This is a genomic window from Mycobacterium sp. NTMscope_MAC_12, from assembly GCF_976985675.1.
In genome coordinates this window covers 1,607,932-1,665,602 of the sequence record NZ_CDRJYY010000001.1, presented here as the reverse complement: position 1 = coordinate 1,665,602, position 57,671 = coordinate 1,607,932, and the positions used below count along the sequence as shown (strand labels likewise).

Sequence of the window (57,671 nt, the reverse complement as noted above, 5' to 3'; positions counted from 1 at the left end):
AGACCAGCAGGGTGTCGAACATCTCCCCGACCCCACCGAGGGAGCGCAATTGGGCGTGCCCGAGATAGCTGTGCTCGCGCAGCAGGGCGGCATCGCGCTGTACGGCGCGGCATTGCTCACCGGCACTGGCCGCGGGGTCGAGCCGCACCCGCAGCGGCACGGTGTTGATGAACAGACCCACCATGGTCTCGACGCCGGTCAGCTCGGGCGGCCTGCCCGACACCGTGACCCCGAAAACCACGTCGTCGGTGTCGGTGAGCCGGGACAGCACCAGCGCCCACGCCATCTGCATCAAGGTGTTGACGGTGATGCCGCGCGAACGGGTCTCGTCGACCAGCCGCGCGGTGGCCTCCGCCGGCAGCCGCAGTTCGGTGGTGCGCGGCAGCGCCGTCTGCCGCCCCTGGGTCGTGTCCATCGAGCCCAGGGCGGCGGCCAGCAGGGTGGGGCCCGGCAGCCCGGCGAGGTGCCGGCGCCAGACCTGCTGGCTGGTCTCCGGGTCACGCCCGGCCAGCCAGCCGATGTAATCGCGGTACGGCCGCGGAGCGACGGGCAACGCCGACAGGTCGCCTCCGGCCTGGTACAGGATCATCATCTCGTTGATGAACACGGGCATCGACCAGCCGTCGATCACGATGTGATGGGCGGTGAGCACCAAACGCCATTGCGCGCCGGGCAATTCGATCAGCAGGAAGCGGATGGCCGGTCCGTGTTCCAGGTCGAAGGGCCGGCGGCGTTCGCCGGTTTCCAGCGCCGGCACGTCCTCGGGTGCCGCGCTGACGGATCGCCACGGCAACTCGACGCGGGACGGCACGATCTGCACCGGCCGCGGGATGCCCCGGCTGAAGAAGCTGGCCCGCAGGTTCGGGTGACGCACCAACATCTTCTCCGCGCACTCGCGCAGCAGCGCGACATCGAGTGCGCCGGAGATGTCGGCCGCCATGCCGATCACGTACGGATCGTCCGCCGCTTCGCCGTCGGCGAATTCGGCGAGCGTGGTCAGCGAGTACAAGCCCTCCTGCAGGGGGCTCAGCGCCATCACGTCCTCGATGTCGGGCGCGACGTCGGTGTCGGCGGCCGTCATGACGTGCCTTCGCGTGACGCCGACCAAAGTTGGGTCACCGCAGCCAGATCCGTCGACGAGAGACCGGAGGTGCTCATCGGCTCGAAACGCACGTCGGTCGCCTGGTCGTCCCGCCCGGTGTCAGCCTCCCCGTCGCCCAGGGCGTCCAGGGCGGCGGCCAGCTGCTGCACCGTCGGATTCTCGAAGATCATCCGCGGACTCACGGCCAGCCCGACCGCCCGTGCGCGCGAGCCCAGCTGCACCGACAGGATGCTGTCGCCGCCGAGGGCGAAGAAGTCGTCGAAGCGCCCCACTTCGGGGGTCGACAGCAGTTCGGCGAACACCTTGGCCAGCGCCCGTTCGGTGTCCGTGCGCGCCGGTTCGGTCAGACCGCCGGTGCTGACCGCCGGCCGCGGCAACCCGGGCCGGTTCAACTTGCCGGATTCGGTCTTGGGCAGGACATCGAGGACGGTCAGCGACGACGGCATCATGTAGCCCGGCAGGGTCGTGGCGATCGCGGCGCGCACCTCCCCCGCGAAGGCCGCCTTTTCGACGTCGTCGACGATCGGCCGTTGCGGCACAACATATCCGGCCAGCGACGTGCCGCCGTGCACCTCCCAGGTGCGGGCGGCTGCGGCGGCGACGCCGTCGGCGGCCGCCAGGGCCGCCTCGACCTCGGCCAACTCGACCCGGAAACCGCGGACCTGCACCTGGTGGTCGGAGCGTCCGACGAATTCCAGTTGGCCGTCCTCGGTCCACCGGGCCAGGTCGCCGCTGCGGTACAGGCGCGAACCGGGCTCCCCGCCATACGGATTGGCGACGAACCGTGTCGCGGTCAGGCCGGGGCGCTTCCAGTACCCGCGCGCCAGCTGGTCGCCGGCGTAGTACAGCTCGCCCACCACACCGACCGGCACGGGTCGCAGCCCATCGTCGAGGAGGTAGGCCTGCGCGCCCGGGACCGGCTTTCCGACAAGCGGATTCGGCAAGCCCAACCGCCCGCGGGACACCGCGCCGGAGGTCTCGGTGGAACCGATGTTGTTCAACAACTCGGTCCCGCCGTCGTCGGCGCACACCGACGCCAGCCGTTGCAGCAACGACGCGCTGACCGGCTCGCCACCGCACACCAGCCGCGACAGCGCGCGCACGGCGTCGGGCCGGCTGTCCACCAACGCCGAGACCAGGCTGGGCACGGCGGTCACCTGGGCGATCGAATACCGGTTCATCAGCTCCCCGAGGGCCTCGGGGTCGCGGTGCTCGGCGTCGTCGGCCAGGATCATGGTCGCACCGGCGGCCAGGCCGGCCAGCATCTCCATCCCGCCTTCGAGGAACGTGATCGACGCCTGCGCCAACCGCACGTCCTCGGTCCTGGGCGGGTAGTGCCGCAGTTGCCAGTCCAGCCGGGCCGCCATCGAACGGTGGGTGCCCACCGCGCCTTTCGGCTTGCCGGTGGATCCGGAGGTGAACACCAGATACATGGGGTCATCGGGGTGCGGCCGCCGCACATTCCGCGACTGGGGGTCCACGCCATCGCTGTCCACCACCGCGCGCACGTGGGGGTCGTCCAGCGAAAGCACTTCGACCCCCGGCACGCGCGGCATGGTCTCCACCGCTTCGGTCGTGGCGACCACCACCGGCGGCGTGACGTCGTCGAGCATAAATTGCTTTCGCGCCAAGGGATAGCCGGGGTCGATGGGGAAGTAACCGGCGCCGGCCTTCATGATGGCCACCAGCGCCACCACCAGGTCGATGCTGCGGCGGGTTGACAGCCCGACCAACGCGCCCGGTCCTGCGCCGTTCTTCACGAGCAGCGCGGCCAAGTTGTCCGAACGGCGATGCAGCGCAGGGTAATCGATCTGCTCGTCCCCGCAGCGCACCGCGATCCGATCCGCTCCCCAGGCCCGACTGGGTTCCAGCAGCTCGGGTATGGTGCGCGGCCGGTCCTGCGGTGGCGGCGCGCCGCGGCTCCAGTCCTGCAGGATGCGGCGCTGTTCTCCCGCGTCGATCAGCGCAACGTCGCGCAGACTCTGATCGAGGTCCTCGGCGAACGCGGTGACCGCCCTGGTCAGCCATTGCGCCAACCGCTCGATGGTGCTTCTGGTATAGAGCTCGGTGCGGAAAATGACATTGCAGTTGTACCCGATGTCGTCGGCGCCGTCGGTGCCGAAGAAGTTGACGCTGAGGTCGGCGTGGGCCATGTCGAAGATGGGATCCAGCGACGTGCACACGGTGTCCCGCCCGTCGCCGCCCGCGGGCGCGGTCTCGATGACCCGCGTGGCGGACAGGTGATCCCGGACGTGCACGACGACCTGGAACAGCGGGTTGCGGGACAGCGATCGCGCCGGGCTGACGCTGTCGACCACCCGGTCGAACGGCAGGTCTTGGTGGGCGTAGGCGGCCAGCGCGGTCTCCCGCGCCCGTTTCAGCAGTTCGCGCAACGTCGGGTTGCCGTCCATGTCGTTGCGCAGCACCAGGATGTTGACGAAAAAGCCGATCAGTTGGTCCAATTCGGCTTCGGTGCGGCCGGCGACCGGGGTGCCCAACGGAATGTCCACGCCGCCACCGGCCTTGTGCAGCACCACGGCCACAGCCGTTTGCAGCAGCATGAATTCGGTGATGCCCAACTCGCGGCACAGCTCGCCGAGCTTGGCGCGGGTCGCCGAGTCGATGTGGAAGTCGACGGATTCGCCCTCCCCGCTGGGCACCGGCTGGCGGGGGAAGTCCGGGCGCAACCCGGTGTCCTCCGGCAGCCCGGCCAGCTTGCGGGTCCAGTACTCCCGCTGCTCGCCGGCGATGGCGGACTCCTGGCCGCTGGCGTCACCCAAAAACGTGCGCTGCCACGCCGCGTAGTCGGCGTACTGCACGCGCAGCGGCGCCCAGGACGGCGCTTCGCCACCGCGCCGCGCCCGGTAGGCGGTCATCACGTCGGAGAACAGCACGCCCGCCGACCAGTGGTCAGAGGCGATGTGGTGCACGACCACCGACAGCACGTGCTCGTCCGCGTTCTCGGTGCGCAGCACCGCGACCCGGATCGGCAATTCCGAGTCCAGTTCGAAGCAGTGGCGCCGCTCGGCGTCGAGCTGCTCCTGCAGCCACGCCTCGCCGACTCCCTCCGCGCGGCGCACCGGAACCTCGACGCCCGCCGGGCCCACGACCTGATAGGGCACGCCGTCCAGCTCGACGTAGCTGGTGCGCAGGATTTCGTGCCGGGCGAGGACATCGCCGACGGCGGCGATCAGCGCATCGATGTCCCACGGTCCGGTCAGCTTGGCCGCGAAGGGAATGTTGTTGACGGGGCTGGGCCCGTCCAGGCGATAGGCGAACCAGCTGCGCAGCTGCGACGCCGACAGCGGCATCGGCTCGTCGTGTGCGGTCGCGATCAGCCTGGGGCGCGACTGCGTCAGTTGGCCCGAGCTCAGCTGGTCGACCCGCTCCGCCAGCAGGCCCACCGTGGCGAGCTCGAACACGTCGCGGATGCCGAGTTCCACGCCGCACTCCGCGCGGATCGCGGTGACCAGTTTGGTGGCGACCAGCGAGTGCCCGCCCAGATCGAAGAACGAGTCGTCGACACCCACCCGCTCGTGGCCGAGCAGCCCCGAAAATAGTTGGGCCACCCGGATTTCCGTGGGTGTCGTGGGGTCGCGGTACTCGGTGCCGGCCGCGAGCTGCGGCTGCGGCAGCGCGGCGCGGTCGATCTTTTGATGGGCGGTGATCGGGATCTCGTCGAGCACCACATAGGCGGCCGGCGTCATGTAGTCCGGCAGCGCGGCGGCCACCCGAGCGCGGATGCGTTCGACGTCAACCGTTTCCGTGCCAGCGCCCTCGGCCGGAGTCACGTATCCCACCAGGCTCTTGCCCAACTGAGGCAGGTCCATGGCCAGCACGACGGCTTGTCCGACGCTGGGGTCGACCGAGATGGCGGCGGCGATCTCGCCCAACTCGATGCGGAAACCGCGGATCTTCACCTGCTCGTCGGCGCGGCCGACGAACTCGATGTCCCCGTTGGCGTTGCGCCGGGCCAGGTCGCCGGAGCGGTACATCCGCCCGCCGGGGGTGAAGGGGTCGGCGACGAAGCGCTCGGCCGTCAGCTGCGGCCTGCGGTGGTATCCGTGCGCGACATGTGTTCCGGCGATGTAGATTTCACCGATCACCCCGATGGGAACGGGCTGCAGGGCGTTGTCGAGCAGGTACACCTGCGTGTTGATCTTGGGCCGGCCGATCGGCACCACCCGCGTGCCCTGGGTGCCCTCCACCGGGTAGCTGGTGCAGTTCACGACCGTCTCGGTCGGGCCGTAGAAGTTGTGCAGCGACGCGTCGAAGGTGGCGTGGAACTTGTCGGCGATCTCGCCGGGCAGGGCCTCCCCGCCGATGGGCACGCGCCGCAACGTGCGCCACTGGCTGACGCCGGGCAACGACAGGAACAGACCCAGCAGCGACGGCACGAAGTGCATCGACGTGATGCCTTCGCGGGCCAGAAGGTCGGTGAGGTAGCCGATGTCGCGCAGCCCGTCGGGGCGCGGAATCACCAGTCGGGCACCCATGATCAAGGTGCCGAAGATTTCGCCCATCGACACGTCGAAGCTGGGCGACGCCACCTGTAACAGCCGGTCGGTTTCGTCGATCCGGTACTCCTCGCCGAACCAGACGAAGTACTCGGCGATGGGCGCGTGGGGCACCGGAACGCCCTTGGGCAGCCCGGTCGAACCCGAGGTGTAGATCAGGTACGCGGTGTTCTGCGGGCTCAGCGGCCGCAGCAGCGCGGTGGGCGCGGTGGTCGGGTAGTCCCCCGCTTCGCAAACCGGTTCGCGCAGCACCAGTTTGGCGTCCGCGTCCCCGAGGATGAAGCTCAGCCTGTCCTCCGGGTAGGTGGGATCCACCGGAAGGTAGACCCCACCCGCTTTGAGCACGCCGAGCGCGGTGATGACCAGTTCGGGTGACTTGTCCAGCAGGACCGCGACGCGATCCTCGGTGCCGATTCCACGCTCGATGAGCCAGTGCGCCACTCGGTTCGACTCTTCATCGATTTCGCGGTAGGTGTAGGCGCGCCCCTCGTAGACGACCGCGATGGCGTCGGGCGTGAGCGCCGCTCGCCGGCTGACCAGCGCGGACAAGGTGCTCGCCGGGGTGACGAATTCTTCACCGGTCGACACGGACCGCAGCCGCTCGGCGTCTTCGTCGTTCATCAGCGCGCACGCCGACAGCGTCGCGTCGGGGTCGGACAGCACGCTGTCCAGCAGGGCGGCGTAGTGGCGCAGGAGTTGCTGCACCAACTGCTGATCCAGCACCTCGACGAGGTACTCGGCCTCGATCACGCCGCCGCCCAAGCCATCCGGCGTCCGGTTCAGTTCGACCATCAGACTCAGCGGCAGCTGGTTGAAATGACCGCGCAACTCGGCGCGCGCGCAACGCACGCCCGGTGGGCAAAAGCCGGCGCCGTCGGGCTCCCGCTGTCCGAAGCTGACGCGGGTCATCCGGTCAGCGCCGTGCCGGCGGTCGGGGTTTGACTCACGCACCAGCCAATCCAGGTCGGCCCGCGAATGAGCGAAGGCGCCCACCGCGCCGTCACGGGTCTGCGCCAGCAGTTCGCGGAACGTCTGGTGCGGCCGCGGGCGCAGCCGGACCACCACGGTGTTGCCGTAGTACCCGATGGCACCCTCGGTTCCCACGCCGCGGTTCAGCACCGGGGCCGCGAACAGGAAGTCGGTCGACTGGGTGTAGCGGTGCACCAGGGCGCCGAACGCGGCCATCAACACCATGTAGGGCGTGGCGCCGGTCTCGCGGGCCAGCGCGGCCGCCCGGTCGACGACGTCCGCCGACAGCGGCGCGGTCGCGCGTTGCGCGCGCCAGGTACTGGGCACCACCGAACCGTTAGGCCCCGGAAGTTCCAGTGGCTCCGGGAGATCGGCCATCAGCGGCCGCCAATAGTCCAGATCCGCCTGACGGATCGCGGTCGGGTCGTGGGAAGGGGCCGGCAGCACCGGAGCGGCGGCGAAGCCGTCGGGGTCGGTGTACGCACGAGTCAGGTCGGCGAAAAACGGCGCCCACGAGCCGTCGTCCCAGGCGATATGGTGCGCGGTGATCAGCAGTATCAGGTCATCGGCGGCCACGTGCGCCACGGTGACTCGCAGGGGTGAATCCTTGCTCAGGTCGAACGGGCGGCGAAAGTCCCGCTGCGCCAGCACATCCAGGCGCAAGCGGCGAGCTTGATCGGTCAACCCGGACAGGTCGTGTTCGGCCCATTCGGGCCGCAGGTCGTCGCGGACGACGGGCCGCGGGTCGCCCTCGCTGTCGGTGTCATACGTCGTGTGGAGGACGGGGTGTCGCGCGGCGACGGCGTCGGCGGCGCGGTGTAGCCGCGTGGCGTCGACGGCGCCGGTGAGGCGATAGGAGACGCAGATGTTGAGCAACGCGCTGTCGGGATCGACCGACTGCACGAACCACATCCGGTGCTGGCCGGCGGACATGCGTGGCTCGTCGTAGGTGGCGACGGAAGCCGCGCCGGTCGACCTGGCCAGGCCGCGCTCGGCGAGCTTGCGGCGCAGGAGTTCCAAGCGCTCATCGTCGAGACGGGTGCCGGCGCCGGTGGTGTCTGTCACGCTAGGAGTCCAACCTTTCGAGCGTCGCGAGCGTTGAGTGGTGCGCACCGTTGGCGGCGCCGGTGCGCTCGATGGGCGACGGCGGCGTGGGGCCGCCGGGTGAGTCGGCGCGCAGCGCGTCGATCAGCTCGTTGACGGTGATGCCGCCGAGCATGCGCGCCACCGGAACCGAGTTCCCCACCGTCCGGCGCAGCCGCTTACGTAGATCGAGGGCAAGCAGCGAGTCCACCCCGAGGTCGATCAGCGACGTGCCCGGGTCGATCGACAGCGAATCACCCAGATGCAGGGTCGCGGCCAATTCCGTTCGCACCACGTCGGCGAGGGGCTTCGCCACCACGGCGTCTTCCGCCATCCCGACGTCGCCGCTCTGCGGAGCGCTGAACGGCATTGGCATTCCCTGGCTTTCGAAGAACACCTGCAGCCGGTCGAAGTCGGCGTCGAAAATCAGCGGGTCGCCGTCGTAGCGGTACAGGCTGGCCTCGATCGCCACCTCCGGCTCCATCGCCACCAGCCCCGAGCGTTCCGTGCGGGTGATCTCGTTGCCGACCACCACCCCAGCGCCCTGCCACAGCCCCCACCGGATCGCCATGCAGTCGCGGCCTTCGGCACGCAACCTGGCGGCCAACGCATCGAGCATCCGGTTGGACGCCGCGTAGGCCGCGTGGTTGTAGCCGCCCCAAACTCCGAACACCGAGGAGCAGGCGAGGATTCGGCAGTCCGGTTGCAGCGGCCAAACCTCGGCCATCAACGCCAATCCGCGGACCTTAGCGGCGCACACCGCCGCCACATCGGCACCGGTGAGGTCGGCGCGCGAGCGGGCCTGCGCGATGCCCGCGGTGTGGATGAGCAGCGACGCCCCCGAACCCGCGTGCGTGGCGGCCACGGAGGCCAGCGCGGCGCGGTCGGTGATATCGCATTGCGGGGCGCGCACTTCGGCGCCGTGCCTGTCGGCGAGCTCGCGCAGCGCGGCCGGGTCCACGCCGTTGCGGCTCAACAGGGTGATGCTCCGGGCACCGCGTTCGAGGCAGAACCGCGCGTATTGCAGGCCGATGGCCCCGCTGCCGCCGGTGATCACCACGTCGTCCAGGGCGGCGGCGTCGAGGGGCCGGTGGGTCGCCGATTCGCGGCACGCGCGGAATGTTCGGACGTGGCGTCGGACCTGGCTCAGCGGTGACTCGCCGCCCCGCAACGCGACCTCGGCCGCCTCGCCCGACAGCACGTCGACGACGGCGCGCGCGGTCGCGGCGTCCACATCTGCGCGCTCGAGGTCGAGATGCCCGAAGGCCTGGTCCGGGAATTCGAACCCGACGCTGCGATGCATCGCCGCCAGGGCCGCCTGCGCCGGCGAGGCGGTGGTGTCATCCCGATCGATGTGTTCGGCGCCGACGGTCAATAGCCAGACGGCCCGGCATCGTGGGCCGATGAGCGCGGGGTAATCGGGTAGGCCGGCATCGGGCCGGGCGGCGATCTGCTCGATCGCGGCCGTGGCGTCGAGCTCGTCGATACCCGGCGCCACGATGGCGAGGATCTCCGCCTCGTTCGGCGGCACCACGCGGCAATTGCCGTGCGCCGCAGCGGCATCGGCCAGCTGCCGGGTCAGCGCGTCCGTTCCGGCGAAGCCGATGCCGGGGCGTGTCGCGCTCGGACCGATGGGCGAGGTGGTGTGCTGCCAGTCCTCGACGGCCACGGTGAGCGCGGGCACCGAGGCCGGTTCGGTGGCTCGTTCCGGCGCTGCCCAGAGGTGCACCGCGCGCATCGGCGCGTTCGGGAACCCTCGCAGTGGAGCCCGCTCACCCGCCGGGACGGCGTCGGCCCACCGGCAGCCGGGGTCGGCGGTCGCGACGGCGGCGATGCTCGCCGAGAGGGATTCGGTGACGGGGCGGTCGCGGTGCCCCGAGCCGACGACGACCGCCTCGTCGTCGACGATGTCGCCGAGCGGATAGAGCAGTGCAGGGTGCGCCGAGAGCTCCACGAACGTATCGGCTCCGCAGCTGCGGGCGTATTGCACGGCGAGATCGAATCTCACTGTGCCGCAGAGGTTTTCGTACCAGTATTCGATGAAGTCGGTCGCTTCGCCCAACTCGGCGCCCAGGGTGGAGCCGACGAACCGCACCGGCCCGTCCCGGAACCGCGACTGCGGCGTCAGCTCGGCCAGGCCGGCACGCAACGGGCGTAGTGCACTGGTGTGGCCGGGGTAGTCGACGGACAGTTGATGGGTGAAGATGTCACGCCGTTGCGCCAGCCGCACCGCGGCGGCGACCGCGTCGTGGTCGCCGGCGACCACGGTCGACGACGGCCCGTTGACCGCCGAGACTTCCACCCAGCCGGGAGCCTCGGCCAGCAGCGATTCGGCGATGTCGAGGCCGGTGCCCAGCACCGCCATCGCGTAGCGGCCCGTCAGCCGGCCGACGACGGTGGCGCGGGCGACCACGAGGGCGACGGCGTCGGGCAGCGAGATCGCTTCGGCCACATAGGCCGCCGCCACCTCGCCGAGGCTGTGGCCGATGGTGATTTCGGGCAGCAGCCCAAAGTGTCGCCATGCCTCGGCCAGGCTGACCGCGTGGGTGAACTGTGCTCCCTGAATTTCGGCACGTGACCAGCCGCGCTCTTCCTCCCCCACCAGATACGGGAGCGGGGAGTCGAATCCGGCGACGACGAACTCTCCCGCACACCGGTCGGCCGTCTCGCGGTAGACGGGCAGCTGACGGTAGGCGTCGGCGCCCATCGCCTGCCATTGATTGCCCTGGCCGGGGAACACGAACGCGATGCGCGGCGGCGTCGTCTTCGCGGATCGCGTGACCAGCTCGTGTTCTTCGCCCCGCGCGATCGCGGACAGCCCGGCGACCAGCTCGGCGCCGTCGGCTGCTCGCAGCACGGCGCGGTGACGTCGCGCCCGCCGCAGCCGCAGCAGGGTGGATGCGACGGCGGCGGCCGCGTTCGGTGGGTCGACGCGGCCCAGGTAATCGAGGATCGCCGCGGCGTCCCTGCGGATCAGCTCGGGGTCGTGGGAGCTCAGCAGCACCGGGATACGCCCGTCGGGCAGACGATGGGTGAGCATCACGCGACCTCGGGGACGGAGACGATCAGATGCGCGTTGGTGCCGGCGATCCCGAACGCGGAGGCCGCGGCGATGCGCTGCCCGTCGACGGCCGGCCAGGGCGTCAGAGTCTGCGCCAACCGCAAACCCTGTTTGTCCCACTCGATTTCGGGACTGGCGTTGTCGGCGTGCAGGGTGGGCGGGACCGCCCCGTGTTCTGCCGAGACCAGCACCTTGGCCAGTCCCAGCGCGCCGGCGGCGGCCAGCGAGTGCCCGACGTTGGACTTCACCGAACCGAGCAGCGCCCCGGCGCCGGCTTCGGTGTCGCCGTAGGTCTGTGCCAGCGAGCGCAATTCGGTGCGGTCGCCGAGTCGGGTGCCGGTGCCGTGCCCCTCGATCATGCCCACCTCGGCGGGCTTGATCCCGGCCTGGGTGATGGCCCGCTGGAACAGGCGAACCTGGGCGTCGCCGCTGGGCGCGCTGAGCCCGGCGCTGCGCCCGTCCTGGTTGATGGCGGTGGCGCGCACCTCGGCCAGGATCTGCCGGCCGGCCCGCAGCGCGGCCGATTTGCGTTGCAGCACAAACATCGCCGCTCCCTCGGCCCACACGGTTCCGCTGGCTTGCGCGCTGTAGGGGCGGCAGTACCCGTCATCGGAGAGGGCGTGTTGTTTGGAAAACTCGACGAAGAAGCCGGGTGAGCCGAGCACGTTGACCCCGCCCGCGATAGCCATGTCGCAGTCGTCGTTCTGCAGCGAGCGCACCGCGACGTGGAATGCCACCAGCGCGGACGCGCACGAAGAATCCAGTGTGAGTGCCGGGCCGGCCAATCCCAGCGTGTAGGCGATGCGGCCCGAGATCACGCTGAGGGCGGTCCCGGCGAGCAGATGGCCGCTGTGTTCGGAGAACCTGGCCATCTCGGGTCCGTAGCCGGTGGCGGAGGCGCCCACGAAGCAGCCCACGTCGTGCCCGGCCAGGTCGTCGGGGTTGATGCCGCTGTTTTCCAAAGCGCGCCAGGCCACCCGGAGCGACACCCGCTGCTGCGGGTCCATCACCACGGCCTCGCGTGGTGAGATGCCGAAGAACTCCGGGTCGAACGTTGTTGCCCCGCTGAGGAATCCGCCGCGATCGTGAATCTCTTTGAATCCGCTGCGGCGGGAGCCGGCGAGCAGCTCGGGCACGGCCCAACCGCGGTCGGTGGGAAACGGTCCCAGTGCTTCACGGCCGTGCGCCAGCAGATCCCAGTAACCCTCGGAGTTTTCGATGCCGCCGGGCGCCTCGACACCCATCCCCACGATCACGACAGGGTCGACGCCCTCGGCGCCGTACGCATCGTCCGACATTGGTATCACCCGGCGTTCACCTGTGCGGCGACCGCGTCGACGTGGTCGTAGACGTAGAAGTGCCCGCCGTCATACAGCGACATGACAAAGGATCCGGCGGTGTGCTTGTCCCACTGGCGCAGCACGCCCGTCCCGATGCGGTGGTCGTCATGGCCGCCCAACACGTGGATGTCGGCGCCGATGCGGACGTCGGGGCTGGGGTCGTAGCGGTTGAAGGCCTGGTAATCGGCGCGCACCGCGGTGGTCAACAGTTCCGAGAACTCTTCGTCGGCAAGCAGTTCGGGGTCGGTGCCGCCCAAATCGGCGATGTCCGCCAGCAGCCCGTCGTCGCTGGTCGGCAGTTCGGGCATGTCGGCGACGACGCAGGGCGGTGGGCCCGCCGAAACCCAGAGCTTGCGCACGGCCGCGCCGTGCATCTCGGCGACGCGGGCGAATTCGAAGGCGACGACGGCGCCCATGCTGTGGCCGAACAATGTCAGTGGCGCGACGCTGGGCCATGGTGCGGCCCGGAAGAGGCTGGCGGCGAGGTCGCGCACGCTTTCGTGTGCGGGTTCGCTGAGGCGGTCGGCCCGCTGAGGGTACTGCACGACGTAGGTGTCTCCGCCGGCGGCCAGCGCCGCGGCGAGCACCCGGTAGCTCGCGGCGGCCGCACCGGCGTGCGGGAATACCACGGTGGCACCCGCGGAGCGGTCCGCGGTCCCGTCGTTGCGGCCCCGGGTCAGTTTGATCCAGGACGGGAACGTGGAGGACACGGTGATCAGATTATTCAATGTCATTGCGCCGTTTACGATTTCGCGGGTTGCTGAGAGGCCGCCAGAACCGATTCGGCGTCCATGCCGATAACCTCGAGGTATAGCTCGGCGACCTGGTCGAGCCGGCCGGGTTCGTGCTCGCCGGCGCTGAGGACCGCGGCCAGTGCCGACACGGTTCGGTTGGCGAAGATGTCGGCGACCATGATGTCCGGCGCGTCCAGCCATGCCCGAATTCGCGCCACCGCCTGCGTGGCCAGCACCGAATCACCGCCGAGCGCGAAGAAGTCGTCGTCGACACCGATGTTCTGCCGGCCGAGCAGGTCGCCCACGATCATCGCCAGCGCGGATTCCAACGGCGTCGACGGCGCGCGGTGCCCCGGCTGCTGCGATTGCGCCACGGCGTTTTCCAATTCGCGCGCCACGGCGCGGCGGTCGAGCTTTCCGGCATCGGTGAAGCCGATCCGCTCCACCACCGCGATGTGGCGCGGGATCATGTGTGCGGGAACGAGGTCGGCGACCGCCCGCCGGATGCCCTCGGCGGTCAGGGCGGCGTCGTCCGCGCACACCTGCGCGGCCAGCACGTCGGATTCCCCGGATACGGAGATCAGGGCGGCCACCGCCGTGCGCACCCCGGGCACCCGCCGCAATGCGGTCTCGATCTCGCCCAGCTCGACGCGGTACCCGCTGATCTTGACGCGATGGTCGGCGCGGCCGACGAATTCGAGGGTGCCGTCGGGCCAGTAGCGGACCAGGTCCCCGGTGCGATACCAGATTCGGCCGTCGTGCTCGACGAAGCGTTCCGCGGTGAGATCGGGACGTCCGCGGTAGCCGCGCGCGATGCCGCGACCGGACACCCAGTACTCGCCGGGGACCCAGTCGGGACAGTCGGCGCCGCTGTCGTCGACGACACGGCAGGCGTTGTTGGGCAGCGGGACGCCGAAGGGCAGCGACGTCCAGTGTTCCGGTATCGGCTCGGTCACCTCGAAAATACTGTTGTGCACGGGGGTTTCGGTGGCGCCCCCGAGGCCCGCGAACCGGAGGTCGGGCGCCTCGTCCCGCAGCCGGCGCACCACTTCGGGCCGCACCCAGTCGCCTCCGGTGGGCACCACCCGCACCGAGGACAGCCGCCCGCGGCCGACCTCGACCAGCATCTCCAGCCAGCCGGGCATGAAATGCAGCACCGTGACCTGGTGCGCGTCGATGAGCCGGGCCCACGCGTCGGGATCACGCCGCTGCGCTTCGTCGACCACCACGATGGCCCCTCCGGTGCGCAGGGTGACGAAGATGTCCATCACCGAGATGTCGCCCTCCAGGGTCGACAGCGCCAGGCACCGGTCGGCCGGGCCGATCTCGAAGTGGCGGGCGATGAATTCCACGGTGTTCATCGCCGCGTCGTGGGTGACCTCGACGCCTTTGGGCTCGCCGGTGGAGCCGGAGGTGAACAACACGTAGGCGAGCCCGGCGGGATCGATTCTCGCGGATTGGATCTCGGCGCCCGCGGGGGCATCGCGAAGGATGTCGGCGAGCACCACTTCGGGTACCGGCGTGGACAGCCGTTGTCCGCCGCACACCACGGCCAGGCTCACGCGGGCGGATTCGAGGATGCGCTCGGCGCGGTCGCGTGGCTGGTCGATGCCGATCGGCAGGTAGGCAGCACCGACGGACAGGATGCCCAGCAGCGCCGGGATCTGTTCGGCGGTTTTGGGGCCCATCACCGCGATGGTGTCGCCGGCGGTGATGCCTGCCGCACGCAGCGCGGCCGCCACGGCCAGCGCCTGGTCGCGTAGCCGCGCGTAGCTGAGGTCACCGGAACTGGCGCAGACCGCCGGGGCATCGGGCTGCCGCTCGGCTTGCCGGAAGAACCCGTCGTGCAAGGCTTCTCCGCTCGGTTCGGCGGTGCGACCGTTGATCGCCTCGCGCACGGCCCGCTGAGCCTCGGGCAGTGCCGGGGGGGCCAGCGCGTCCCAGGCATCGTCGGCGCCGGCCAGCCGGAGCAGCTCGTCGATGTGGTGGGCGAACATCGCGTCGATGACCCCGGCGGGGAAGATGCCTTCGCGCACATCCCAATTCACCAGGACGCCGCCGTCGAATTCGGTGACCTGCGCGTCGAGCAGCACCTGCGGCCCCTGGGAGATGATCCACCCCGGTGTGCCGAATTGGCCGGTCACTTCGGAGCTGAACAGTTCGCCGAGCCCGAGCGCACTGGTGAAGACGACGGGCGCGAGCACCTGGGTGCCGCGATGGCGGCTGAGGTCACGCAGCACCGACAGCCCGGGATAGGCCGAATGGGCAGCCGCGGTGCGCATCGCGTCCTGCACCACCTGCGTCCGGGCCGACGCGGTGTCCGCGCCGGCGAGGTCGACGTCGAGCAGCAGCGAGGAGGTGAAGTCCCCGACCAACGAGTCGACGTCGGGGTGCAACGCCTGGCGCCCGAACAGCGGGACGTTCAGCAGGAAGCGCGACGTCGTCGACCAGCGCGCCAGGGTGTTGGCGAACCCCGCGGCCAGCGCCATCGCCGGAGTGAATCCGCGCGCTTGGGCGCGGGTGAAGAGCCGGTCGCGGGTCTGCGGGTCCAGCCAGTGCCAGCGCCGGGTGCTCTCGTTGCAGGCGCGGCCCCGGACCGTCGGCAAGGCGGGCGGGTCCGGCAGCTCCGGGAGGCGCGGCGCCCACCAGGCGCGGTCCGCGTCGCGGGCCGGTTGCGGCCGTGCGTCTTCGGCCTCGATGGCCTGGCGGTACTGGCGGTAGGTGTAGCGCAGTTCGGGCAGGTCGCGGCCGAGGTAGAGCGCCGCGAGGTCGGCCATCAGCGTGCGATAGCTCATCGCGTCGGCGGCCTGCATGTCGAGGTCGACGTGGAGCCGGGACCGTTGGTCCGGGAGCAGCGTCACCGCCAGTTCGAACACGGCGCCGTCGAGCTGCTGGTGTGATTTGGCGGCGCGGATGGCGGCGAGTCGCTGATCGACCGCGTCGGTGTGCCGCTCGCGCAGGTCCTCGACGTGGACCGGGAACGCGCCGCACTCGCCGGCCGGGGTGATGCGCTGGGTGCCGTCGGGCAGGAACCGCACCCGCAGCATCGGGTGACGCCGTGCCAGCGCGGTGGCCGCGGTGCGCAGGCGTTCCGGATCGATCGGTCCGCCGTCGAATTCGACGTAGAGGTGCCCCGCGACGCCGCCGAGCTGCTGGTTTTCCTGGCGGCCGACCCACATCGCGTGCTGCATCGGGGCCAGCGAAAAGGGCTCGTCCTCCCCGGATCCTTGAGCGTCCGCGGGCGCATCGGCGGGCTCGGCGGGCCGATCAGCGCTCGGCCCGCCGGCGCCGACCAATCGCGCCCAGGCCTCGACGGTCGGCATTTCGGCGAGCGTGGCGAAATCGACGGCGAGGCCCTGGCGGCGCCAGCGTCCGGCCAGGGTCATGATCCGGATCGAGTCCAGGCCCTGACCGATGAGGTTGCTACCCGGCTGAACTGCCTCGACGTCGACGCCGAGCAGTTCGGCCACCTCCGCCCGGATGTCCTCCGAGCGTGCCGGGGCGCGCACCACAGACCCTCCCAGAATTAGCACAGGCTGCCCTAAATTTTTTGGTTACCCTATCCTTACTCCCTGCATCCCCGCTACTAAGCCCCCGCCAGAGGAGCCATGACCCCGAACACACCGCCGCCGGCCGGAGTCCTCGACGGGTTCGTGCCGTTCCCCGCTGAACGCGCCGCCGCCTACCAGGCGGCCGGCTACTGGACGGGACGGCCCCTGGACACGATCCTGACCGACGCGGCGCGGCAGTGGCCCGACCGAATCGCCGTGCTCGACGCCGTGGGCGGTACCGGCTTCAGTTATGCGGACCTCGACGACCAGGCTAATCGCGCCGCCGGGGGGCTGAGGGCACTGGGTATCGCCCCGGGCGACCGGGTGCTGCTGCAGCTGCCGAACAGCTGCCAGTTCGCGGTGGCGCTGTTCGGACTGCTGCGGGCGGGGGCGATCCCGGTGATGTGCCTGCCGGGACATCGGGCCGCCGAACTCGGGCATTTCGCCGCGGTCAGCGGGGCCACCGGGCTACTGATCGCCGACACGGCAGCGGGTTTCGACTACCGAACCATGGCGCTCGGCCTCGTCGAGGAACACCGCGCGCTGCGGCACGTCATCGTCGACGGCGACCCGGGACCGTTCACCTCATGGGCGAAGTTGTGCGAGCAGGCCCCAGTCGGCCCGCCACCCGCGCCGGGCGACCCGGGATCGCCTGCGCTGCTTCTGGTTTCGGGTGGCACGACGGGCACACCCAAGCTCATCCCCCGCACCCATGACGATTACGTGTTCAACGCGACGGCCAGCGCCGAACTCTGCCGGCTCACCTGCGACGACGTCTATCTTGCGGTGCTGTCGGCCGGGCACAATTTTCCGCTCGCCTGTCCTGGCCTGCTCGGCGCGATGACGGTGGGCGCCGCCACCGTGTTCGGCACCGATCCCAGCCCCGAGGCGGCCTTCGCCGCCATCGACCGCCACGGCGTCACGGTCACCGCCCTGGTGCCGGCCCTGGCCAAACTGTGGGCGCAGGCCTGCGAGTGGGAACCGGTGACTCCAAAATCCTTGCGGCTCTTGCAAGTCGGCGGCGCCAAGCTGGAGCCCGAGGACGCCCGCTTGGTGCGCGCCGCCTTGACGCCGGGCCTGCAGCAGGTATTCGGGATGGCCGAGGGACTGCTGAACTACACGCGCCTCGATGATCCACCCGACCTCACCGAGCACACGCAGGGGCGGCCGTTGTCTGCCGCCGATGAATTGCGCGTCGTCGACGGGGCCGGTGGGCCGGTGCCGGCGGGCGAGGAAGGCGAATTGCTGGTCCGCGGGCCCTACACGTTCAACGGCTACTTTCGCGCCGAGCGCGACAATGAGCGCTACTTTGACGCGCAGGGCTTCTTCCGCAGCGGTGACCTGGTCCGGATCACCGACGACGGCTACGTGGTGGTCACCGGCCGCGTCAAGGACGTCATCTGCCGCTGCGGCGAAACCGTTTCCGCGGTAGACCTCGAGGAGCAGATGCACAGCCATCCGGCGATCTTCTCGGCGGCCGCGGTGGCGTTGCCCGACCCTTACCTGGGCGAGAAGATCTGTGCAGCGGTCGTTTTCAAAGGACAAGAGCTTTCACTTGCGGAGCTGAACGGCTACCTCGACGAGCGTGGCGTGGCCGCACACGCCCGGCCCGACGTCTTGGTTCCGATGACCGCGCTGCCCACCACGCCGATCGGCAAGATTGACAAAAAGGCCATCGCCGGCCAGGTTTCGGCGCGCTGAGCACCGCACCGCACGCTGCACCCCGCGTTCAGCCCAAGGCCTCGTAGAGCTCCGCCAGCAAGCGCGCCGTGGTGCCGAAGTCCATGCAGGCGTCGGTGACGGATTGGCCGTATGTCAGTTCGCCACTGAGCGATTGGGCGCCGGCCACCAGGAAGCTCTCCAGCATCAGGCCGGCGATACCTCGCTCGCCCGCCGCGACGCGCGCGGCCACCTCGGCGGCGACCTCGGCCTGTCGCACATGATCTTTGGCGGAGTTGGCGTGTGAGCAGTCGATCATGACCAGCTCGGAAAGGCCGGTGCTGCGCAACCGTTCGATGGCCGTGTCCACCGAGGCCGCATCGTAATTCGGGCCGGCGGTGCCGCCCCGCAGGATGACGTGGCAGTCGGGATTGCCCATCGTTTCGACGACGGCCGCGCGGCCCACGTCGTCGGTTCCGAAGAAATGGTGGGGCGCCGCCGCGGCTTTGACGCCGTCGATGGCGACTTGGATGTTGCCGTCGGTGCCGTTCTTGAATCCGACCGGCATCGACAACCCGGATGCCAATTGGCGGTGCACCTGCGATTCGGTGGTCCGTGCGCCGATCGCGCCCCAGGCGACCGCGTCGGCGATGTATTGCGGGCTGGTGGGCTCCAAGAATTCGCACCCTACCGGGAGGCCGACGTCGATGATGTCGAGCAGCAGCCCGCGGGCGGTGCGGATGCCGCGTTCCACGTCGAAGCTGCCATCCATCGCGGGGTCGTTGATAAGTCCCTTCCAGCCGACGGTGGTGCGCGGCTTTTCGAAGTAGACCCGCATCACGATCTTCAGCCGTTCGGCGTACTGGGCGGCAAGCGGGGCGAGCCGGCGTGCGTAGTCCAGCGCGGCAACGGGATCGTGCACCGAGCAGGGGCCGACCACGAGTAGCAGCCGTTCGTCGTGGCCGGCCAGGATCGCCGATACCTCGTCACGGTCGCGCTGGACGACCTGGGCGCGCGCAGGGGTCAGCGGAAGTTCGGTGCGAATCGCGGCGGGAGCCGAGAGTTCACGGAAGGAGACGATCCGGTGGTCGGACGTGTCGACAGCTGTGGGTAAGTCGGTGAGGGACATGGTGGGTGTGTCTTTCTGTGTTGGCCGCCAGGGCACGCCCGCTGGTTCCCGATGCCCTGAAAAGCGAAAAGCAGCGACCTTGTGGTCACTGCTGGGCTCCGGGTCTCAGTCGTGCGGGTGCGTCAACCAGACGCCGCATCGCCGGCTCCACCCGGAGCCACGATAAAGCGCCAATACGCGCGCACGCCGATGTTCACGTCGGCGAACATACCACGCGGGGCCCGACGGTTCGAAAGCTGTCGGGCACGAGGGGGCCCGGACGGGCGCGACGACGGCGCGGTTTCAGTGCCGCTCAATGAGAGCCGGCGGGTGCGGTAAGCAAAGGCGCTGCCGCGCAGCGTGATCGGCGTACCGGCAGCCCGAATCCGACCATCGCGTCGAGGATGGCTTGGCTTCGGCGGGTGATCACGTGGTCGTCCACGGACGCCGCGCGTGGAATCTGTGCGGCGACCCCGATGGTCGCCGATCCCACGATGTGCCACATCGCCGTGATCGAGACGGCGCCGTTGCTGATTGCGTGCACCGAGTCGAACAGCCGCGTCAGGCTTCGGTGGCAGCGATGCGCTACCCAAATCGCCAGCGCCCCTTCGTTCGGCAGCGTTATCAGCCCCTCCTGGCGCGCACGCCACCCGCGGGCATCGCCGCCGGGCGCGACCACGCAGGGATCGTCGGGCAGCACGCGCAGCGTGGGGTCCACCACGGCGGCCCAATCGATCGCACCGTCCCGATCGCGGTGCAGCCAGAGATTCTCCAGGCCCACGTCCCAGGCCCTTCCTTCCAGCAGCACCAGCGGCAGCATCCGCCCGATGATCTCGTGGATCAGGCTGGCCGCCAGCTGCCGTGCGGCGGCGTGGGGACCGATGTTGTCCACGGCATCGTCGAACATCGCCCGCAGCAGGGTGTCGGTCCGCGTGGAATCGAGGGGCCACCAGCGATGTCGCGCGACATCGTCGAGCACGGCGATGCCATACACCAACGGGCACGCGGGAAAGAGTCCGCGCAGGCGACGGCTGGATTCATGGACCGGCAGCTCTCGGCGGATGTCCATCCCCGATATCAGCGGATGGTGAATCGCGGTGCGCACGTCGGCAACCTCCAGTATCGCGATTAGGTTAGGCTACCCTAAAGTAACGCGGTGGGCCAGCGCTCGCCCCGGGTCAGGGATGAACCCGCGCAGCGCCCACCGAACTCGTTGTGGGCGCCATTCCTGGGCTCACTGGCTGGCTGCGGTTGGATATCGGGGGCGCCACCGCACCTCGGCGATGCGTTCGCCGAGTTCCGCGTCGCTGCGGGCCGGGGCGACGCCGTCAGCCACCGCCTGCACGGCGACGGCGCGCGCGATGCTGACGGCGACATCGGGCACATCCGACCACGCGGGCAGCAACGGCTGGTCGGGATCCGCGAGAGCCGGCGACGCCTCCCCCAAGGTCTGGGCGGCGACGCGCATCATCTCGTCGGTGACTCGAGTCGCCTGGGCCGCGGTCACGGCCAGACCCATCGCGGGAAAGATGTAGACGTTATTGCATTGGGCGACAGGGCGCTCCACCCCGCCGCGGCGCAGCGGCGCGAACGGCGATCCGGTAGCGATCAGGGCGCGCCCGTCGGTCCACTGATCCAACTCCGCCGGGTACGCCTCGGCCCGGCTCGTCGGGTTGGACAGCGGGAAGATGATCGGCCGGTCGGTCTTGCCGGCGACTTCACGCACGATGGCTTCGGTGAACGCGCCCGCGGCGGTGGACAGGCCGAGCAGCACACCGACGTCGACATGGTGGACGACGTCGGCGAGCCCGACGCGTCCGGACACGCCCCAGCCCGCCACCCGGCCCGCCGGCTGGGCGAATCCCCGTTGCGCGTCGGAGAGGTCGGCGCGGTCATCCGTGAGGAGCCCCTCCACGTCGACAACCCAGATGCGCTCCGAGGCAGCCTTTTCGGACAATCCCTCGTTCACCATTTGGCGGCGAATCATGTCGAGCACCCCGATGCCGGCCGCACCGGCGCCGAGCATGACGACCTGTTGCTGCGACAGGGGGCGGCCCGCGACCTTGGCGGCACCGTGCAGCGCTCCCACGGTGACGGCGGCCGTCCCCTGGATGTCATCGTTGAAGGTAAGGAGTTTGTCGCGGTAGCGGGCGAGGATCGGTAGCGCATGTGTGGTCGCGAAGTCCTCCCACTGCACCAGCACATTGGGTAGCTGCTTGTGCACCGCGGCGACGAACTTGTCGATGAACGCGTAGTAATCGTCGTCGTCGATACGGCGGTGCCGCCAGCCCAGATACCGAGGGTCATCGAGCAGTTCGCTGTTGTCGGTTCCCACATCGAGCACGATCGGGAGAGTGCGAGCGGGGTCGATGCCACCAATGAGGGTGTAGAGGGACAGCTTTCCGATCGGGATGCCCATGCCGCCGATACCCTGATCGCCCAGCCCGAGGATCCGCTGCCCGTCGGTCACCACGATCACGTCCACCTCGCGCTGGGGCCGATTGTTCAGCACCTCCTCAAGGCAGTCCCCCTCGGCGTAGGACACGAACAGTCCCCGCGGCCTCCGGTAGATCTCACTGAAACGCTGGCACGCCTCTCCCACGGTGGGCGTGTAGACAATCGGCAGGGCCTCGGGGATGTGGTCGAGCAAAACGCGGTAGAACAACGTCTCGTTGCGGTCCTGCAACGCCCGCAGATAAATGTGCTTGTCCAGATCGTCGCGGCGAGTGGAGAATTCGTGCCAGCAGTGCTCGGCTTGTTGTTCGAGGGTCTTCACCGTCGTGGGCAGCAGGCCCATCAGGCCGAATCGCCGGCGCTCATCCTCGGTGAAGGCGGTGCCCTTGGTGGTCAGGGCATCGAAGAGCTTGGCCGACCCCCGGAGCTCATCGGGCATCGTTAACGTCCCTTCTGTAGGAATCTCGCGGGAGGGGAACGGCGGGTGTCGGACGACCATCGTCGATGATTCCCCAACTGTTTGTCTGCGCGTAACCCTGAGTCAACATTGTCAAATGTCAGTGCGCTGCCAAAACCTCGCGGTCGCCTTCGAATCCACGTGCGAAGCGTTCGGTCTGCGGGTTCGCCGAGGCGGGGTTCATTGAACTGTTGAACGCCCCAGGGAAACCGACGCGTTAATCGCCCCTGAGCTCCGCCTAATATTTGGACGAAACTGACGCGCAGTTTGCTGACAGCGCTGGGGATCCGGCCCAATCACGTGCCGACTTCGTATCGGCGGGAGCGTGCGACCCAGTGCCACCGCACTTTTGAGCATGGCTATGTTGTTTGCCCGGACCATCCGTGCCAGAAAGGTTCGGCTGACACTATTCCAATACGGCCATACATCACGATATGGTAACCGAGGCGCCGTTTCGGCAGGCCCAGCATCGTCTCGGGTGGCTTCGCCAAGACAGCGCTCTGTGGGTGGGAATCGACAGGTTGGTCATCGCGTCGAGATAAATGCTTGTTCGGGCAGCAGTTCTGTGTTAACGCACGCGCTTTAATGACCCCCCATCGTCGATGACCTCACACGGGCACGCGACGAGTTGTCAGAAGTTCCTGGGGAATTGCTCGGGCCCGAAAGGGGAATTCATGATTGCGCCGCAGGCGCGCCGGCGAGTCATCACTTTGCGCCGCTTGGCAACATGCGGGTCGCCAACTCACATCACGCTGAACTTAATCTCTCGCGCGCATTCGTCGACGCATCCGGCGGTGCGCCAATCGCCAGGCCCGCGTAGCGGGGCTCTTTGGGCCCTCAGCTCGTTCAGCAACTCATGCGCGGTGCCGTTAAGGTCATCCGAACTGGCGTCACCAGCTGACGGACGAAAGGTAACGCATGTTCTTGGGCACGGTTGAGGACTGGACGGCCGAGGGCACCGTCGTATCCTGGTACCCCACCGCGACCACCTATCGGCGCGCGGCCGAAGCGCAATACCATCCGGCGCCGGTCAGTTATCAGCAATCGCAACATCTTCGGTACTACCGACGCCAGGTCAGCCGGGGCCGTGATATCCCACGGTTGTGCATCGGGGCCTGGGAAATCAGCGGTGTCTGCGATATCGATGCGATGACGTACGCCGTGAATGCGCACCTGCGGCGCCACGACACCTACCACGACCGGTTTGCCTTCGGCGACGGCGACGAGGTCCTTCGCTACGTCATTGCCGACCCGGAGGTCATCACTTTGGCGCCAACGGATCTCGGGAGGATGGGCCCGCCGCAGATCCGCAAACTGCTTCTCGACACTCCCGATCCCCTGCAATGGGACTGCTTCACCTTCGGCGTCATCCAGGGCGACGACCGGTTCACGGTCTTTATCGCCGTAGACCACCTGCGCGCCGACGGTATGTCGGCCGGGGTGATCTTCCTCGACATCCAGACAATGTACTTCAGCGCGCTGCAGCAGGCGCAGAGTCCGTTGGCGCCCGCCGCCAGCCATCGCGAATACAGCGCGAATCAGCACGCGTACACCAGGAGCCTGAACGAAGAGTCGCCCGAGATCCGGTCGTGGCGGGCCTTTCTCGCGGCGAACAACGGGGCGCTGCCGAAATTTCCGCTGGAGCTGGGCGAGGCGGCCGCGGATACGCCGGGGGCCATCGACGTGTTCGACCTGATCGATGACGACCAGGGCCGACGGTTCGAAGCGGCATGCCGCGCCGCGGGTGCGCGTTTCAGCGGTGGCGTGTTCGCCTGCGCCGCCCTGGCCGAGCACCGGTTGACCGGCGCCGCAACATATTTCGGCCTCACGCCGTTCGACAACCGCCGGGATCCCGCCCACGCCACCGCGGTCGGATGGTTGGCCAGTTTCGTCCCGTTGGCAATTCCGACCGCCGGCGCCTCGTTCGACGAGGTCGTCGCCGCCGCCCAGGCATCGTTTGACGCGAACACGGCCCTGGGCGCTGTGCCCTACTACCACCTGCTCGAGGCGCCGGACCGATCGTCAGGCCCCATCGAGGTACCGGACCGACCGGTTCCGATGCTGTCCTACATCGACATTCGCAAGTTGCCGTTCGGCGACTACTTCGACGGCCTGCGCGCCGGTGTGTGGGGTGACAACCGGCTCTCGGAGACGGTGTGCATGTGGGTCAATCGCATGCACGACAAAACGCAGCTGGTGGTCGCCTACCCCGGCACCGACGTCGCCCGCGGGTCCATCTCGCGCTACGTCGAGACGATGCGCGCCGAGTTCACCCGGGTGGCCGACGCCGGGCTGAACAGCGATGCATGATGCGGTTTCCGTCCCGCCGCAGGAGGTCTCGGCATGAGTGCCCTGGTTGCACTCACCGCGCGGACCCTGTCAGGCTCCCGGCGCGATGCCGACCTACTGTTCGCGGCGCTGGCGCCTGTGGGCTGCTTCCTGGGGTTCACCTTGGTGTTGGGCAGTCTCATCCACACCGGTTCGATGACCTACCCGCAATATGTCCTTCCGGTGGTCATCGTGCAGGCGATGCTGTTCGGGGCGATGACCACCGCCGACCGCGCCGCACGAGACCGACTGTCCGGCTTCGGGTCTCGGCTTCGGACTCTGCCGCTGCCCGCGGCGGTGCCCCTGGCCGCACGGATGCTCTATTGCTTGATACGTTCGGTCATCGCGCTCGTCGCCGCTATCGCGGTCGGGTGGTTGTTTGGCTTCCGGATGGTCGGCGGACTGGGCGACACCGTCCTGTTCGTGATCATCGTCGTGGCGTTCGCGTTGGCGGTGTGCCTGGGCGCTGACGCCCTCGGCTCGCGGGTCGGCACCGTCGAATCGTCGAGCCAGTTGCTGCTGCTGCCCCAACTGGTCCTGGTCCTGTTATCCACGGGTATCGCTCCCGCGGAATCGTTTCCGACATGGCTGGGCCCGTTCGTCCAGCACCAGCCGGTCTCCCGGGTCACCGACACGTTGCGCGGACTCGCCGCCGGTCACGCAACGCGTGGGGATTTGGCGGTGGCATCGGCGTGGTGCCTTGGAATGCTGACGCTTTTCGGCGTTCTGGCGGTGCGGATGCAGCAACGCGCGGCCGGAGGAAGTGTCCGCGCGGCCCGGGCCGTCCGGATTCCAGCGCGGGATGCCCGGCAGGCGCGGGACGTGTCCGCCGAACAACCTCGCAGGGCGGTGAATGCCACTGCACCACAGGGGATTTCGTTCGCACCGTCACTGACCTCCTTCGTCAGTCACAGCGCCTCGGAGGCGGGGCGGCTCCTGCGTCGCTGGCGGCGCGACCCGATCGTCGCGGTGCAGGCGCTGCTGTTCCCGACCTTCCTGCTCATCGTCTACAAATTGCTGATCGGCAAGGCCGTTCTGGCCGTCACGGGACACGACAGCCTCTATGGTCTGGTCCCCATGTGTGCGGTGGTCGGCGCCGTGTTCGGAACCCTCGGCGCCGGTTTGGCTTTGCCGGCGGAGCGGGAGTCGGGCGTGCTGACGAGGCTGTGGGTGCAGCCGGTCCATCGGGCCAGCACCGTGGCCGGCCGGCTGGTCGCCGAGGCCGCCCGCACCACCGCGTCCGCCATTGTGCTCACCGTCTTCGGGATGGCTCTGGGTCTGCGATTCAGCTACGGCTGGATCGCGGCACTGGCCTTTGTGTTGGTGCCCGTGGCGATTTCGGCAGGGATGGCGACGCTGGTCATCGCGATCGCCGCCCGCGCGGACGGTAAAGCCATGGTGACCTGGCTGGGCGCGGGATGCGTGCTGCTGCTGTTCCTCAACACCGGTGTCGCGCCCGCCGGGGTGTTTCCGGGCTGGCTGCAACCGGTGGTGCGCTTTTCACCCATATCACCGACGATCGAGGCGATGCGCGCGCTCGCCGAGGGCGGGCCGCTGCTGTCGCCGATGTGGCAGGCGGGCCTGTGGGCCGGTGTACTGGTCGCGGTGTTCGCGCCGGCCGCGGTGCGCGGGTATCGCGCCGCCGCCGAGGCGGGCTGCTAGTGACGAGGCTGGGGCTTTTGGACCAGGCCGCGTTCCTGCGGTTGCGCGCCACCGGCCAAGGCAGCACGGTGCAATGCACGTGGGTCTACGACCGCGACGTGGACATCGACGAATTGCGGTCCTTCCGAGACAATCTCGGCGCCGGCCTGCTCGGGCGCCGGATCGAGCGTTCACCACTGCCATTCGGGCGTCATCGCTGGGTCGTCGACGACCGCTCGCCGGACATCGCGTGCGAGCCGCCGCAACCGCGGCGTGAGATCGGCGCGTGGATCGAACGACGAGCGCGGGTGCGCGTCGACCCCGAACACGGCCCGTCGTTTCACCTCGGGCTGTTGCCGTTCGACGACGGTGGGGCGGCCGTCACCCTGGTCGCGTCGCACTGCGTTGTCGACGGGCTCGCGATGGCGGCGGCCATCACCGAAGCGGTCAAGGGAGAACGACGCGATCGCGGCTACCCGCAGCGGAATTCGCGTGGCCGGTGGCGCGCGATTCGGGAAGATCTGGTTGACGCCGTTCTCGCCCTGCCGGCCGCGATCCGGGCGCTGATCGCGACTCTGGCGATACTGGTCAAGGCCTCGTCGGATCGGCAGGTTCACCCGCAGGCGCGGGCGCCTCGGGCGCACGATCCAATGGGTCAGGGCCAGAACGCATTCGGGTCGGTGACGATACAAACCGACGCCGCGGCATGGGACGCACGTGCCCGCGGCCTCGGCGGCAGCAGCAACACGCTGTTCGTCGCATTCGCCGCTCGCGTGGCGCACCGGATGGGCAGGGTGCTCCCCGACGGATGCTCCGTGACGGTGGTGCTTCCGGTCAGCGATCGCACCGCCGATGACGACCGCGCCAACGCGCTGACCTCGATCACACTCACCGTCGACGGCCACGCGGTGGTCCACGACCTGAGCGGCGTGCGTGCAGAAGTCAAGAACCTGCTGACGTCCCTGGATCGACAACCCAACGAGATGCTCGCCGGATTGCCACTCATTCCGTTCACGCCGCGATGGGTGGTGCGTCGCGCCGAGGGCATCGCCATGTCGTCCGGCCAACTACCGGTGGGTTGCTCCAACGTCGGCAACCTCGATCCCGCCGTCCGCCGCATCGACGGTGCGGACGCGACCGAGTTCTCGATGCGGCTGGCCGAGCAGGGCATCACGCAGTCGCGCATCGCGCAAACACGCGGCCAATTGTTCTGCGCCACAGGAACGGTCAACGGCAGCCGATTTCTCACGATCGTCGCCTACCAGAGCGGCGCCGGCGACACCACAGCGGCCACGCGTGAGCTCGCGCGTGGCGCGCTGGCCGACCTGCGGTTGTGCGCCGCCACGGTCTACGAGGGCGGGATGTGATGGTGGACCTCGGCCTCGAGGCCGATCAACGCACACGCCGCCGTTACGTAGCTATCGCCGTCGCGATCGCGGCCTGGGCGGCGGCCGTGCTGTGGTTCGCGATCAAGGTCGTTCCGCTCGACGTGTACTGGATGTCGTACTACACCGCCGACTACACGCACGGCTTCGTGCGCCGCGGGCTCGCCGGTGAGCTGGTTCGGTTGGCCCCACGCCACTACTTCACGGCCACGCTCGGCTTGCGGTGGTTGTCCACCGCGCTCTATTTGTGCGGCCTGGCAACGGTTGCCGGTGTGGTGCTCTTCAGTCGCCATCCGTCTGAACGCAGGCTGCTGGTCGCGGGGGTGATGCCGTTGTTGCCGTTCGGTGTCCCGTTTGCGGCCTTCTCGGCCCGGCCGGACCTGTTCGGCGCGGCGGCTCTGGCGGTGTTCAGCTCGGCGTTGGCGCTCACGCGTTCCCGGCCCGTCGCGACGGGCTGGTGCGCCGGCTACGGCGCCCTCATCGCCGCGCTGACGCTGGTGCACGAGGCGATAGGGCTGCAGTTCGCGTTGGGGGCGCTGCTGGCCATCGCCGTCCTCGGCGGCGCGTTGGAAACGGCCCAGCGCCGTGGCATGGTGCTGGCCGTGTTGCCGGGCGTCCTCACCACGGCCGCCGTGGCGGCGTTCGGTCGCCACGACATCGCCCGTCAACTGTGCGCGGCGGTGCCGCACCACCCGGTGCCCAACCCCTTTGCCACGGTCACATCGCCGGCGACGCTGGTGCGCTATGTGTTTGCGGGGCAACCGAGTCAAACCGATTATCACGACTGGGTGTGCCGCAACGTGATGCCGAACTACGACAACGGAATCGCGGACGCCATCCGGGCCGTCGGGAACATCGGCGCGCTCGGTCTCACAGTCTCGGTGATCTTCGGTGCCGGTGCCGCCGCGGTGACGGTGTGGGGTCTCAGCGTCCTGTCGGGCGTACCGCTGCGCGCGTTCGTCGAGGTGCTGCGGGGGCAGACTACCTGGGTGACCACTGGCCTGCTGTTGATCGTCCCGGTCTTTCTGACCGGCTTCGACTGGACCCGCTGGCTGACGATCGTGGCGTTCGACGTTGCGGTCGTTTTCGTCCTTTTCGCAGCGCGCAGGCCGGAGATCGATCAGCCGCCCACGCCAAAAACGTTGCGGTTGTTCATCCTTCTCGTCATCGCGCTCGCCGTGATCCCGGTAGGCGCGGTTCCGGGTTTCGGCGGACCGCGGATGGTCTGACGACGCCGCCCTTTTCGAGCTGGCGCACGATCGATGCCGCACCAACGTATGTCGATCATCGTTTTGCTGGACGTGACGGCTTGGCTGGTGATGTATCGCGGCTGGTAGAGTGCATGGCACTGTGAATTTCGGAGTGGGAATGTTTTCACGGTGGCCGCGAGGACAAGCTGCGCTGGCCATCGTTGCTGCGCTGACCCTCGTCGCAGCTGTACTCGGTTGCGGGGCTTTGCGAGCCGAAATGGCCGCCAACGCTTCACCGCCGGAGGTGGCGGCTTCGTCGGTCAGCCCGCTTTCCAACCCGATATACCCGGACCACGAGTCGGTTCCGGTGCGTCGCCTCGGCGTCGGCTCCACTGTGAACGACGACAAGGCGTTCAAGAGTGCCGCGTTAAAGCGCGATCGCGGAAGCACTTTCGCCCTTTCCACTCCGCGGCAGTCCGGCTCGTCGGCCCCGCCCGCTGTCGGGGTAATCTGGTCACAGCAGCGCGTCGATACGCCGGCGCGCGCGCCGGCGACCAGCCCCGTCGGGCACAATATTTTTCAATACTGCGTCGCCCGTTGCTGATCGGGCACACCGGCTCGTCGGCGTGCAACACCCTCGCACGGCGAGCTGGACGCTAGCCGCTCTCAGCTCCGGCGCCCCCGGCATCCGCTGATCGGCTTGTCTGGGCTGTTTCAGCGATGCGTTGTGGCCACCACACCCGGCACCGCCGCGAAATCCGGCGTGCCAGTTAACGGAATTCCGAGGTCACGGGCGTCCCAGGTCGCTGCGTGATGCGTTGGGCGCTTGGACTTTTCACCACCACTTCGACTGCTGACCAGATGTCGCGTGCGAGCACCGCGGCATCAGCAAGGTCCGCCCAAAGAGTCACCAAGGACAGGGATAGGCATGGATTTTGGCGCGTTACCACCGGAGATCAACTCCGGTCGAATGTATTTGGGACCCGGTCCCGAAAGTTTGCTGGCCGCCGCGGCGGGATGGGAGACGCTGGCCGCCGAGCTGACTGATGCCGCCGGCAGCTACCAAGCCGTGATCGCCCGTCTCACCGACGAGTCCTGGTCGGGGCCGGCGTCGATGTCGATGGTGGCCGCGGTCATGCCCTACATCACGTGGATGACGGCGACCGCCGAGCAATGTCAGCAGGCCGGCGCGCAGGCGACGGCCGCCGCGGCAGCCTTCGAAACCGCTTACGCAATGACGGTCCCGCCTCCGCTGGTCGCCGCCAACCGCGTTCGGCTTCTGGCATTGATCCAGACCAACATCTTCGGGCAGAACACGCCTGCGATCATGGCCACCGAGGCCGAGTACAGCGAAATGTGGGCCCAAGACGCGACCGCGATGTACGGCTATGCCGCCAGTTCGGCGTCGGCCTCGGCACTTTCGCCGGTGGCGCCGCCACCCCCGCAAACGACCACTTCGACCGCCGTCGCCGGCCACATCGGCGCCGTCACCCACGCGGCGCTCCAGTCCGGCAGCACCGCCCACGCGACGGCGACGCAGTGGGCCTCCTCGGTGCCGCAAACCCTGCAAGGCCTGTCGACACCCGGCTCGTCCTCGAGCACCGGGCTGTCGCAGGCGGCGATGGGCACGGGCGCTTCGCTGGGATCGTCGGGGGCCACCGCCCCGCTCAGCGCGCTGTCGGGTCTGACCAACGCCTCCGGCAAGGGGGCGACAAAGAGCGCGAGCACGGGCGCGGGCGCCGCGACGGGACTTGCCTCGACGCTCGCGGCCGCACCTGCACTCGACGGTGGCACGGGCGCCCTGGCCGGAGAAGCGGCCGGGTTCGGGGCCGATGGCGCCGGCCTGATCGCCGACACCGGCGGAATCGGAATAGACCTCTACGGCCTCGATTTGGATTACCAGGGGCTCGGTTTGGACTACCAGGGATTGGCGCTGGACTACGCGGGCGCCGGTTCCATCCTGGGGGCCGAGGGCGCCGGCGGAGTGGAGGGCATAAGCGGTATGGGCGTCGCGGCGGGCTTGGGAAATCTCCCGCTGGCAGGAGTGGGCCACGGCGCCGCGGCGGGTGTGGGCCAAGCCAGCTCCCTGAGCACGTTGTCCGTGCCACCGAGTTGGGCCGCCACCGTGTCGTCGGTCACGCCGCTGCAGGCTCTCCACTCCAGCACCATGCCGGGCGGATGGGCCGCGGCGCCGACCCCCGGCCCTACCGTGTCCAAGTTGCCGCTGGGCGGCATGGTCGGACGCGAATCCGAGGGCGCGGTTCAGCGCGTCGGCCTGCGTGTCTCGCTCATTCCGCATTCGCCGGTGGCCGGGTGATGCGCCGACGCCGACCGCGGGCCGTCACGGAGGGCGCGAGCTCTCCGAATCCGAAGGAACGCGCGACCGGGCCGGCGGCCCGAAAACCGCTGGCGTTCATCGCAAACGCTTCGATGTGCGCTGCCGTCATCGTGGCGTTCGGGGCATCGACACCGGCGCAGGCCGGCGCCGATCCGGATCCGGGTGGCCCCAGCCCCAATCCCTTCGGCGGCCTCAGCTGCAGCTGCCCACAGCCCGGGCCCGCCGGCAGCCCTGGTCAGAGACAGCAGCTCATCGGGGGAATGCAGCAGGGGCTTGCTGTCGGGCAACGGGAACCGAACGTCGGTTCGTCGCCGGCAAGGCCCCCGGCTTGACCGATTGCCCGCTACGAGACCGACCTCCCCGATCCGCAGACCGACGTAGAGGAGCACGTGATGCCCGACCGGGTGTTATCCGCCGAACTCATGCGGCAACACCGCGAAATCGCCGCTGCGATCGAATGTTTCATCGAGAAGCTCGGTGGCGGCGACCGGCACCCCGAGCTGCTGAGGGCGACGATGGACGCGCTGCGTCGGCACATCTACCTGGAGGAGACTTTCCTGTTCCCGCCAATTCGGAAGGCGGGGATCATGATGCCCATCTTCGTGATGATGCGCGAACACGGCCAGCTGTGGCGGACGATGGAAGCCTTGACGCGCCTGCTCGCTGACCGGACGGGAGGTCCGCGACTCGACGCTACCTGCGACCAGCTGCTGGACCAGCTGCACGAGCACAACTTCAAAGAGGAGCCGGTGGTTTACCTGCACGCCGACTACGAGTTGCCGGCGCCAACGAGCGCGCAGCTGACCCGGTTCGTCGTCACGGGCCGCATACCCGATGGATGGGTGTGCCAGCAGGCGGGTACGAAACGCGCTCGGTAGTCGGCTAACTGGATCATGCGCCCACCGCGGCGGGCGTGATGCAGCTCATAGTGAATTTCTACAATCGCCATTGTGTAATTACCCGGACAGATTTCCCTCCTTCATCCAGCCCGAGGAGCGCACCGGCACATGGCAATCCGATCAGCACCGTCACGACCTACCACGCCAGCACCCTCCACCTCGTTGATCGGCAAGGGTTGGGCTCAGGGCGTGGCCCTGGTGATGATCTTTGGGTTCTTGGTGATGGGCATTTTGGTGTACCGGACCTACACCGCCTCAATGCCGTTGCCGGCCAACGTCGTTAGTGAATCGGGCGAGGTGCTGTTCACCGGCGCCCAGATCACCCGCGGCCAGGAGCTTTATCAGGCGCGCGGCCTGATGCAGTACGGCTCCGTGCTGGGGCATGGCGCTTACCTGGGGCCCGATTACACCGCGGAATATCTGCGTATGTCGACCAACGATGTGGCCGCGCAATGGCGGGCGCAGGGGGCGGCCGATGCCAAGGAGCGGGTGGTGGCCGAGTTTCGCGCCAACCGCTACAACGCCGACACCAAGACTCTGGTGTTCACCGATAAGCAGGCGGCCGCCTTCGATCACATCCAACAGCATTACGCGGATTATTTCGGGGAGAAGTCCACCAAGTACGGACTATTGCCGCGCATGATCACCGGCAAGGCCGACATCCATGACCTCACTGCGTTTTTCGCGTGGACGGCGTGGGCGTCCGCCGCCGAGCGGCCGGGTCACAGCTACAGCTACACCAACAACTGGCCGGCCGAGCCGCGGGTCGACAATGGGCCCACCGCATCGATCGTGGTGTGGTCGGTGTTGTCGCTGGTCACCCTGCTGGGTGGGACCGGGATCATGTTCGCGGTGTACGGGCGGTGGAGCCAAAAGATCGGGTGGCACAGCGCCGAGGCATCCACGTTGTCGTTCCGCCAGCCCGGCGAGGTGGGACTAACCGCCTCGCAGCGCGCCGCGATCTGGATCTTCGCGATCGTGTCGGTGCTGTTCTTGGCGCAAACCCTGATGGGTGGCGCCGTCGAGCACTATCGCGCCGACCTGTCGGCATTCTACGGGCTGGACCTGGCCAAGCTGTTGCCGTTCAACCTCGCCCGCACCTGGCATGTGCAGCTGTCGCTGTTTTGGACGGCGGCCGCGTTTCTGGCGGGCGGGATCTTCCTGGTGCCCTTCATCAGTCGCCGCGAACCGCGACGGCAGAGTTGGCTGGTCTACGGCCTCCTCGGCGCGCTGGTCTTGGTCGTCGGCGGCTCACTGATCTGCGAAGCCCTCTCGATCTACGGGGTGATTCCCGCGGGCGGCTTGTTCTCCCAGCAGTGGGAATTCCTCGACCTGCCGCGGTTGTGGCAGATCCTGCTGACCGTCGGACTGTTCTTATGGATCGCCATCATCTGGCGTGGCATCCGCGGAAAGCTCAAGGGCGCGTCGAAGATGAACCTGCCGTGGATGTTTTTCTTCACCGGCCTGGCGATCCCCGCCTTCTATGCCGTGGGCCTGTTGGCCGGCCACGACACCCACTACTCGGTCGCCGACTTCTGGCGGTTCTGGGTGGTGCACCTGTGGGTGGAGGACTTCCTCGAGCTGTTCACCACCGTAATGGTGGCCTACATTTTCGTCCTGCTGGGGGTGGTACGCGAACGCATCGCGCTCGGAGTGATCTTCCTCGATATCATCCTGTATTCCGCCGGCGGTGTGATCGGCACGATGCACCACCTGTATTTCTCGGGAACCCCCGTGGAACACATGGCACTGGGCGCGTTCTTCTCGGCGGCCGAAGTGATCCCGCTGACCTTCCTGACCGTCGAGGCCTGGGCCTTCCTTCAGCTAGGGTCTCGTCAACAAAGCCACGAAACACCGTTCCCGCACCGCTGGGCGGTCATGTTCCTTGTCGCGGTGGGCTTCTGGAACTTCTTGGGAGCAGGCATCTTCGGGTTCCTGATCAACCTGCCCATCGTGTCCTACTACCAGATCGGCACCGCACTGACCGCCAACCACGCCCATGGAGCGATGATGGGTGTGTACGGCATGCTGGCCGTCGGTCTGGCGATGTTCGCCTTCCGTTACGCGATCCCCGCCGCCAAGTGGCCGGAAAAGTGGGCGCGGCTGTCCTTCTGGTGCATGAACATCGGCCTGGCCTGGATGGTGTTCGCCACCCTGCTGCCGCTGGGGGTTTTGCAGCTGTACCACTCCGTGAGCACAGGGTATTTCGAGGCGCGTTCGCTGGGCTACCTCACCCGCCCCGGCAACTCGCTGATCGAATGGCTGCGGCTGCCCGGCGACTTCGTCTTCATCCTGGGTGGTGTCCTGCCGTTCGTCTGGATCGCGTGGACGGCGATACGCAACGTCCGCCGCGCGCCGGCCAGCGACGAACTGAACGAACACCCGCTCTACACCGAACTCGACCCGGTCCCCTCGGCATCGCAGAAAGGTTGACGATGGCGTCCCCTACCGTCGCGGCCTGGCTGGTTGCCGGCTATGCACTGGCACTGGTGGCCACCGCCTGGGGTGTCGACATGATGGCGCGGCGGGTGTCGCAGCGCGCCGCGCAGTGGCGCAGCGGCCGATTCCGTTATCACGCCGATCATGACGCGTGGGTGTGTCCCGAAGACCACTGGCTGTGGCCGAGTTCCTTCGATCCGAAGCATCGGGTGATGCGTTATCGGGCGAAGCCCAGCGTGTGCAACAGCTGCCCGGTCAAATCGACCTGCACGACCTCGGAGCACGGGCGCGAAATCAGCCGCGAGATCGACCCCTGGCCGCATTCCGAGGCAGGACGCTTTCACCGCGGAATCGCCTGCTGCGTAGCCACTTTGGCGGTCGTGATGCCCCTCGTCATGCTCGCCAGGCTGCACTCCCCCGCCGACCTGCTGGTTCTGATCGGCGCCATAGCCATCGCGATGGCGGCGGGGTTGCCGCTGGCCGGCCATTTGTGGCGTACCCCGTCAGACGCTCCCGAGCACGTGGCGCACCGCTCGGGGATGGAAGACCAGGTGGCCGTCGCGGTCGACCGCTATTCGACCCGCTGGGGCGCAGGCCGATCGGAGAAGGGCGCCGCACCGTGAGCGCGCGGCTGATTGTCGCTGGTCTGACGATCGCGGGGCTGCTGATCGTGCTTGCGCTCGTTTCGCTGGCGGTGGTGCGCGAGTACGAGCGCGGGGTGGTGTTCCGGATGGGGCATGCCCGCCCGCTTTACGGGCCGGGGCTGCGATGTTTGATTCCGCTGGTGGACAAGATGATCCGGGTCGACCAGCGGGTGGTCACGTTGACCATCCCACCGCAGGAAGTGATCACCCGTGACAACGTGCCCGCCCGGGTCAATGCGGTGGTGATGTTCCAGGTGGTCGACCCCCTCAAAGCGATTCTCGCCGTGGAAAACTACGCAGTGGCCACCTCACAGATCGCGCAAACCACCCTGCGCTCGCTGCTGGGCCGCGCAGACCTGGACACCTTGCTGGCCCAACGCGAGGATCTCAACAACGATCTGCGGACCATCATCGAGGCGCAGACCCGACCCTGGGGTATCGAGGTCCGGGTCGTGGAGATCAAGGATGTCGAGATCCCCGAATCCATGCAGCGCGCGATGGCCCGCGAGGCCGAAGCCGAACGCGAACGCCGCGCCAAGGTCATCAACGCCCGCGGCGAACTACAGGCGTCCGACGAGCTGCGCCAGGCCGCTGAGACCCTGTCGAAGAATCCGGCCTCGCTTCAACTGCGGTACCTGCAAACGCTTTTGGAGCTGGGCGCCGACCAGAACTCGACCGTGGTGTTCCCACTGCCCGTCGACATACTCACGCCCTTCCTGCGTCGCTCACTAACACCCCCGTCGTAATCGTCGGCCGGCGAGCCGTTGTCACATCTCGACGCGGATCGCCCGTTCCGGGCAGCTCGCCGCGCCCTCGATGGCCTTCTCGAGCAGGCTGGCATCGACATGGGGCTTGACGACGACGCAGTAGCCCTCGGCATCGGGTTGGTAGATCTCCGGCGCGTGCGAGTAGCAGACACCCCATCCCATGCACCGATTCCGGTTGACGACCACCCTGACCAACTCGCTTTCGTCCACCTCGGCCGGGGCGAAGCGGGCACGCGCGTCATCCTGCGTGGCCGGGGTGAGTCCCCGTTTGGTGATGAGGTTGACCGCGCGTTCCACCATCTGGGCGTTGGTGGCGGTCCGCGATATCGATGGGCAATCCCCGATGCCGACCCGGATGCCGAGCCCGCGGTTGAGCGCATGCTCCCAAAGCTCTTGGCGCCGTTCGGCGGAGCTCATCGCATACGGAACGACGACGATCTCGTGGTCGATCCACGTCGGGACGCGCGAGACCAGGTAGTCGAGGACGTCGGGGTCGGGATCGCTATGGGAAACCCAGCGATCGGAGAAGAACAACTTGATGTTCAGCGGTTGCCGCACGATCCCAATGCGGGCCGCCAGTATCACCCAGCGCAGGTCAACGTCGTTGAAAACACCGATGCTGGGCACCAGGCCCAACTTGGTGAACCGGTCGAGTTCGGGCGGGTAAGACGGATGCGAACCGTTCGGACCGCTCGAATCGACTGTCTTGAACTGGTTTTCGTCCTCCTGCCACAGCACACGCTGGACGTGTTGAGCGGGGTCGAACGGCGCGAACAGCAGTCCGGTGCCGGCCGGTGGATGCTCGGCCAGCGCCCAGATGTGGTCGAGGCTGCCGGCGTAGCCGGGATAGGCCAACGGGTCGACGTCACGGGCCGCGGTCGCCAAGATGGTGCGCGAGACCTCGTCGTCGGCCCACGCCTGCCGACCGTCGTCGTAGCGGGCGTGGAATTGGACGGCCGTGGCTCCGCCCTGAATGCACTCGACCACGTCGCGGGCCGTCTCTTCAGCGCTGTACGGCACATTCGGGTTTTCGTCCTTACCGACGTCTTCGTTGACCCCGACTTCGAGGTACACCTTGCCGTCGTCGCGAAAACTCATTGCGTCGCTGCCCTTTCTTCGCAGATGTCCGTCGCCGGCCGTTGGCTGATCGTGGCCCACGTGGTCCATGCCCGCCCTATGTTTTTACAAGTGATATTGTGAAAAGTCCAGCCGGCCACGCGACGCGGTTTCCGGCTCCGCAGCCACAACCGCCTCGCTGCTCGCGATCTGGGGGCACAATTCAAGGCACCTCCCTCTCGTTTCTGAACATCGTTGGAGCCGGCGCATGATCACACTGGACCGCCTGGTGAACGTCCTGGGTGGGTATGGCGTCCGATTGCGTTGGTCCTCGGTGCCACGGTCGACCGAGCTGCGCAGCGTGGTCGTCCACGAGCCGTCCGCCGAACGCCCGGTGGTGGGCGACGTCTTGCTGGCCATCGGCGCCGGCTCACTCGACGAGGCAGTGCGCTGGGCGGCGTCGGCGCGCGCGGTCGTGGTGCTGCTGCGCGACGGTGAGACACCGGTGACCTTCGACAGCAACGCCGACGTCGGCGCGGTGATGGTCATCGATGAGACGGTGTCATGGAGCGCGGTGGCGGCGGTGGTCTACGGCCTGGTGCTGGAAGGCCGCGAGACCGAATCCGGGCGCGGCCCAACCGATCTCTTCGCGCTGGCCGACAGCTTGGCAGACGCGATCGGCAGCGCGGTCGTCATCCACGATCGGCTGTTGCGGGTGTTGGCGTATTCGAGGCTGCAGCACCATGCAGACCCGGCGCGGGTCGAGACCATCCTCGGACGGCAGACGCCGGAACCGCTTCGCGCGCTGTTGGAGGAGCGGGGGGTACTCGCGCACCTGGCGGCCTCCGACGAGCCGCTGTTCATCGCCGAGGCACCTGACCTTGGCTTGACCGGGCGCATGGTGGTTGCGGTGCGATCCGGCGCGGAACTGATCGGGTCCGTGTGGGTGGCATGCCCGGCACCGCTGGGCGACGCGGCGCGCAGGGCCCTGGCCGACGGCGCGCACACCGTGGCCCTGCATCTGCTGCGGTCACGCGCGAGCGCGGACCTGGAGCGCCAGGTCGAGTCCGAATTGGTGATCCGGTTGCTCGAGGGCGGCGCCGACGCGCCCACGGTGGCGAGCAGGCTGGGCCTGGCGCACAACGGTTTGCGCGTCATCGCGGTGCAGGCGTTCGTCGGAGCCGACCGCGATGCCGCGCTGTTGTTGGCATTCGGGCGCGCCACCACCGGGTTCGGCTGGTCACGGCCGGGGCGCAGCGCTTTGGCGGGCAATATCGTTTACACCGTGCTCCCCGGCGAGGACGCGGTGACGGCGCGGCGCTGGGTGACCGCCTTGCAGGCGTCCCTACCCGAGCGGGTGACAGTGATCGCCGGGGTCAGCGGTGTGGCCGAGGTGACAGATCTCGCCGCCGCACGCCAAGAGGCCGACGAATGCCTGGCGTTGCACGAGATGTCGCCCACCGCCGCGCCTCCGGCCTACGACGAGTCATGGGACGACATCCTGCTGCAGCGGCTGCGGGCCGCGGCGCGCTCGGGCCGCGCGCCGACCCGCGGGCCCGTGGCCGAACTGCGCCGCCATGACCAAGCCAACGGCACCGACTACGTGCTGACGCTGCGGGCGTGGCTACAGGCTCAGGGCGACCCGACCGAGGCCGGCGAACGGCTGGGAGTGCACGAGAACACCGTCCGTTACCGGCTGCGCAAGATGGCTGAGATCACCACCCTGTCGTTGGACGACGCCAGAAAGCGGCTGGCGATGATGATCGAGCTCGCGGCCACCGACACCGATTGAGCGACGGCGCTGTCGGAATACGACAAAGCGCCGCGGCGCCATTGTCTCGTATCGGCAAACCTCGCCCCACCCCTCCCGGCCATCATGAGGTTGTCCACCTAAGGCCGGGTTTTCGGTAGCGGGGGTGTTTCCGTCCGCCGCGTGCGACCGTCAAGCCCGCGCCGACCCGTCGACAGGAAACATCCGATGAGCACCCAACGTCCCGATCACCTTCGGCCCGCCGGCGACCCGGACGACGGCGCCGCCATGGAGAGCTTCACCGTGCCACTGCCGCGGAGGCTGTCCTCGCGGTTGTTCGGGCGCAACCCGCTGATACGCGCCAGCGACCGGCTGGAGGCGCTGACGTTGGTGCTGGCCGTTGCGATCTCGCTGGTGGCGGTTCCCATCGGGGCCGCCGTGGGCACCGCCGTCCACGAGTCCAGTAGCCGCGTTCACGCCGAGCAGGCCCAAGCTCACCGGCAGGTGACCGCGACGTCCACCGGGGACAGCCACCCGCGCAGGGCCCTCGACAGCCCAACGGTGACGGTGCCCGCACGCTGGTCGGTCGACGGGACCGAACACAGCGGCGACGTCACCGCGCCCTTAAACGTGAAACCCGGTGACAAGGTAGAGATTTGGGTCGACGGCTCGGGCGCCCCGGTGCGCCCGCCGGTACGGACCGCCGTCGACGAGGGCGTGGCGTTCGCCGCGGCGACCTGGTCCACCGTGAGTTTGTTGGCGGTGGGCTTATTCGGCGTCGTCCGTATCGCGCTCGACCGGTCGCGCTACGCCAGATGGCAACGGGACTTCGACAACCTCGTCGGACATCGGTGAGATAACGGCAGCAACAGCGTTGTCGGTTCGGAACAACGGCCCACGCCCCCGTTGTCGAGTTCCGGCAAACACGGTGGCACCTGCGCACACCACCATGGACATCACCAATCGAGAAGATCAGCTGCGGAGGTGCGCGATGGGTGGCGTCGAATCTATTGACGGCGGACCCAGATCCGTGATCGTCGTGGGCGCCGGCATCGTCGGATTGTCCACGGCGTGGTTCCTCCAGGAACGCGGAGTCGACGTCACGGTGGTCGACCGCACGGGCGTCGCCGCGGGTGCGTCATGGGGCAATGCGGGATGGATCGCTCCGGCATTGACTCTGCCGCTTCAGCCCCCCGGCGTGCTGCGCGACGAGCTGCAGGCCCGTCGCGAACCGGCCACGCCTACGCAGGTGCCGTCGACCCTGGGCGCGCACCTGGGGGCCATATTCATGCAGCTCTCACCGTCGCATCGGCGTTCGTCGTCGCAGTCGGCCCTGCGGGCCGGCGTGGCGCTCAACGAGGACTGCATCGAAGCCTTCGATGTGCTGATCGCCAACGGCGTCGATGCACCGGTCACCGACGCGCCGATCACCGCGCTGTTTCGCAGCACCAAAGAGGCGCAGCGCATGCTGGAAATGCTGCAGCAGCTCGAAAACGCCGGACAGCCAATGTATGTCACCGCACTCTCCGGCGCGGCGTTGCGTGAGCAAGTACCCCTGGCCACGCCCGGGGTCACCGCGGGCCTGAACATCAATGGTCAGCGGTTCGTCGATCCCCGACGATTCGTCGAAGCCCTGGGCCGCTCCGTGATGGCCCGCGGGGCGGCGATGCACAGGCGGGAAATCGACGACGTTCACGGCTCCGATCGCGGTGTCGTAGTGCACCCGCGCCGCGGCGACCCGCTGACCGCCGATGCCGCGGTCATCGCCACCGGTGACCGGTTGTCGCGGCTGGCCGGTCGGTGGCTGCGCGTCCCGGTGCAGGCCCAGAGCGGTTACTCGTTCACCGTGCCGGTGGACCGGCCGATACTGGCGCCTATCTACCTGCCCGACATTCGGGTGGCGTGCACGCCCTACAAAGGCGCGCTGCGTGTTTCAAGCGCCCTGGAACTTCGCCGACCCCATCAGCCGCACCCACGCGAGCGGGTGGAGGCCATCGCCGCCGCCGCCAGTTCCCTGCTGGACGGGGTGGATTGGGCCGCGCGCAGCAACGTATGGGCCGGTGCTTGCGCGGTTCCCCCCGATGGGCGGCCACTGATCGGCGAGCTGGCGCGCGGTATCTACGTGGCCGGCGGGCACGGCATGTGGGGCTTGGCACACGGCCCGGTGACCGGGCGGCTGTTGGCCGAACACATCACCACCGGCAAGCAGCCCCAAGCTCTCGCCGAGTTTGACCCGCGGCACAGAACCCTGCGCAACGCCGCCCGATAACCCCGAACGCAAACCTCCCGCGAAGTCCCGACCGCGAGAACGTTTCTCGAGTGCACTCGAACGCTGTCAGAAGAAAGGGAAAAGATATGACTAGCACACAACCCGCATGGATTTCGCCGCAGGCCTACGAGCGACTCCAGCGGGAACTGGCCACGCTGCGGGAGTTGTGCGACACCAACGCCGTTGGCGATGCCACCGACGAAAATTCGGTCGCTGTCCAGCGTGCGTGGCAGGTGCGCATTCGACGGATCCATGAGCTGTTGGTCGATGCGGTCGTAGGTGAGGACCCGCCCGATGACGGGATCGCCGAGCCCGGAATGGTTTTGACCATCCGCTACGACGACACCGGCGAGGTCGAAACGTTCCTGTTCAGCGTGCGCGGCGCCGAATACGGTGGCATGGAGGTTTATTCGATCCGATCGCCGCTGGGCGCCGCCATCGCCGGCGCTCGACCCGGCGAGCGGCGCACCTACACCCTGCCCAGCGGTGTCGCGCTCACCGTCACGCTCCTGAAGGCCGTTCCCTACGGCGTCCACCTGGCGGGCCTCAGCTGATGGCCGTCCCGTGATATTCGATGTGATCGACCCGCTGGCGACGATGTTTCTTCTGATCGCAGCGATCTTCCTCCTGATGGCCGTCGCGTATGGGCGGATGTGATGTCCGAGGAAGCGTCCCACCGGCGGGCGTGAGGAGTTCAAATCCGCCCGCCGAGGCGACGGCGATCGATCTCTGGGCGTTCACCCCGAAATTCCTTGCGGCTTCGGCCGGTTGAGGTCCATCCGAGGGGTTCGCGGCTCATCGCGGCGGTGGCCGGACGGCTCGTCGCATGACATGACGGCCGCGCTCACGCCGGCTCGGCCTGCTTGGGCAGGTTGGCCACCAACGGAGTGTCGACGCCGAGCGGGCCGATCTTGGCGGCCCCGCCCGGCGACCCCAGCGGCTCGTCACGGCCCTGAAGCGTTTCGGAAAAGAACGCCGCGTTGTCCGCCTGGTACGGCTGCAACTCTTCGGGCAGGTCATCCTCGTAGTAGATCGCCTCGACGGGGCAAACAGGCTCGCACGCCCCGCAATCCACGCACTCGTCGGGATGAATGTAAAGCGCCCGGCCACCCTCGTAGATGCAGTCGACCGGACACTCCTCGACGCAGGACCGGTCCATCACGTCTACGCATGGCTTTCCTATCACGTATGCCATGCCGTGGAGTTTACACAAGTCTGCTTGTATAAACCAGATGGATCGGGCTCCGATGACCGGCAAGCAACCAAGAACCGTGACCCGGATGACAAGCTCGTCACCTTGCGTCCGGCGGCCGGTCAGCGTTTCAGCGCGGAACCAGGGTGTCCAGTTCCGGTGAGTCCGCGCCCGTCAGCCGTCGGTGCATCGCCCAGGCGATCCGGGCGCCCTGAATCTTCGCGCGCTCGGCGATCGGTCCCCGGAACATCTCATCGACGGTGTCGTTCCACACGCTCAGCCAGCGGACAAAGTGACGGCTGCCCAACGGGATTCGTCGATGGACGTGCCGGTGGGCGTGCAAGGCGCTGCCTCGGTACAGTCCGGCGCGAAACAGCACGGTCTCCCAGAAGTCGGCCATCACCGGGAGGTGCGACGCCAGGCCCTTGCTTCGCAACTCCGCGAACGGCTCAGCGAGGACGTCGTCGACCATCACCCGGCCGTAAAACCGGCGCAACAGCGCCTCGATGTCCGTGCGGGCGACCAGATCTGCGTCCGCTCGGCCAACCGGGGCGCACACCTCAGTCATGCGCGATCACCGTGGCAAGACACAATTCGGGTTCGACGAACGGCTCGAGCTCGACGTGCATCCCCGGCTTCGAACCAACCGCCTTCGTCGGGCCCGCCAGGCCCTGCAGGAGGCCCCGGTGCAACGCGCATGCCACCTCGGGGTGATCCCGGGCCAGATCACGGACCGGGCAGCTGTGCAAACGAATCGTCCGTTGGTTGCCGCGGGTCGATTTGCGAGCCGGGACCAACTCGGGACCGAATCCCATCCTGTCGAACACCGTCGTGATCATCACCGAACGCTCCTCAGCAACCTTCCCCGGTGCGGCCGCGTCTGGAACATGTTGTCCCGCAGCGTCTTCGTGCGGGACGTCGTCGGCGATCCGTTCAGCCCAGCGCCGGCCGGCGGCTTCGGCGCGGCGGCGCCTCTTGTCGGCGGTATCCCCGAGTTCCAAGGCCAATATTTCGGCCAGGATTCGATAGTCCAGCCGCTCGCGCATCGCGCGGTAGCCGGTACGGGGACGACCGACACCGGTCCGCGTGATCCGAGTCCGCTCGACAAGTCCCGCGGCGCACAACGTGTCAAGGTGAAAACGCACGGTCGTCGTGTGCAGCCCGAGCCGTCCGGCGAGTTCGGTCGCATCGACCGGTTCGTCATGCTCACGCACCAGTTCAAGAACTCGTTGGCGCTGCCGGTTTTGCGCCCCGCGGTGCGGCCGTCCGGCCTCGCTCCCGTTGTGCTCGCCCACCCCATCCGTCCTCTCGTGCGGTTGCCTTCCAGCTATTTCGAGGATATTATTCATTAATAATAGCACTGGATGTCCGAGTCGTCCTCCCTAACGAACGGCCTTGGGCCAGCAGAGAAGCCGGAGGTGCACCGTGTTGGACACTATGGTGGAAACCAAGGTCATCGAGGATGCGGTTCGCTTGGCCTGCCGCGCCCCGTCGCTGTACAACACCCAACCGTGGCGATGGGAGGCCGACGGCGCGGGGCTGGACCTGCTTCTCGACACACGCCGTGTCGTGCACGCGGACCGATCGATGCGCGAGGCCCACATCAGCTGCGGGGGTGCGCTTGAACACCTCCGGGTGGCGATGGCGGCCGCGGGCTGGATCGCCGAGATCGAACGATTTCCCGAGCCGCGCGATCCGACGCACCTGGCCAGGGTGACATTCGCTCCGTCAGACGGCGTGACGGACCACCAGCGTCGCCGCGCCGACGCGATCCTGCAACGCCGGACCGACCGGCTCCCGTTCCTTGCGCCGGTCGACTGGGGATCGTTTGAGGCTTTGCTCCGCGGCAGGATCGACGCGGGCGTGGTGCGATTGGACGTGCTGCCGGAGGAGATGCGTCCGCGCCTGGCCGAAGCAGCCGAGTTCACCGAGTCGCTGCGCCTGTATGACTCCGCGTATCATGTCGAACTCGATTGGTGGACAGCACCGTTCGAAGTATCGGAGGGGATCCCCTACAGCTCGTTGATCTCGGCCGCCGAGTCGGATCGGGTGGGCGTCAATCGCCACTTCCCCTTCACCCGCAACCCGGACAGGCGTGCCGGGGTGACGCGGGACTTCTCGAAGATCTTGATGCTGTCCACCGAAGATGACAGCCGCGCCAACGCGTTTGCGTGCGGCGAGTTGCTATCAGGTGTCCTCCTGGAATGCACGATGGCCGGCTTGGCCACCTGCCCGGTGTCGCAGCTGACGGAACTGTCGGTCAGCCGTGAACTGCTGGCGGCGGTCACGGGTCACACCGACCTCCCCCAGGTCTTGATCCGGGTGGGTGTCGCGCCGGCACTCGACGCAGCCCCACCGCCCACGCCGCGCCGGGCGCTCGCCGACGTGTTGCGGCTGACGAGTTGAGTCTCGGCCATGGCAGGGATCACCGCGCCCATCGCCGCTGACCGCGCCGCAGTGATCGCGAAGATCGAGACGGTTCCCCTGCGTATCCCGCTCAAGGCGGGCAGCACTCCCGGGGCGTCGCTCTGGGGAGACGCACTGACCGCGGCGGACTCGCTGCTCGTCAAGGTGACGACCTCCGACGGAGTGGAAGGCTGGGGGGAAGCCTTCGGTTTCAGCGCCGTCGATTCCGCCAAACTTGCTGTCGACCAACTCATCACACCCCTGTGCATCGGGCGGGACGCCACGCGGATCGGTCCGCTGATGCTGGAGATTCAAAAGAAGCTGCACGTGTTCGGGCGCGGTGGCGCGTTGACCTATGGCCTTTCGGCGGTCGACATCGCCTTGTGGGACATCGCCGGGAAGCTCACCAATGCTTCGGTGTCCCAGCTCCTCGGCGGCGGGGTGACCACCATGCCGTGCTACGCAAGCCTCGCCTGCTATTCCGACCCGGCGCTGGTCCGCGCCATGGTTCGGCAGGCGATCGACGCCGGATTCCAAGTGCTCAAGCTGCACGAGGCGGGGGTGTCGGCAATTCGGGCGGCCCGCGAGGAAGCCGGCCCCGATATCGAGCTGATCGTGGACGCCGGCTGCCCCTGGACCTTGACCGAAGCCACTGCCGTCGCTGACGAACTCCGGGCGGCTCGGCTCAAATTCCTCGAGGAGCCACTGTGGCCGCCGGAGGATTTCGACGGACTCGCCCAACTGCGCCGAACCACCGGCATCCCGATCTCATCAGGCGAGAACGCCTCCACCGTACTGGAATTCGAGCGCATGCTCGCCGCGGAAGCGGTGGACTTTGTTCAGCCGAGCCCGGCCAAGATGGGAGGTATCAGCGAGTTGCGCAAGGTTTTTCCGCTCGCGTCCGTCCACAACGTCCCGGTGATGACGCATTCCTTCTACGAAGGTCCCGGATTGCTCGCGGCGCTTCATGCGACCGCCGCTCTGGGCGACGTCGACTCCATGATCGAGTGGCGCTGGTTCGAACTGGAAGCCTCCATCTATGGCGATGGCCTCACCCCGACGGCGGGCCGAATTTCGGTCCCGCAGGGACCGGGCCTGGGGATCGACCCCGATCCCGACGTCATCAGCGCATACCGTCGGCAAACAACAGCATGATGATGCTGGCCAACGCGCACCGTGACGGGCTAGGGTTTGCACAAATAAGACTTGTATAAATGCCACGCAATGGAGAAAGGGAGCGCGGACTATGAGCATCGCGGAACGGGCGGCGCGGACCACATGGGAAGGCCCGCTGGCGTCGGGCGAAGGCAAACTGTCGCAGGGCAGCAGCGGAGCGCTGGACGGCCTGCCGCTGACGTGGGCCTCTCGCACCGAGGAGCCCGGCGGCAAGTCGAGCCCCGAAGAACTCGCGGCGGCGGCGCACTCGTCGTGCTTTTCGATGGCGTTGGCCCTGAAATTGGGCGAGAACCACACTCCGCCACAGCGACTCGAGGTCACCGCCACCGTGACCCTGGATGCGGTCGATGGTGTTCCGACGATCACCACCTCGCAGCTGAAGGTCAAGGCCAGCGTTGCCGGCCTGGACGCCGACTCGTTTGCCGCCGTGGTGGACCAGGCCGCGGCGCTATGTCCGGTGTCACGACTGTTCGCCGGCGCAACGATCAGTGTCGACGCCCAACTCGACTAGAACAGAATCTGCCTGACGCAGAGGAGACCGCGAATGACCAGCCTGACGCTATCTGCCGAGCTGACGCGAGAACACCGCGAAATCGATGACGCGATAGAGGCTTTCATTGAACAGCTCGACTGCGGCAGCGTGCAGCGGGAACTATTGACCGACACGCTGGTAGCCCTGCGCCGGCACATCTACCTCGAGGAGGTCTTCCTGTTCCCGCCGCTGCGCGAGGCCGGGATCGTGATGCCGATCTTCGTGATGATGCGCGAGCACGGTCAGCTCTGGCACACCATGAACACGCTGGGGGATCTGCTCGCCGACGGGAACGACATTCCGCGACTGAGGGATACGTGCACGCAGCTGCTGGATCAACTCCACCAGCACAACTCCAAAGAGGAGCCGGTCATCTATCCGAACGCCGACACCGACCCTGCCGCCCCAAACAAGCGCGGAGCTGACCCGGTTCATCGAGGCCGGACGCACGCCCGACGGGTGGGTGTGCCAGCAGGCGAACGCGTGAGGATGCAGCCCGCTGAAGTATCGAAGGAGGTTTCAATGCGCGTGGTAGTGGACCGTGATCGCTGTGAGGGCAACGCCTTCTGCGTGAACATCGCGCCCGAGGTGTTCGAGCTCGACGATGACGAATACGCCGTGGTCCTCACCGACCCCGTGCCCGCCGAGCAGGTGGCGCTCGCCGAGCAGGCCATCGCCGCGTGCCCTCGCGCGGCGCTATCCCGCGAAGACTAGTCGCCCGGCGCGGTTTCGCCGTATTGCCGCTACACCGAACGGGTTTCGGGCCAGTCCCGGGATGTATCTGCACTCACCGCTTGATCAGCCGCAACCGCCACGCCTCCGGACCGCGCTGCTCGTAGTGGATTTCGAGTCGCCCCGAGGTTCTGTGGTCGAGCTGGCGCAGCAACGGGATCGGGTCGTGGGGAGCCACCAGCACCAGGGCGCCGCCGTTTGGAACGGCGTCGAACGCGCCGAACACGGTCGCGTGCCGGATCGAATGCGGCACCTCGCGAACGTCGAGCACGGGATCGTCGGCATCGGTTTCGCCGCAGCCGCAGTTGTGTGATGGCTCGGTGCCGTTGGTGGGGTGCGCGTGGCCGAGGAGTTCGTGCATGCCGTGGGTCACCTCCACCAGGGAAACGTCGGGGTCGGCGGCGACGATGGGCAGGATCCGCTCGTTCTCGTTGACCAGGTGTGCGTCGAACAGCACCCGCAGGGCTTGGGCGGAACCGGCCGCGCGCACCGGCGGTTCCGTGCGGATGCCGTCGACGAGGGAGCCGATGATGCGGTGGGTCGCGATCATCGATTCGATCAGGGGCCGCGCGCGCTGGGTGCGGGTGGCGGCCGGGTACAGGCGCTCCTCCTCGGCGGCGGCGTGGGGCAGCAGCTCACCGGCCAGGAAGGCAAGGGCCGCAACGCGTGCCGGCTCGAAGCCCGCACCGCGCTCGACCGCCGACACCATCGCATCGGTAAGCACCGCCAGCTGACCGGCGAGTTGCGCGTGGTGGCTGGTGATGGCTTCGACCGCCTCGGCATCGGCAGCTGTGGACGCCACGATCACATCGTTGGCCGGCATTTCGGTTCCTTTCCATTGAGCGCGCTCGCTCGCCGAGCGGGTGCGGCTCAGTGCGCTAGGTGCATCGCCCATTAATTTACTACAATAAATTCCGTGAAAAAAGAGCCGGTCGTCCTGGGCCCCCCGCCCACGCCGGTGTTGGAGGCGCCCGTGGCGCTGTCCGGGCAGCGGCTGCGGGTTCTCGACTACGTGCGCGCACACCCCCCCTTCCGGGTCACTGACGCCGCCGCGGCTCTTGACCTGCACGCCAACACCGTTCGCGAACATCTCGACGTGGTCGCAGAGCTTGGGCTCGTCGAACGCTCCACCGCCAGGACACCCGGACGCGGACGTCCGGCCACGTTGTATCGGGTGTCGGCCGCCGACCCCGCGGTGGCGATGCGCGACTACGCGGGTTTGGCGACCGCGCTGGCCGGACAGCTGGCTCGCACCAGCGCGCACCCGGAGCGCGACGCGCGTGCCGCCGGCGTCGAGTGGGGACGCGAACTCATCGACGAGTGCAGCCACACCGGCGATGACGCGCGGCGGTCCGTGCTCGAGGCGTTGGCCCGCCTCGGCTTCGCGCCCGACGACGACCCCGACGCCCGGCGAGGCATTGCGCTGCGCCGGTGTCCCCTGCTGAACGCGGCCCGTCGCTATCCGACGATCGTCTGTCAGGTCCACCTCGGGATCGTCGAGGGAATGCTGGAGCGGCTCGGCGCCACCGACACGCCGGGCCTGGGTCTCATTCCGTTCGCCGAACCCGGTGCCTGCCGGTTGTTCCTGCCCGATCCCGTTGTGCGGCAACACGACTGACCGAGCGTTCACGGCCGTGGTCAGGCTAGACGTTGACGACCAGCGACAGTCCCCGACGACGAGGACCCGAAACATTCGTCGCCAGGGTGGTGACGCCGCGCTGCGGTCCCCTTGCGATGGTCAAGCAGCTGAGCGACGTTCGCTCCACGCTAGGAACGGGAAACGAATGTGGGCATGGCCGCCCAGCCCCGGACCGCGGCGGTCTCCGACGGTACCGCGTTGGCCCAGTCGACCTCCCAGGCCGGGAAGCGCTTGAGGATCTCCTCCAGCGCGATCCGGCCCTCCAGTCGGGCCAGCGCATTGCCCATGCAGAAATGCGTGCCTGCGCCAAAAGTCATGTGCGAACGCTGTTCCCGGTAGATGTCGAAGACGTCACCGTCCGGCGGAAACCGGCGGTGATCGCGGTTGGCCGCGCCGACGAGCATCAGCATCGCCGAACCCTCCGGCACGGTCTGGCCGTAGTACTCGACATCGCGGGTGACGTAGCGGGCGATCTGTAGCGCCGGCGGCTCCCAGCGCAGGATCTCCTCGATCGCCTGAGGAATCAGTCCCGGGTTCTCCACCAGATCACGGCGCTGATCCGGGTAGTCGGCCAGCGTCTTACCGGCCCAGCCGATCAGGCGGGTGGTGGTCTCGGAACCGGCCGTCGCGATGACCGTCAAGTACAGCAACAGCTCGTCGCGGCGCAGTTTGCGCACCGTGCCGGTCTCGTCTTCGAACTCGGCGTTGAGGAGGTCGGTCATGATGTCGTCGGACGGGTGTTCGGCGCGCCAGTCGACGAACTCCGCGAACACCTCACCGGTGGCCAAGGCGTCGACGGTCTTGCCTTGCAGGGTCTCCTCGCCGTGGTCGGTGATCTGCCGCTGCCGGTCTTCCGGGAGCCCCAGCAGCATGCCGATGACGCGCATCGGCATCTGCTCGCCGAGGTCGTTGACGAAGTCGAACCGGTCCGAGCCGACCAGCGGATCCAGGCACCGCGCGGTGAACTCGCGGATCTGCGGCTCGAGGGCAAGCACCTTGCGGGGTGTGAACACCCGCGACAGCAGGTTGCGGTGGATGTTGTGGATCGGCGGATCCTCGAAGATCAGTGTGCCCGGCGGAATTTCCATGCCCGACTTGATGATCTCGAGCAGGGCACCGCGCCCGGAGATGAACGTCTCGTGGTCGATGACGGCCTTGTTGACGTCGTCGTAGCGGCTGAGCGCGTAGAAGTCGTGCTGTTCGTTGTAGTAGAGCGGGGCCTCTTCCCGGATCCTGGCGAACACCGGATAAGGATTCATATTGAGGTCAATGTTGTACGGGTCGTAGTACAGATCAGACTCGGCGGGGGCGGTCGGCACGGTCATCAGAACTCCATCGGGGCTGCCGGGTTGTTCAACTGGATCGGAACAGGAAAGCGTCCTTCAGCGCTTGGTGCGCCTACGTCTCACTCGGCGGGTAGAAGTACTCTCGCCAGGCTTTGATCTTTTCGTCTTGCACCTGATACGCGCCCATCACCGGCCAGCTCATCTGCTTTCCGTCCACGATCCAGTGATCGCGGCGCTCCATCATCACCACGTCGCCGTCCACCGCGAGATGCTGGATTTCGAGGTCAACGCACGTCCCGCCGGCGAAGAACACCGTCATCATCTCGTGGATCGCGTCGTGACCAGATAGCCGTGGCCAGGAGGGGCCGATGTCGAATGTGGCGTCCTGGGCGAAGTGACTCATGACCTCGTCGACATCGTTGCGGCTCCATGCGGCGATCTCGGCACGCACGACTTCCTCAGCGGTCATCAATTTCCCGTCGGCATGTGTGACAAAGCAGTTACACTATCACAGATAGGTGTAACGTTTGCCGGGCTTGCTCACCCACGGCAATGATTGGTGACCGCAGGCCGCGGATTGATCTCGGCGGCCGCCCACGACACCGGCCTGAAATTGGATTACGCTCTCCCCCAGTGCCTTTCGACCGCAGACAATATTGCGTGGGAATACGATAGGCGGCAAGCGCGCCCAAATGGTTTCTTGAGTCACGCCATATTCGACACCCGTACGACACGGGTCCCGCGGGAGTGCACGCGGCACCTGGTCTAACCCTCGTCGGCGCCCCCGTACTTCTCGATGAGCACCCGCTTGTAGAGCTTGCCGGCATCAGTGCGCGGCAATTGCGCCTCGAAATGCAGCGACCGCGGACACTTATAGTGCGCCATGCGACTCCGAAGCCATGCGATCAATTCCTCGCCGAGTCCGTTGGACGCCAAAACTGGATCCACCAACTGCACGACGGCCATCACCGACTGCCCCATGACCGGATCCGGGACACCGAACACAGCGGCGTCGACCACCAGTGGGTGACTGACGAGAAGATTTTCGGTCTCCTGCGGATAGATGTTCACTCCGCCGGAGACGATCATGTGATTTCGCCGGTCGGTGAGGTAGAGGTAACCATCGTCGTCCAAGTAGCCGACGTCACCAACGGTGACCCAGCCTTCGGGACTGCGCGCCGCAGCCGTTTTTGCCTGATCATTGAGGTACTCGAACGGATAACCGCCCGCGTAGTAGATCTCACCGATTTGTCCTGGCCCGAGTTCGGCGCCGTCCCCATCGAGGATGTGCGGTGTACCAAGAATGGGCTTGCCCACCGATCCCGGATGGGCGAGCCACTCTTCGGCTCGGATGAACGAGATGCCTGCACCTTCTGATGACCCGTAGTACTCGTCGATGATCGGCCCCCACCAGTCGATCATTTGGCGTTTGATTTCCGGCGGGCACGGAGCGGCGGCGTGAACGACGCGGCGCAGGGTCGATAGGTCGTAGGACATCCGAATTGCTTCGGGTAGCCGCAGCATCCGCACAAACATCGTCGGCACGAACTGGGCGTGCGTGACACCGCGGCGCCGTATGCAGTCGAGGGCACGCTCGGCGTCAAACTTCTCCATGAGAACCGTTGTCGCGCCGATGGCTTGCGCTGCCATCGTCCACATGGCTGGTGCCGTGTGGTAGGTCGGGGCGGGGCTCAGGTACACCGAGTCGTCTGTCACGCCGAGCGCCTCGAAGACGGGCGTCGACAGATTGGAAACACCAGAGCCGCAGGGCATTAAAGGCCGACGGATGCCCTTCGGGCGACCGGTGCTGCCCGCGGAGTACTGCAAGAGCTGACCGTCACATTCACCGGCGACCGGCGTCAAAGGCTCGGTTGCCACGCATTCGGGATAGCGCTGCCAGCCCTCCAGATCGTCGTCGGCAATCAGCGCAACGGGTGGTAGTCCACCTGGAAGCTGTTCGGGCAGCCGGCGACACACACCCCGCATCGCCCGCGAGGAGATGATTGCCTTCGCCCCGCTGTCCGCCACGATGTATGCGGCCTCGGAGTCGCTCAGGTGCGTGTTGACCAGCGTGTAGTACAGCCCGCTCCGCTTGGCCGCCCACATCACCGCGTGGATGTGCTCGTTGTTCTCCATGAGCACTGCGACGGTGTCCCCGGCGACGAGGCCCGAACGTCGCAGGAAGTGGGCAAGTCTGTTTGCGCTGGCTTCGAGGTCCGCGAAGCTCACTTCGACGCCGGAATCGTGAAGGATCACAGCGGGTTTCGCAGAGCCTGCGTGATCACGCAGCTGCACAAAAGGCTCCTCGGTAGTCAACGAGACGGTGGATCATCGGGTGGTGCCGCGGAACCCTCACCGAGTGGCGATCCAACGTCGACCGCCACGCCGTCATGGTGTCGTCTTCCCCCACGGTCGATCCCACCGATCGATCGCCGCCACCTCATTGAGCGGTTTGCGCCGCACCGGGTGGTGCCCGCCCTTGGGCCAGCCCACCGTCAGCAGCGCCGCGATGAGCCAGTCGTCGGGTATCCCGACCATGGACCGCAGCTGATCCTCGCAAGACCCGTGCCACAAGGTGATCGCCGCCCCAAGGCCTTGCGCGCGGGCCCCCAGCAGGAAGTTCTGGACGGCGGGAAAGATCGACCCTCCCTGCTGCAGTTCGGTGGTTCCCCGTTGCGGTTGGACACAGAACAGGACCAGCGCAGGCGCCGCGCCACCGACGCTCATATGCTCGGCCATAGCCCGCAGCACGCGCGACTTCGGGTCGTCAGCCTCGTTCTCCGGCAGCGAAAGCCGATAGAACTCGGTCATGACCTCCCATGTCTTGTGGGCCGCGGCCGTGACCACGTCACGCAAAGTGCTCGACTTCAATACGACGAACTTCCACGGCTGCTGATTGCCTCCGGACGGAGCCCAGCTCGCCGCGCGCAGACACATGTCGATGGCCTGGTCCGAGACGGGTTCGTCGCGATAGCGCCGCACCGCCGATGCGGTGCGCATGACCTCCCACAGGTCGGCCGACGTCTGCCGAACCGGTCCGTCGTTCACGGTGCAGCCTTCCCGGGCAGCACGCCCTGCCATGTTCCGCCGCGCACGGGACCCGTGACAGGAGGCAGATCGAGGGTGGACAGCAAACCGGTTGGGGCGGCCATCACGGCGGGAATGGCGTTGAGTTCGCGCATGACGGTCGCATAGGTCAGACCGCGCATGTTGTTGCCGCGGCCGTGCATCTCGATGTCGACGGTGTAGGTGGGCAGGCCGTCGACGATGACGCGGTAGCCGCCGTGCGGGGACGGATGCCGCGGCCAGTCCGGCGCAGAGCCTTCGCCCATGCGGGTGACGTGTTCGAGCACGACGCGCTCGTCGCCGTCAACCATCCCGGCGAGCTTGAAGCGCATACCTCCCATGGTTCCCTGCTCGATCCACCCCGATGCCACTTCGTAACGCTCTGTCGCCAACCACTTTTCGATCGTCGTCTCGATGCGATCTAGCGGCAGGCCAATGCCGTCTGCGACGAGATGCACGGTGGGTCCCCACAACGCGGCGAGCCGCTCGGTGTCGAACAGCGGCGCCCGATGGTCGGGGGTGTGCCCGAACCCCATGAAGTCGAACATGATGTCGGGCTGGTTGATGGGGCCGTAATCGAGTATCTCGAGCATGGTGATGCCATCGACCCGACTGCTGAAGCCCGTCATCGTCAGCGCGATCACATCGTTCGCCCAGCCGGGATCGACACCACTGTTGAAGAAGCTGGTGCCACCGTCAGCGCACGCCGCCTCGAGTAATTCGACCGTTTCCCGATCCGCGGCCGGCGGATAGCACATGGGCACCAAGGAGGTACTCACCACATGCTTGCCCGCCCGCAGGCAGCGCGCGATGTCCTGCGCCGCCTCGCGGTAGCGGTAGTCGCCCGACGCGAAGTACGCGACCACATCGGCGTCCATCGACAGCACCGCAGCGATGTCGCGCGTGGCGATGACTCCGGTCGCGGGCATTCCGCACAGGTCACCCGCATCCCTGCCGTCCTTGGCTTCCGCGTGCACGATCACGCCGGCCAACTCCAGGCCAGGGTGCGCGATGAGGGCACGCAACGCGCCGATGCCGACCTGGCCCGGACCCCACAGGATTACTCGCGGCTTCCGTTGACCTGCCGCCATCTGCACCCCTTCCGGTCATCACCGACCGACCTGTGAGAACATACCTTCTCACTATTGATAACGCCATTACCGGACGTAGACGAGAGAAGGGGCGAGCCGTGAGCGATTACGAATTCTTGAAGTGGGAGGTCTTCGACGACGGCATGATCGTTCGGATTTCGTTGAACCGCCCCGACCAACGCAACGCCCAAAACCGCGGCATGCTGGTCGAACTCGATGAGGCGTTCGCCCGCGCCGAGGCCGATGACGCCGTTCGCGTCGTCATCCTCGCCGGCGAGGGCCCGATGTTCTCGTCCGGCCACGATATCGGGTCCGCGCAGGCGCGCGCCGAGTTCAGTCCTGGTCCCGGCCAGCACCCGACGGTGGCCATCAACGGCGGCACCCGCGATGGCGCGGAGAGGACCATGCTGCAGGAATGGCACTACTTCTTCCAAAACAACCTGCGCTGGCGCAACCTCCGCAAAATCACGATCGCCCAGGTACACGGCGACGTGTTCTCGGCGGGACTCATGCTGATCTGGGCGTGCGACCTGATCGTGGGAAGCGAAGAGGTGCGCTTCGCCGATGTGGTGGGCACGCGGTTGGGAATGTGCGGGATGGAGTACTTCGGCCACCCATGGGAATTCGGACCGCGGCGTACGAAAGAGCTCATGCTCACCGGTGATGCGATCGGTATCGAAGAGGCCTACCGGCTCGGCATGGTCAGCAAGATCTTCAAACGCGACGAACTCGCCGGGCGCACCCTCGAGCTGGCACGGCGCATCACCAAGGTGCCGACGATGGCGGCGCTGCTGATAAAAGAGTCGGTGAACCAATCGGTCGACAACATGGGCTTCTACAACGCGCTGCAATCGTGTTTCGCGTTGCACCAACTGAATCACTCGCACTGGGCGCAGATTCGCGAGGACAAGCTTCCCACTGCCGGCGAGGCGCAGGGGGTACCGAACTGGCGGACCGCTCCCCCCGTTGTCCTGGCGGTCAAAGACCAGGTTCGGGCGGACGCGTGACCGGCGCGCCGAACCCGGCCCGCGCCTCGAGCGAGTCTGGGCTCCGTGATCCTGGCGGCGCGCGTCCCGTTCAGCCCACTGTCGCCAGTCCGGCGGCGCCGTAGCGCGCATCGGCTACACGGTCCAATGCGGCGGCCGGCTCGCTGAAAACCATTGCCCAGCCCCGTACCCGGCGGTAGTACAGCTGGATGTCGCCCTCCATGCCGAATCCGTATCCGCCGTGAATGTGCAGGCTGCGCCGCGTGGCGTCGCGCGCCGTCTCATAGGCGAATGCGAAGGCCATCGCAGCCAGTTCCCGGACGCGATCGGGCTCATCGGCGAAGGCACACGCGGCCTTGAGCCCGAGCAGCCGCGCCCCATCGGCGGCGGTGGCACTGTCGGCCAGTGGGTGAGACACCGCCTGGAACGCGCCGATCGCGGTTCCGAAGGCATGACGTTGCTTGGCGTAGTCGACGCCGATCTCCACGGCCCTCTTGGCCGCCGCCGCCAAGGCGGCAGCGGTCAGCGCGAGCCACAGGTCAAGTCCGCTGTCGAACAGGACGCGCGCCTGCGATCCGTCTGCCAGCACCACGGCATCATGCTCGATGATGATGTCCGCCAACGGCATTGACCCAAGGTTTTCCACCGTGGTGCGGTCCTCTCCAATCGGCACCGCCAGCAGCCGCCCCTCCGCCAGGGCTACTACCTGGTCTGCCACCGCCCCGCCGGGCACCAATCCCAGCCGCCCACCACGTCCGGCGCGAGGCGCGAACGTGACCAACTGGTCACCGGCGAGGACCGCGCTCAACAACCCCGCACCGGCCTCACCGGACGCAGCCAGCAGCCGCGCGGCAACCTGCGCTTCGATGACGGGAGCGGACGCGACCGCGCGTCCGAACTGTTCGGCGATCAACGCGAGATCCAGTTCGGAGGCGCCCCACCCGCCGGCCGCCTCGTCGACCGCCATCGCCACTGCGCCGATGTCCAGCAGGGCCTTCCACAGCTTCACGTCGAAACCCAGCGGCTCGGCCGCCCGGACTCGCTCGCTGGTCGACTCACGCGCAAACAGCGCGGCGAACGAATCCACCAACTGTCTCTGTTCGCCCGTCAGGCTCAGGTCCACGTTTGTCGTCCCATCACATGCGGATATGGTTACTCTCAAAATTGAGATTAACATTGCCGTGCGTACCGTCCCGGGCCGCGTGCCACGACAGATTGGCGTGCAGACATGCACTTTCAGCTCGATGCAGAGACCGCGACCTACCGCGACGGGATCCGCGCTTACCTTCAGGACGTGTTGTCCCCCGAATTCGAGGAACGCATCTACCGCAGCGGCGTCGCACACGACGACGAGTTCGCCAAAAGCCTCGTCGACAAGGGCTATTTCGCTCCGGCCTGGCCCGTCGAGTTCGGCGGACAGAGCCGCAACGCATGGGACGACCAGGTCGTCAAAGAGGAACTGATGCGTTTTGACGCGCCGGTCTACCTCTCCGAGACAACCAGGATGGTGGCGGCGATCATCCGCGACATCGGCACCCCCTTCCTGAAGGACCGAATCCTGGCCGGTGCGATCAACGGCGAGATCACCATCGCCCTCGGCTTCACCGAGCCGGAATGCGGATCGGATGTCGCGGCGGCCGCCACCCGCGCCGTGCGCGACGGTGACGAGTGGGTGATCAACGGCTCCAAGATGTTCACCACCAACGGTCACCTCGCCGACTTCGTGTTCCTGCTCGCGCGCACCAACCCGGATAAGCCCAAACACCAGGGCCTGACGATGTTTCTGGTGCCGGGCGACGCCGATGGCTTTGCGGCGCAAGCCGTGTGGACCCTTTCCGGGGAACGCACCAACATCACCTTCTACAGCGACGTCCGCATCGGCGACGAGTGGCGCATCGGCGATGTCGATGGTGGCTGGGAGGTGCTCGGCCTGTCCCTGCGGGACGAGCACGCATCCGGTTGGGGCCCGCACCTGATCCGGCTGCTGCACCACGCCGAGCATTGGGCAACCACCAGCCGCTCCGACGATGGCTCACTACCGATCACCGATACCGACGTCCGGCGCCGACTCGCCCGCGTCGCGATGGAGGCCGAGGTGTCAATCCTGTTGCAGCGGCGGTGCGTGTGGATGCTCGAGCAGGGCGACATACCGGTGGCCGAGGGGCCGATGTCCAAGGTGTTCAGCACCGAGGCGCTCGAACGCGCCAGCCAGGACGTCGTTGAACTCGTCGGCGCGGACGGCTTGCGCAGCTACCTCGAACCGACCGCTCCCGAACACGGCAGGTTTGACCACTCCCTGCGATTCTCATTGGGCACGACCATCTATGCGGGCACCAGCGAGATCCAGCGCACCATCATCGCCCAGCGTGGGCTCGGCCTACCCCGTTAGTTTCTTCGGCCGTCCGGCCCGACCAGCCGACGCCGCACGCGAGACTGCCTTGCGTGCGGGCTTGGCTTTGACGTCGGAGGCGGGCGGCGTGACGGCCTGTTTGCACCACGCCCACAGTTGGTCCTCCGTCAGCTTGGAACCCTTGCCGCCCAGATGGAAAACCCCAATCTGAGCGAGCGCCGTCAGCGTGGTGTTCAGCAACGTGGTCAGCTGCGCGGGGGTCAGATCCGTGCGTACCAGTCCGGCCCGAGCACACGACGTGAGGATCTTCGTCAGCAGCTTCAGGTGCGGCTCCCACACCTTTGCGAAGTCGTCCGGCCGCTCGATCTCCAGGCTCAGGTTGTAGATCGTCATGACCCGGCCCCCGACGGCTTCCGACGACTCCGCGCGCGACAGGACACCCCGGCAGAAGGCCTCGAGTTGTTCCATCGGACC

Annotated in this window: 44 protein-coding genes and 1 pseudogene (2 of these 45 only partly in view); 23 read left to right on the top strand and 22 right to left on the bottom strand. The window is 67.6% G+C overall.

Annotated features, from left to right (window positions below):
• The 6 genes in view from AC0KS4_RS07690 to AC0KS4_RS07665 are tightly spaced (at most 8 nt apart) and all read right to left on the bottom strand, a layout consistent with a single transcriptional unit that may run on beyond the window.
• Nucleotides 1-1,081, bottom strand: the beginning of a protein-coding gene (locus AC0KS4_RS07690; RefSeq protein ID WP_238957733.1) for an amino acid adenylation domain-containing protein. It extends 3,356 nt beyond the left edge of the window; the window shows 1,081 of its 4,437 coding nt (coding positions 1-1,081); it begins with the start codon at nucleotides 1,079-1,081; its stop codon lies beyond the left edge, outside the window.
• Nucleotides 1,078-7,653 carry a non-ribosomal peptide synthetase gene (locus tag AC0KS4_RS07685; protein ID WP_238957732.1) on the bottom strand — a complete coding sequence of 2,192 codons (6,576 nt, stop codon included), beginning with the start codon at nucleotides 7,651-7,653 and terminating at the stop codon, nucleotides 1,078-1,080. Before AC0KS4_RS07685 ends, AC0KS4_RS07690 begins: the two co-directional genes overlap by 4 nt.
• Before the next feature lies 1 nt (nucleotide 7,654).
• Complete coding sequence (mbtD, locus tag AC0KS4_RS07680) at nucleotides 7,655-10,711, bottom strand: mycobactin polyketide synthase MbtD (RefSeq protein ID WP_238957731.1); 3,057 nt, start codon at nucleotides 10,709-10,711, stop codon at nucleotides 7,655-7,657.
• The gene (locus AC0KS4_RS07675; RefSeq protein WP_238957730.1) at nucleotides 10,711-12,030 is read right to left on the bottom strand and encodes a beta-ketoacyl [acyl carrier protein] synthase domain-containing protein; all 1,320 of its coding nucleotides are present in this window, start codon (nucleotides 12,028-12,030) and stop codon (nucleotides 10,711-10,713) included. The genes mbtD and AC0KS4_RS07675 overlap by 1 nt, the downstream gene beginning before the upstream one ends.
• A 5-nt stretch (nucleotides 12,031-12,035) precedes the next feature.
• Nucleotides 12,036-12,806: a thioesterase II family protein gene (locus tag AC0KS4_RS07670; protein ID WP_238957729.1), complete on the bottom strand. Its 771-nt coding sequence runs from the start codon at nucleotides 12,804-12,806 to the stop codon at nucleotides 12,036-12,038.
• Nucleotides 12,807-12,814: 8 nt separating this feature from the next.
• Complete coding sequence (locus AC0KS4_RS07665; protein ID WP_238957728.1) at nucleotides 12,815-16,318, bottom strand: non-ribosomal peptide synthetase; 3,504 nt, start codon at nucleotides 16,316-16,318, stop codon at nucleotides 12,815-12,817.
• Between the two features lie 96 nt (nucleotides 16,319-16,414).
• On the opposite strand from AC0KS4_RS07665, the gene AC0KS4_RS07660 reads away from it, so the two are divergent.
• Nucleotides 16,415-18,058: a (2,3-dihydroxybenzoyl)adenylate synthase gene (locus AC0KS4_RS07660; RefSeq protein WP_238957727.1), complete on the top strand. Its 1,644-nt coding sequence runs from the start codon at nucleotides 16,415-16,417 to the stop codon at nucleotides 18,056-18,058.
• Nucleotides 18,059-18,086: 28 nt separating this feature from the next.
• On the opposite strand, the gene AC0KS4_RS07655 is transcribed toward AC0KS4_RS07660, so the two are convergent.
• The 3 genes from AC0KS4_RS07655 to AC0KS4_RS07645 form a co-directional block, all read right to left on the bottom strand.
• A complete protein-coding gene (locus AC0KS4_RS07655) occupies nucleotides 18,087-19,145 on the bottom strand; it encodes a 3-deoxy-7-phosphoheptulonate synthase (protein WP_238957726.1) in 1,059 nt (352 codons plus the stop codon).
• 292 nt (nucleotides 19,146-19,437) lie between these two features.
• Nucleotides 19,438-20,229 (bottom strand): iron reductase, encoded by a 792-nt coding sequence (locus AC0KS4_RS07650; RefSeq protein WP_225326930.1) that lies wholly within the window; start codon nucleotides 20,227-20,229, stop codon nucleotides 19,438-19,440.
• 129 nt (nucleotides 20,230-20,358) lie between these two features.
• A complete protein-coding gene (locus tag AC0KS4_RS07645; RefSeq protein ID WP_238957725.1) occupies nucleotides 20,359-22,017 on the bottom strand; it encodes an NAD-dependent malic enzyme in 1,659 nt (552 codons plus the stop codon).
• Nucleotides 22,018-22,953: 936 nt separating this feature from the next.
• On the opposite strand from AC0KS4_RS07645, the gene AC0KS4_RS07640 reads away from it, so the two are divergent.
• The 10 genes from AC0KS4_RS07640 (at nucleotide 22,954) to AC0KS4_RS07595 (ending at nucleotide 35,645) form a co-directional block, all read left to right on the top strand.
• Nucleotides 22,954-24,345, top strand: a complete 1,392-nt coding sequence (locus tag AC0KS4_RS07640; protein ID WP_238957724.1) for a condensation domain-containing protein — start codon at nucleotides 22,954-22,956, stop codon at nucleotides 24,343-24,345.
• Between the two features lie 33 nt (nucleotides 24,346-24,378).
• A complete protein-coding gene (locus AC0KS4_RS07635; RefSeq protein WP_225326933.1) occupies nucleotides 24,379-26,025 on the top strand; it encodes an ABC transporter permease in 1,647 nt (548 codons plus the stop codon).
• Complete coding sequence (locus tag AC0KS4_RS07630; protein WP_238957723.1) at nucleotides 26,025-27,371, top strand: condensation domain-containing protein; 1,347 nt, start codon at nucleotides 26,025-26,027, stop codon at nucleotides 27,369-27,371. The genes AC0KS4_RS07635 and AC0KS4_RS07630 overlap by 1 nt, the downstream gene beginning before the upstream one ends.
• Nucleotides 27,371-28,618 (top strand): hypothetical protein, encoded by a 1,248-nt coding sequence (locus AC0KS4_RS07625; protein ID WP_225326935.1) that lies wholly within the window; start codon nucleotides 27,371-27,373, stop codon nucleotides 28,616-28,618. The genes AC0KS4_RS07630 and AC0KS4_RS07625 overlap by 1 nt, the downstream gene beginning before the upstream one ends.
• Before the next feature lie 238 nt (nucleotides 28,619-28,856).
• Nucleotides 28,857-29,183, top strand: coding sequence for a hypothetical protein (locus AC0KS4_RS07620; RefSeq protein ID WP_225326936.1), 327 nt, complete (start codon nucleotides 28,857-28,859; stop codon nucleotides 29,181-29,183).
• Nucleotides 29,184-29,507: 324 nt separating this feature from the next.
• On the top strand, nucleotides 29,508-30,896 hold the full coding sequence (locus AC0KS4_RS07615) for a PPE family protein (protein WP_238957722.1): 1,389 nt from the start codon (nucleotides 29,508-29,510) through the stop codon (nucleotides 30,894-30,896).
• A gap of 413 nt (nucleotides 30,897-31,309) precedes the next feature.
• Nucleotides 31,310-31,795, top strand: coding sequence for a hemerythrin domain-containing protein (locus tag AC0KS4_RS07610; protein WP_225326938.1), 486 nt, complete (start codon nucleotides 31,310-31,312; stop codon nucleotides 31,793-31,795).
• A gap of 129 nt (nucleotides 31,796-31,924) precedes the next feature.
• Nucleotides 31,925-34,249 carry a nitric-oxide reductase large subunit gene (locus AC0KS4_RS07605; RefSeq protein WP_238957721.1) on the top strand — a complete coding sequence of 775 codons (2,325 nt, stop codon included), beginning with the start codon at nucleotides 31,925-31,927 and terminating at the stop codon, nucleotides 34,247-34,249.
• 2 nt (nucleotides 34,250-34,251) lie between these two features.
• Entirely contained in the window at nucleotides 34,252-34,878 is a 627-nt protein-coding gene (locus AC0KS4_RS07600; RefSeq protein ID WP_225326940.1) for a hypothetical protein, read from the top strand.
• Nucleotides 34,875-35,645 carry a slipin family protein gene (locus tag AC0KS4_RS07595; protein WP_238957720.1) on the top strand — a complete coding sequence of 257 codons (771 nt, stop codon included), beginning with the start codon at nucleotides 34,875-34,877 and terminating at the stop codon, nucleotides 35,643-35,645. The genes AC0KS4_RS07600 and AC0KS4_RS07595 overlap by 4 nt, the downstream gene beginning before the upstream one ends.
• 21 nt (nucleotides 35,646-35,666) lie before the next feature.
• On the opposite strand, the gene AC0KS4_RS07590 is transcribed toward AC0KS4_RS07595, so the two are convergent.
• A complete protein-coding gene (locus AC0KS4_RS07590; protein WP_238957719.1) occupies nucleotides 35,667-36,764 on the bottom strand; it encodes a 3-keto-5-aminohexanoate cleavage protein in 1,098 nt (365 codons plus the stop codon).
• 226 nt (nucleotides 36,765-36,990) lie between these two features.
• On the opposite strand from AC0KS4_RS07590, the gene AC0KS4_RS07585 reads away from it, so the two are divergent.
• From AC0KS4_RS07585 to AC0KS4_RS07570, 4 genes are all read left to right on the top strand, one after another.
• Nucleotides 36,991-38,514, top strand: a complete 1,524-nt coding sequence (locus AC0KS4_RS07585; protein WP_238957718.1) for a PucR family transcriptional regulator — start codon at nucleotides 36,991-36,993, stop codon at nucleotides 38,512-38,514.
• A 186-nt stretch (nucleotides 38,515-38,700) separates the two neighbouring features.
• Nucleotides 38,701-39,327 (top strand): Rv1733c family protein, encoded by a 627-nt coding sequence (locus AC0KS4_RS07580; RefSeq protein WP_238957717.1) that lies wholly within the window; start codon nucleotides 38,701-38,703, stop codon nucleotides 39,325-39,327.
• A 136-nt stretch (nucleotides 39,328-39,463) separates the two neighbouring features.
• Nucleotides 39,464-40,741 (top strand): NAD(P)/FAD-dependent oxidoreductase, encoded by a 1,278-nt coding sequence (locus AC0KS4_RS07575; protein ID WP_238957716.1) that lies wholly within the window; start codon nucleotides 39,464-39,466, stop codon nucleotides 40,739-40,741.
• An 86-nt stretch (nucleotides 40,742-40,827) separates the two neighbouring features.
• The gene (locus AC0KS4_RS07570) at nucleotides 40,828-41,295 is read left to right on the top strand and encodes a GreA/GreB family elongation factor (RefSeq protein WP_238957715.1); all 468 of its coding nucleotides are present in this window, start codon (nucleotides 40,828-40,830) and stop codon (nucleotides 41,293-41,295) included.
• On the opposite strand, the gene AC0KS4_RS07565 is transcribed toward AC0KS4_RS07570, so the two are convergent.
• From AC0KS4_RS07565 to AC0KS4_RS07550, 4 genes are all read right to left on the bottom strand, one after another.
• Nucleotides 41,288-41,482, bottom strand: coding sequence for a hypothetical protein (locus AC0KS4_RS07565; RefSeq protein ID WP_238957714.1), 195 nt, complete (start codon nucleotides 41,480-41,482; stop codon nucleotides 41,288-41,290). The genes AC0KS4_RS07570 and AC0KS4_RS07565 overlap by 8 nt on opposite strands.
• Before the next feature lie 103 nt (nucleotides 41,483-41,585).
• Complete coding sequence (gene fdxA, locus AC0KS4_RS07560) at nucleotides 41,586-41,936, bottom strand: ferredoxin (RefSeq protein ID WP_238957713.1); 351 nt, start codon at nucleotides 41,934-41,936, stop codon at nucleotides 41,586-41,588.
• Between the two features lie 127 nt (nucleotides 41,937-42,063).
• Complete coding sequence (locus AC0KS4_RS07555) at nucleotides 42,064-42,501, bottom strand: group III truncated hemoglobin (RefSeq protein ID WP_238957712.1); 438 nt, start codon at nucleotides 42,499-42,501, stop codon at nucleotides 42,064-42,066.
• Nucleotides 42,494-43,228: a helix-turn-helix transcriptional regulator gene (locus tag AC0KS4_RS07550; RefSeq protein ID WP_238957711.1), complete on the bottom strand. Its 735-nt coding sequence runs from the start codon at nucleotides 43,226-43,228 to the stop codon at nucleotides 42,494-42,496. Before AC0KS4_RS07550 ends, AC0KS4_RS07555 begins: the two co-directional genes overlap by 8 nt.
• Nucleotides 43,229-43,358: 130 nt before the next feature.
• On the opposite strand from AC0KS4_RS07550, the gene AC0KS4_RS07545 reads away from it, so the two are divergent.
• From AC0KS4_RS07545 to AC0KS4_RS07525, 5 genes and pseudogenes are all read left to right on the top strand, one after another.
• Complete coding sequence (locus AC0KS4_RS07545; RefSeq protein WP_238957710.1) at nucleotides 43,359-44,339, top strand: Acg family FMN-binding oxidoreductase; 981 nt, start codon at nucleotides 43,359-43,361, stop codon at nucleotides 44,337-44,339.
• Between the two features lie 9 nt (nucleotides 44,340-44,348).
• Nucleotides 44,349-45,494: a mandelate racemase/muconate lactonizing enzyme family protein gene (locus tag AC0KS4_RS07540; protein WP_238957709.1), complete on the top strand. Its 1,146-nt coding sequence runs from the start codon at nucleotides 44,349-44,351 to the stop codon at nucleotides 45,492-45,494.
• 91 nt (nucleotides 45,495-45,585) lie between these two features.
• Nucleotides 45,586-46,026 (top strand): OsmC family peroxiredoxin, encoded by a 441-nt coding sequence (locus tag AC0KS4_RS07535; RefSeq protein ID WP_238957708.1) that lies wholly within the window; start codon nucleotides 45,586-45,588, stop codon nucleotides 46,024-46,026.
• A gap of 33 nt (nucleotides 46,027-46,059) precedes the next feature.
• Nucleotides 46,060-46,534 (top strand): annotated as a pseudogene (locus AC0KS4_RS07530) (hemerythrin domain-containing protein).
• Between the two features lie 35 nt (nucleotides 46,535-46,569).
• Nucleotides 46,570-46,761, top strand: coding sequence for a ferredoxin (locus AC0KS4_RS07525; RefSeq protein WP_225326954.1), 192 nt, complete (start codon nucleotides 46,570-46,572; stop codon nucleotides 46,759-46,761).
• Between the two features lie 73 nt (nucleotides 46,762-46,834).
• Here the strand turns inward: AC0KS4_RS07525 and AC0KS4_RS07520 are convergent, their stop codons facing one another.
• Nucleotides 46,835-47,602 carry a DUF2249 domain-containing protein gene (locus AC0KS4_RS07520; protein ID WP_238957707.1) on the bottom strand — a complete coding sequence of 256 codons (768 nt, stop codon included), beginning with the start codon at nucleotides 47,600-47,602 and terminating at the stop codon, nucleotides 46,835-46,837.
• Nucleotides 47,603-47,695: 93 nt separating this feature from the next.
• Here AC0KS4_RS07520 and AC0KS4_RS07515 point away from each other — a divergent pair, with 93 nt between their 5' ends.
• Nucleotides 47,696-48,397, top strand: a complete 702-nt coding sequence (locus AC0KS4_RS07515) for a helix-turn-helix transcriptional regulator (protein WP_238957706.1) — start codon at nucleotides 47,696-47,698, stop codon at nucleotides 48,395-48,397.
• A gap of 149 nt (nucleotides 48,398-48,546) precedes the next feature.
• Here AC0KS4_RS07515 and AC0KS4_RS07510 read toward each other — a convergent pair whose 3' ends face one another.
• The 5 genes from AC0KS4_RS07510 to AC0KS4_RS07490 form a co-directional block, all read right to left on the bottom strand.
• Entirely contained in the window at nucleotides 48,547-49,743 is a 1,197-nt protein-coding gene (locus AC0KS4_RS07510; RefSeq protein ID WP_238957705.1) for a cytochrome P450, read from the bottom strand.
• A 73-nt stretch (nucleotides 49,744-49,816) separates the two neighbouring features.
• Nucleotides 49,817-50,173 (bottom strand): SgcJ/EcaC family oxidoreductase, encoded by a 357-nt coding sequence (locus tag AC0KS4_RS07505; RefSeq protein WP_225326958.1) that lies wholly within the window; start codon nucleotides 50,171-50,173, stop codon nucleotides 49,817-49,819.
• Nucleotides 50,174-50,469: 296 nt separating this feature from the next.
• Complete coding sequence (gene fadD4, locus AC0KS4_RS07500; RefSeq protein WP_238957704.1) at nucleotides 50,470-51,999, bottom strand: fatty-acid--CoA ligase FadD4; 1,530 nt, start codon at nucleotides 51,997-51,999, stop codon at nucleotides 50,470-50,472.
• Between the two features lie 93 nt (nucleotides 52,000-52,092).
• Nucleotides 52,093-52,704: a nitroreductase family protein gene (locus AC0KS4_RS07495; protein ID WP_225327040.1), complete on the bottom strand. Its 612-nt coding sequence runs from the start codon at nucleotides 52,702-52,704 to the stop codon at nucleotides 52,093-52,095.
• 44 nt (nucleotides 52,705-52,748) lie between these two features.
• Entirely contained in the window at nucleotides 52,749-53,861 is a 1,113-nt protein-coding gene (locus AC0KS4_RS07490) for an NAD(P)H-dependent amine dehydrogenase family protein (RefSeq protein WP_225326960.1), read from the bottom strand.
• 98 nt (nucleotides 53,862-53,959) lie between these two features.
• Here AC0KS4_RS07490 and AC0KS4_RS07485 point away from each other — a divergent pair, with 98 nt between their 5' ends.
• A complete protein-coding gene (locus AC0KS4_RS07485) occupies nucleotides 53,960-54,868 on the top strand; it encodes an enoyl-CoA hydratase (RefSeq protein ID WP_225326961.1) in 909 nt (302 codons plus the stop codon).
• Between the two features lie 70 nt (nucleotides 54,869-54,938).
• On the opposite strand, the gene AC0KS4_RS07480 is transcribed toward AC0KS4_RS07485, so the two are convergent.
• Entirely contained in the window at nucleotides 54,939-55,970 is a 1,032-nt protein-coding gene (locus tag AC0KS4_RS07480) for an acyl-CoA dehydrogenase family protein (protein ID WP_225326962.1), read from the bottom strand.
• 105 nt (nucleotides 55,971-56,075) lie between these two features.
• On the opposite strand from AC0KS4_RS07480, the gene AC0KS4_RS07475 reads away from it, so the two are divergent.
• A complete protein-coding gene (locus AC0KS4_RS07475) occupies nucleotides 56,076-57,236 on the top strand; it encodes an acyl-CoA dehydrogenase family protein (protein WP_238957703.1) in 1,161 nt (386 codons plus the stop codon).
• Here the strand turns inward: AC0KS4_RS07475 and AC0KS4_RS07470 are convergent.
• Nucleotides 57,225-57,671 carry the 3' portion of a TetR/AcrR family transcriptional regulator gene (locus AC0KS4_RS07470; RefSeq protein WP_225327041.1) on the bottom strand. Its footprint extends 351 nt past the window's final position, so the window shows 447 of its 798 coding nt (coding positions 352-798); the start codon falls outside the window, past its right edge — the gene reads right to left on this strand; it ends in the stop codon at nucleotides 57,225-57,227. The two genes, AC0KS4_RS07475 and AC0KS4_RS07470, sit on opposite strands and share 12 nt — an antisense overlap.

Coding starts and splice junctions, on each gene's coding strand:
- mbtD (WP_238957731.1), bottom strand. CDS start 10,711: ATGCTCACCCATCGTCTGCCCGACGGGCGTATCCCGGTGCTGCTGAGC.
- AC0KS4_RS07675 (WP_238957730.1), bottom strand. CDS start 12,030: ATGTCGGACGATGCGTACGGCGCCGAGGGCGTCGACCCTGTCGTGATC.
- AC0KS4_RS07670 (WP_238957729.1), bottom strand. CDS start 12,806: ATGACATTGAATAATCTGATCACCGTGTCCTCCACGTTCCCGTCCTGG.
- AC0KS4_RS07660 (WP_238957727.1), top strand. CDS start 16,415: ATGACCCCGAACACACCGCCGCCGGCCGGAGTCCTCGACGGGTTCGTG.
- AC0KS4_RS07655 (WP_238957726.1), bottom strand. CDS start 19,145: ATGTCCCTCACCGACTTACCCACAGCTGTCGACACGTCCGACCACCGG.
- AC0KS4_RS07645 (WP_238957725.1), bottom strand. CDS start 22,017: ATGCCCGATGAGCTCCGGGGGTCGGCCAAGCTCTTCGATGCCCTGACC.
- AC0KS4_RS07640 (WP_238957724.1), top strand. CDS start 22,954: ATGTTCTTGGGCACGGTTGAGGACTGGACGGCCGAGGGCACCGTCGTA.
- AC0KS4_RS07635 (WP_225326933.1), top strand. CDS start 24,379: ATGAGTGCCCTGGTTGCACTCACCGCGCGGACCCTGTCAGGCTCCCGG.
- AC0KS4_RS07625 (WP_225326935.1), top strand. CDS start 27,371: ATGGTGGACCTCGGCCTCGAGGCCGATCAACGCACACGCCGCCGTTAC.
- AC0KS4_RS07620 (WP_225326936.1), top strand. CDS start 28,857: ATGGCCGCCAACGCTTCACCGCCGGAGGTGGCGGCTTCGTCGGTCAGC.
- AC0KS4_RS07615 (WP_238957722.1), top strand. CDS start 29,508: ATGGATTTTGGCGCGTTACCACCGGAGATCAACTCCGGTCGAATGTAT.
- AC0KS4_RS07610 (WP_225326938.1), top strand. CDS start 31,310: ATGCCCGACCGGGTGTTATCCGCCGAACTCATGCGGCAACACCGCGAA.
- AC0KS4_RS07605 (WP_238957721.1), top strand. CDS start 31,925: ATGGCAATCCGATCAGCACCGTCACGACCTACCACGCCAGCACCCTCC.
- AC0KS4_RS07600 (WP_225326940.1), top strand. CDS start 34,252: ATGGCGTCCCCTACCGTCGCGGCCTGGCTGGTTGCCGGCTATGCACTG.
- AC0KS4_RS07590 (WP_238957719.1), bottom strand. CDS start 36,764: ATGAGTTTTCGCGACGACGGCAAGGTGTACCTCGAAGTCGGGGTCAAC.
- AC0KS4_RS07585 (WP_238957718.1), top strand. CDS start 36,991: ATGATCACACTGGACCGCCTGGTGAACGTCCTGGGTGGGTATGGCGTC.
- AC0KS4_RS07580 (WP_238957717.1), top strand. CDS start 38,701: ATGAGCACCCAACGTCCCGATCACCTTCGGCCCGCCGGCGACCCGGAC.
- AC0KS4_RS07575 (WP_238957716.1), top strand. CDS start 39,464: ATGGGTGGCGTCGAATCTATTGACGGCGGACCCAGATCCGTGATCGTC.
- AC0KS4_RS07570 (WP_238957715.1), top strand. CDS start 40,828: ATGACTAGCACACAACCCGCATGGATTTCGCCGCAGGCCTACGAGCGA.
- fdxA (WP_238957713.1), bottom strand. CDS start 41,936: ATGGCATACGTGATAGGAAAGCCATGCGTAGACGTGATGGACCGGTCC.
- AC0KS4_RS07555 (WP_238957712.1), bottom strand. CDS start 42,501: ATGACTGAGGTGTGCGCCCCGGTTGGCCGAGCGGACGCAGATCTGGTC.
- AC0KS4_RS07540 (WP_238957709.1), top strand. CDS start 44,349: ATGGCAGGGATCACCGCGCCCATCGCCGCTGACCGCGCCGCAGTGATC.
- AC0KS4_RS07535 (WP_238957708.1), top strand. CDS start 45,586: ATGAGCATCGCGGAACGGGCGGCGCGGACCACATGGGAAGGCCCGCTG.
- AC0KS4_RS07525 (WP_225326954.1), top strand. CDS start 46,570: ATGCGCGTGGTAGTGGACCGTGATCGCTGTGAGGGCAACGCCTTCTGC.
- AC0KS4_RS07520 (WP_238957707.1), bottom strand. CDS start 47,602: ATGCCGGCCAACGATGTGATCGTGGCGTCCACAGCTGCCGATGCCGAG.
- AC0KS4_RS07510 (WP_238957705.1), bottom strand. CDS start 49,743: ATGACCGTGCCGACCGCCCCCGCCGAGTCTGATCTGTACTACGACCCG.
- AC0KS4_RS07505 (WP_225326958.1), bottom strand. CDS start 50,173: ATGACCGCTGAGGAAGTCGTGCGTGCCGAGATCGCCGCATGGAGCCGC.
- AC0KS4_RS07495 (WP_225327040.1), bottom strand. CDS start 52,704: ATGCGCACCGCATCGGCGGTGCGGCGCTATCGCGACGAACCCGTCTCG.
- AC0KS4_RS07490 (WP_225326960.1), bottom strand. CDS start 53,861: ATGGCGGCAGGTCAACGGAAGCCGCGAGTAATCCTGTGGGGTCCGGGC.
- AC0KS4_RS07475 (WP_238957703.1), top strand. CDS start 56,076: ATGCACTTTCAGCTCGATGCAGAGACCGCGACCTACCGCGACGGGATC.